This window comes from uncultured Xanthomarina sp., from assembly GCF_963971605.1.
Lineage (GTDB): Bacteria > Bacteroidota > Bacteroidia > Flavobacteriales > Flavobacteriaceae > Xanthomarina > Xanthomarina gelatinilytica.
In genome coordinates, this window is record NZ_CAXATZ010000003.1 from 115,344 (window position 1) to 158,472 (window position 43,129).

Annotated in this window: 40 protein-coding genes (1 of these 40 running past the window's edge); 23 read left to right on the forward strand and 17 right to left on the reverse strand. The window is 34.4% G+C overall.

Annotated features, from left to right (window positions below; genetic code table 11):
- Nucleotides 1-324: the 3' portion of a DUF1801 domain-containing protein gene (locus tag AACY93_RS02345; RefSeq protein ID WP_007649613.1), read on the forward strand. It extends 39 nt beyond the left edge of the window; only the last 324 of its 363 coding nucleotides appear in the window; its start codon lies beyond the left edge, outside the window; it ends in the stop codon at nucleotides 322-324.
- 5 nt (nucleotides 325-329) lie between these two features.
- Here the strand turns inward: AACY93_RS02345 and kdsA are convergent, their stop codons facing one another.
- On the reverse strand, nucleotides 330-1,148 hold the full coding sequence (kdsA, locus tag AACY93_RS02350; protein ID WP_286854506.1) for a 3-deoxy-8-phosphooctulonate synthase: 819 nt from the start codon (nucleotides 1,146-1,148) through the stop codon (nucleotides 330-332).
- Between the two features lie 35 nt (nucleotides 1,149-1,183).
- Nucleotides 1,184-1,546, reverse strand: a complete 363-nt coding sequence (locus AACY93_RS02355) for a hypothetical protein (protein ID WP_007649609.1) — start codon at nucleotides 1,544-1,546, stop codon at nucleotides 1,184-1,186.
- Between the two features lie 230 nt (nucleotides 1,547-1,776).
- Here AACY93_RS02355 and typA point away from each other — a divergent pair, with 230 nt between their 5' ends.
- From typA to AACY93_RS02385, 6 genes are all read left to right on the forward strand, one after another.
- On the forward strand, nucleotides 1,777-3,576 hold the full coding sequence (typA, locus tag AACY93_RS02360) for a translational GTPase TypA (protein ID WP_286854504.1): 1,800 nt from the start codon (nucleotides 1,777-1,779) through the stop codon (nucleotides 3,574-3,576).
- Between the two features lie 176 nt (nucleotides 3,577-3,752).
- Nucleotides 3,753-3,983 carry a uroporphyrinogen decarboxylase gene (locus AACY93_RS02365; RefSeq protein ID WP_286854503.1) on the forward strand — a complete coding sequence of 77 codons (231 nt, stop codon included), beginning with the start codon at nucleotides 3,753-3,755 and terminating at the stop codon, nucleotides 3,981-3,983.
- A 153-nt stretch (nucleotides 3,984-4,136) separates the two neighbouring features.
- Nucleotides 4,137-5,417 carry a hypothetical protein gene (locus tag AACY93_RS02370; protein ID WP_286854502.1) on the forward strand — a complete coding sequence of 427 codons (1,281 nt, stop codon included), beginning with the start codon at nucleotides 4,137-4,139 and terminating at the stop codon, nucleotides 5,415-5,417.
- A 144-nt stretch (nucleotides 5,418-5,561) separates the two neighbouring features.
- A complete protein-coding gene (locus AACY93_RS02375) occupies nucleotides 5,562-6,542 on the forward strand; it encodes a GNAT family N-acetyltransferase (RefSeq protein WP_286854501.1) in 981 nt (326 codons plus the stop codon).
- Nucleotides 6,539-7,669, forward strand: a complete 1,131-nt coding sequence (locus AACY93_RS02380; protein WP_286854500.1) for a DegT/DnrJ/EryC1/StrS family aminotransferase — start codon at nucleotides 6,539-6,541, stop codon at nucleotides 7,667-7,669. The genes AACY93_RS02375 and AACY93_RS02380 overlap by 4 nt, the downstream gene beginning before the upstream one ends.
- Nucleotides 7,670-8,986, forward strand: a complete 1,317-nt coding sequence (locus tag AACY93_RS02385) for an O-antigen translocase (RefSeq protein ID WP_007649591.1) — start codon at nucleotides 7,670-7,672, stop codon at nucleotides 8,984-8,986.
- Here AACY93_RS02385 and AACY93_RS02390 read toward each other — a convergent pair.
- Entirely contained in the window at nucleotides 8,976-10,127 is a 1,152-nt protein-coding gene (locus tag AACY93_RS02390) for a glycosyltransferase (RefSeq protein WP_286854499.1), read from the reverse strand. The two genes, AACY93_RS02385 and AACY93_RS02390, sit on opposite strands and share 11 nt — an antisense overlap.
- A gap of 41 nt (nucleotides 10,128-10,168) precedes the next feature.
- Here AACY93_RS02390 and AACY93_RS02395 point away from each other — a divergent pair, with 41 nt between their 5' ends.
- On the forward strand, nucleotides 10,169-10,999 hold the full coding sequence (locus AACY93_RS02395; protein WP_286854498.1) for a glycosyltransferase family A protein: 831 nt from the start codon (nucleotides 10,169-10,171) through the stop codon (nucleotides 10,997-10,999).
- Entirely contained in the window at nucleotides 10,989-11,411 is a 423-nt protein-coding gene (locus tag AACY93_RS02400; RefSeq protein WP_286854497.1) for an FdtA/QdtA family cupin domain-containing protein, read from the forward strand. Before AACY93_RS02395 ends, AACY93_RS02400 begins: the two co-directional genes overlap by 11 nt.
- Here the strand turns inward: AACY93_RS02400 and AACY93_RS02405 are convergent.
- Nucleotides 11,408-12,331, reverse strand: coding sequence for a glycosyltransferase family 2 protein (locus AACY93_RS02405; RefSeq protein WP_286854496.1), 924 nt, complete (start codon nucleotides 12,329-12,331; stop codon nucleotides 11,408-11,410). The two genes, AACY93_RS02400 and AACY93_RS02405, sit on opposite strands and share 4 nt — an antisense overlap.
- Nucleotide 12,332: 1 nt before the next feature.
- Nucleotides 12,333-13,217, reverse strand: a complete 885-nt coding sequence (locus AACY93_RS02410) for a glycosyltransferase (RefSeq protein ID WP_007649585.1) — start codon at nucleotides 13,215-13,217, stop codon at nucleotides 12,333-12,335.
- Nucleotides 13,218-13,971: 754 nt separating this feature from the next.
- On the opposite strand from AACY93_RS02410, the gene AACY93_RS02415 reads away from it, so the two are divergent.
- Both AACY93_RS02415 and AACY93_RS02420 read left to right on the forward strand, forming a co-directional pair.
- On the forward strand, nucleotides 13,972-15,402 hold the full coding sequence (locus AACY93_RS02415) for an MBOAT family O-acyltransferase (RefSeq protein ID WP_286854495.1): 1,431 nt from the start codon (nucleotides 13,972-13,974) through the stop codon (nucleotides 15,400-15,402).
- Complete coding sequence (locus tag AACY93_RS02420) at nucleotides 15,402-16,322, forward strand: hypothetical protein (protein ID WP_286854494.1); 921 nt, start codon at nucleotides 15,402-15,404, stop codon at nucleotides 16,320-16,322. Before AACY93_RS02415 ends, AACY93_RS02420 begins: the two co-directional genes overlap by 1 nt.
- Here the strand turns inward: AACY93_RS02420 and AACY93_RS02425 are convergent.
- From AACY93_RS02425 to AACY93_RS02440, 4 genes are read right to left on the reverse strand one after another with little or no spacing between them, the layout of a single operon-like run.
- The gene (locus AACY93_RS02425) at nucleotides 16,319-17,008 is read right to left on the reverse strand and encodes an ATP-binding cassette domain-containing protein (protein WP_287006235.1); all 690 of its coding nucleotides are present in this window, start codon (nucleotides 17,006-17,008) and stop codon (nucleotides 16,319-16,321) included. The genes AACY93_RS02420 and AACY93_RS02425 overlap by 4 nt on opposite strands.
- A complete protein-coding gene (locus AACY93_RS02430) occupies nucleotides 16,986-18,332 on the reverse strand; it encodes a hypothetical protein (protein ID WP_287006237.1) in 1,347 nt (448 codons plus the stop codon). The genes AACY93_RS02425 and AACY93_RS02430 overlap by 23 nt, the downstream gene beginning before the upstream one ends.
- 1 nt (nucleotide 18,333) lies before the next feature.
- Nucleotides 18,334-19,062: a glycosyltransferase gene (locus AACY93_RS02435; protein WP_007649578.1), complete on the reverse strand. Its 729-nt coding sequence runs from the start codon at nucleotides 19,060-19,062 to the stop codon at nucleotides 18,334-18,336.
- Entirely contained in the window at nucleotides 19,044-19,832 is a 789-nt protein-coding gene (locus AACY93_RS02440) for a class I SAM-dependent methyltransferase (protein WP_287006240.1), read from the reverse strand. Before AACY93_RS02440 ends, AACY93_RS02435 begins: the two co-directional genes overlap by 19 nt.
- Before the next feature lie 138 nt (nucleotides 19,833-19,970).
- Between AACY93_RS02440 and AACY93_RS02445 the strand changes: the two genes are divergently transcribed.
- Both AACY93_RS02445 and AACY93_RS02450 read left to right on the forward strand, forming a co-directional pair.
- Entirely contained in the window at nucleotides 19,971-22,994 is a 3,024-nt protein-coding gene (locus tag AACY93_RS02445; RefSeq protein ID WP_286854491.1) for a tetratricopeptide repeat protein, read from the forward strand.
- Between the two features lie 143 nt (nucleotides 22,995-23,137).
- Nucleotides 23,138-24,871 carry a TonB-dependent receptor gene (locus AACY93_RS02450; protein ID WP_286854490.1) on the forward strand — a complete coding sequence of 578 codons (1,734 nt, stop codon included), beginning with the start codon at nucleotides 23,138-23,140 and terminating at the stop codon, nucleotides 24,869-24,871.
- A gap of 178 nt (nucleotides 24,872-25,049) precedes the next feature.
- Here the strand turns inward: AACY93_RS02450 and AACY93_RS02455 are convergent, their stop codons facing one another.
- Nucleotides 25,050-25,415, reverse strand: coding sequence for a DUF559 domain-containing protein (locus tag AACY93_RS02455; protein ID WP_286854489.1), 366 nt, complete (start codon nucleotides 25,413-25,415; stop codon nucleotides 25,050-25,052).
- 141 nt (nucleotides 25,416-25,556) lie between these two features.
- Between AACY93_RS02455 and AACY93_RS02460 the strand changes: the two genes are divergently transcribed.
- Nucleotides 25,557-28,565 (forward strand): T9SS type A sorting domain-containing protein, encoded by a 3,009-nt coding sequence (locus AACY93_RS02460; protein WP_286854488.1) that lies wholly within the window; start codon nucleotides 25,557-25,559, stop codon nucleotides 28,563-28,565.
- 134 nt (nucleotides 28,566-28,699) lie between these two features.
- A complete protein-coding gene (locus tag AACY93_RS02465) occupies nucleotides 28,700-30,322 on the forward strand; it encodes an amidohydrolase (protein WP_286854487.1) in 1,623 nt (540 codons plus the stop codon).
- Between the two features lie 36 nt (nucleotides 30,323-30,358).
- Here AACY93_RS02465 and AACY93_RS02470 read toward each other — a convergent pair whose 3' ends face one another.
- Complete coding sequence (locus AACY93_RS02470; RefSeq protein ID WP_007649571.1) at nucleotides 30,359-31,054, reverse strand: class I SAM-dependent methyltransferase; 696 nt, start codon at nucleotides 31,052-31,054, stop codon at nucleotides 30,359-30,361.
- A gap of 80 nt (nucleotides 31,055-31,134) precedes the next feature.
- On the opposite strand from AACY93_RS02470, the gene AACY93_RS02475 reads away from it, so the two are divergent.
- From AACY93_RS02475 to AACY93_RS02495, 5 genes are all read left to right on the forward strand, one after another.
- Nucleotides 31,135-31,635 carry a YkgJ family cysteine cluster protein gene (locus tag AACY93_RS02475; RefSeq protein WP_286854486.1) on the forward strand — a complete coding sequence of 167 codons (501 nt, stop codon included), beginning with the start codon at nucleotides 31,135-31,137 and terminating at the stop codon, nucleotides 31,633-31,635.
- A 66-nt stretch (nucleotides 31,636-31,701) separates the two neighbouring features.
- Nucleotides 31,702-32,541, forward strand: coding sequence for a thioredoxin family protein (locus AACY93_RS02480; protein WP_286854485.1), 840 nt, complete (start codon nucleotides 31,702-31,704; stop codon nucleotides 32,539-32,541).
- 15 nt (nucleotides 32,542-32,556) lie between these two features.
- Nucleotides 32,557-33,402 (forward strand): sterol desaturase family protein, encoded by an 846-nt coding sequence (locus tag AACY93_RS02485; RefSeq protein ID WP_286854484.1) that lies wholly within the window; start codon nucleotides 32,557-32,559, stop codon nucleotides 33,400-33,402.
- Nucleotides 33,403-33,578: 176 nt separating this feature from the next.
- A complete protein-coding gene (locus tag AACY93_RS02490) occupies nucleotides 33,579-33,938 on the forward strand; it encodes a hypothetical protein (RefSeq protein ID WP_286854483.1) in 360 nt (119 codons plus the stop codon).
- 228 nt (nucleotides 33,939-34,166) lie between these two features.
- On the forward strand, nucleotides 34,167-34,946 hold the full coding sequence (locus tag AACY93_RS02495) for a hypothetical protein (RefSeq protein WP_286854482.1): 780 nt from the start codon (nucleotides 34,167-34,169) through the stop codon (nucleotides 34,944-34,946).
- Here AACY93_RS02495 and AACY93_RS02500 read toward each other — a convergent pair.
- Entirely contained in the window at nucleotides 34,943-36,211 is a 1,269-nt protein-coding gene (locus AACY93_RS02500; protein WP_286854481.1) for a DUF1343 domain-containing protein, read from the reverse strand. The two genes, AACY93_RS02495 and AACY93_RS02500, sit on opposite strands and share 4 nt — an antisense overlap.
- Between AACY93_RS02500 and AACY93_RS02505 the strand changes: the two genes are divergently transcribed.
- Together AACY93_RS02505 and AACY93_RS02510 are read left to right on the forward strand one after the other, a co-directional pair.
- On the forward strand, nucleotides 36,212-37,447 hold the full coding sequence (locus tag AACY93_RS02505) for an FtsX-like permease family protein (RefSeq protein WP_286854480.1): 1,236 nt from the start codon (nucleotides 36,212-36,214) through the stop codon (nucleotides 37,445-37,447).
- 78 nt (nucleotides 37,448-37,525) lie between these two features.
- The gene (locus AACY93_RS02510) at nucleotides 37,526-38,506 is read left to right on the forward strand and encodes a cysteine synthase family protein (RefSeq protein WP_286854479.1); all 981 of its coding nucleotides are present in this window, start codon (nucleotides 37,526-37,528) and stop codon (nucleotides 38,504-38,506) included.
- Nucleotides 38,507-38,603: 97 nt separating this feature from the next.
- On the opposite strand, the gene AACY93_RS02515 is transcribed toward AACY93_RS02510, so the two are convergent.
- From AACY93_RS02515 to egtB, 5 genes are all read right to left on the reverse strand, one after another.
- On the reverse strand, nucleotides 38,604-39,020 hold the full coding sequence (locus AACY93_RS02515; protein WP_007649543.1) for a hypothetical protein: 417 nt from the start codon (nucleotides 39,018-39,020) through the stop codon (nucleotides 38,604-38,606).
- Nucleotides 39,021-39,283: 263 nt separating this feature from the next.
- A complete protein-coding gene (locus tag AACY93_RS02520; RefSeq protein WP_286854478.1) occupies nucleotides 39,284-39,994 on the reverse strand; it encodes an NAD(P)H-dependent oxidoreductase in 711 nt (236 codons plus the stop codon).
- A 12-nt stretch (nucleotides 39,995-40,006) separates the two neighbouring features.
- The gene (locus tag AACY93_RS02525) at nucleotides 40,007-40,678 is read right to left on the reverse strand and encodes a hypothetical protein (protein WP_286854477.1); all 672 of its coding nucleotides are present in this window, start codon (nucleotides 40,676-40,678) and stop codon (nucleotides 40,007-40,009) included.
- Between the two features lie 4 nt (nucleotides 40,679-40,682).
- Nucleotides 40,683-41,630 (reverse strand): L-histidine N(alpha)-methyltransferase, encoded by a 948-nt coding sequence (locus AACY93_RS02530; RefSeq protein ID WP_286854476.1) that lies wholly within the window; start codon nucleotides 41,628-41,630, stop codon nucleotides 40,683-40,685.
- A gap of 5 nt (nucleotides 41,631-41,635) precedes the next feature.
- Complete coding sequence (gene egtB / locus AACY93_RS02535; RefSeq protein WP_339611017.1) at nucleotides 41,636-42,784, reverse strand: ergothioneine biosynthesis protein EgtB; 1,149 nt, start codon at nucleotides 42,782-42,784, stop codon at nucleotides 41,636-41,638.
- 197 nt (nucleotides 42,785-42,981) lie between these two features.
- Here egtB and AACY93_RS02540 point away from each other — a divergent pair.
- Nucleotides 42,982-43,129: DUF2851 family protein (locus tag AACY93_RS02540; RefSeq protein WP_339611022.1), on the forward strand; the 148-nt coding region annotated here is incomplete at its 3' end.

The window sequence follows — 43,129 nt, forward strand, 5'->3', positions numbered from 1 at the left end:
CCATATCGGTCTATCATGATGCATCTACAGGCTGTTATTGAACATAGCTTATCTGATGCCGAATTGAAGTATAAATGGCGATTGCCTTGTTTTTATATAGGAAAAAAACCCATTTGTTACATAAATCAAAGTAAAGATTATGTGGATGTGGGTTTTTGGCATTCGGCACATTTTGCGAAAAAATTTGATAGCTATCTGGTAAGTGAAAACCGGAAAATAGTGAAATCGCTTCGCTATAGAACCTTAGAGGAAGTTGCTGATGATGTCCTTATCGCAATTCTTAAAGAAGTTGAATTGCACAAAGAAAAATCTTTCTGGAAATAGAATGTTTACAAGCTGTTTACAGTTTTTCTAATGGCAACCAGGTTGGTTAATAGTTTTTCCAAATTGTCCAGATGCAACATATTGGCACCATCGCTTTTGGCATTGGCAGGATCAAAATGGGTTTCTATAAACAGTCCATCAACATTATTGACAACTCCAGCACGAGCTATGGTTTCTATCATATCCGGTCTGCCTCCAGTTACACCTGCACTTTGGTTTGGTTGTTGTAGGGAATGGGTCACATCCAGAACAGTGGGAGCATATTGTCTCATGGTTGGAATGCCACGAAAATCCACAATCATGTCTTGGTATCCAAACATGGTACCTCTGTCTGTAATCCAAACTTTTTCGTTTCCTGCATCCTTTACTTTTTGAACCGCGTGTTTCATGGATTCCGGACTCATAAATTGTCCTTTTTTTAGGTTTACTACCTTACCGGTTTGAGCAGCAGCCACCACTAAATCTGTTTGACGAACCAAAAAAGCTGGGATTTGCAACACGTCTACGTATGCTGCAGCCATGGCAGCATCAGAGACTTCATGGATGTCTGTTACGGTTGGTACATCAAAAGTGTTGGATACCTTTTGTAGTATTTTAAGGGCTTTCTCGTCACCTATACCTGTAAAACTATCAATTCTACTTCTGTTGGCTTTTTTAAAGCTACCTTTAAAGACATAAGGAATATGAAGTTTGTTGGTTATGGCTATGATTTTTTCGGCAATGCGTAAAGCCATATCTTCACCTTCTATGGCACAAGGTCCAGCAAGCAGGAAAAAATTATCGGAATTGGTAAATTTTATTTTAGGCACATCATTTAGAGTCATAATCACTTAAATTTAGGCCACAAAGATACATATTTTTAAAAAGCTTTTTTCATACTATTTCGTATCATCCAAAGCGACATCAAAAAGTTTGTGAAAACAAACATACCTCCCAAAATAATAAAGTTGCTAAGGGTTTCAGGGAAACTGATAATGTTGAAAAAATCTATTAAATAAGCTAAAATCATGTACGATGATACACATACAAAAATAATCCCTAAAGAGAAGTTTAGTTGCTTGCTAGGCCTAATTAGCTGCCACACAAAAGGGATGGCAATCAATAAAATGGGATAGGCCGTAATGCCTTCATTTTTATTAACGTCTGTAAACCAGTAGGCAACAGCTGCTATAAAGTATAAATAAGGAATAAATTTCGAGTATTTACTAATCTGCTTTTTCATATTAAAATAGGGTTTTAATCCGTAATGTTATTACAGATGTAAAAAAGCCTGTTGTGGTTAACAGATTGGTTAGTATGGCTATTTACTATTAATCAATTTTATAAACGAAAGATACAAACAGATCCTATAATTTTTAAGAACTATAACATTTAATTAACTAATAACAAAAATTTAATGATAAAATTACTAAAATATAGTGTACCTTTGCACGCTCAAAATAAAGCACCTATATGGCTAATATTAAAAACATTGCAATTATTGCCCACGTTGATCATGGTAAAACTACTTTGGTTGATAAAATTATGTACCACTGCCAGTTGTTTCGTGAAAACGAAAACACTGGAGATTTGATTCTGGATAATAACGATTTAGAACGTGAAAGAGGGATAACCATTACCTCCAAGAACGTTTCTGTTATTTACAAAGACACAAAAATCAATATAATAGATACGCCTGGTCACGCCGATTTTGGTGGTGAAGTAGAACGTGTCCTAAACATGGCAGATGGTGTGTTGTTGCTGGTAGATGCTTTTGAAGGTCCTATGCCACAAACCCGTTTTGTATTGCAAAAAGCCATCGATTTAGGTTTAAAACCTTGTGTGGTTATCAATAAAGTGGATAAGGAAAACTGCACACCAGACGAAGTTCATGAATCTGTTTTTGATTTAATGTTCGAACTTGGAGCAGAAGAGTGGCAGTTGGATTTCCCAACGGTTTATGGTTCAGCTAAACAAAACTGGATGAGTACCGATTGGAAACAAAAAACAGAAAACATTGAACCTTTATTGGATATGGTTATTGATCATATACCAGCTCCAAAAATTCCTGAAGGGAACACACAAATGTTAATTACTTCTTTGGACTTTTCATCTTTTACAGGACGTATTGCCATTGGACGTTTAACCCGTGGAGCCCTTAAAGCAGGACAAAATATTTCCTTGGTAAAAAGAAATGGTTCCATAGTAAAATCCAAAATCAAAGAACTACATGTTTTTGAAGGTTTGGGCCGTAAAAAAGTAGAGCAGGTTCAAACAGGAGACATCTGTGCCATTGTTGGACTGGAAGGTTTTGAAATTGGAGATACAGTGGCAGATTGGGAACATCCTGAAGGACTGCAAACCATAGCCATTGATGAGCCTACCATGAGCATGTTGTTTACCATTAACGATTCGCCTTTCTTTGGGAAAGATGGCAAGTTTGTAACTTCAAGACATATAAAAGATAGATTGACCAAAGAGCTAGAGAAAAATTTAGCTTTACGTGTTCAAGAAACAGATAGTGCAGACAAGTTTATGGTTTTTGGACGTGGTGTTTTACACTTATCGGTTTTAATTGAAACCATGCGTCGGGAAGGATACGAATTACAAATTGGTCAACCACAAGTAATCATAAAAGAAATTGATGGTGTAAAATGTGAACCTATAGAAGAAATGACCATCGATTTACCAGAAGAAGTTTCTGGAAAAGCCATTGAAATGGTTTCTACCAGAAAAGGAGAGATGCTAAGCATGGAAGCTAAGGGAGATAGAATGGTGTGTAAATTCATGGTGCCATCAAGAGGGATTATTGGTTTAAGAAATCAGTTGTTAACGGCTACTGCTGGAGAAGCGATCATGGCTCATAGGTTTAAAGAATACCAGCCTTTGAAAGGAGGTATCCCAGAACGTCAAAATGGCTCTTTGGTATCCATGGAAAAAGGTCAGGCCATCCCTTACTCTATAGATAAATTGCAAGATAGAGGTAAGTTTTTTGTAGATCCAGGTGAAGAAATTTATGAAGGTCAAGTTATTGGAGAAAATTCCCGTGGCGATGATATGGCCGTAAATGTTACCAAAACCAAAAAATTAAGTAACGTACGTAGTTCTGGTGCAGACGATAAAGCTAAAATTGTTCCTGCCATTAAGTTTTCGTTAGAAGAGGCTTTAGAGTATATTCAAAAAGATGAATATGTTGAGGTAACACCCAATCATTTGCGTATCCGTAAAATTTTCTTAACTGAAGTGGAACGTAAAAGAAACAAAGCTATTTAATTTAAATAGTTATATAATTATTTAAAAGCCCATAATGGACATTTGACAAATAATGGTCATTTCGCGCCGAAATAATTAAATAACTGAACCACAAGTTTTTGATAAAATTTAAATAGATAAAAAGAGGGGTTCCACTATGGAATTCCTCTTTTTTCGACTTAAAAAGCATTTAGATTATGGAATTTTTAGGAATTGTTTTAACCGAATGGGTTGGTTATGCTGCCATGGCAGCTTTATTGATTTCGTTTATGATGAAAGATGTCAATAAACTTCGAATTGTAAATACCATTGGTTGTGTTCTTTTTGTTACTTATGGGTTTATGTTGCAAACGGCTTGGCCCATTATCATCTCCAATGGAGCCATAGTTTTTATAAACTTGTATTATTTGGTAATTAAGAAAAGTTAAGTTTGTTATATTTACCAAAAAGTGATTCATTTGTTTTTTTCACTTTTACACTAAATAACAACAAACCAGCTTAAATATTCCAATTATCTTTAATACCAAGTGATAAACCTTATCAAGAACATAAAAAGCCTTTTTGTTAAAGATAAAAATCTTTTGTATTTATTGCTTATTGGCCTTGCCTTTAGGTTTGTTTTGCTTCTTGTATTTTATCCTCATGCCAGTTGGTTTCCAGATTCTGGAAGTTATCACAATCTAGCCAAGAAAATGGCCACAGGTTCCTTAGAGGGTTATACAGGAGAGAGAAGCCCTGGATATCCATTATTATTGCTCTTTGCTTTTGGAAAGGCAGGAATAGCTGTAATGTACCAATTTTTATTGGGTGTTTTAGGGTCTTTATTTTGGTACAAAACCCTTATAGGTTTTAAGTTTACAAAAAAAGAAAGCTTTTATGTAGTACTTTTTTTACAATCGTTTTTAAACGTGTTTTTTTATGATACTGCCATCTTGGTGGAAAGTATTTCTTTGTTTTTTGTTTCGGTCCTTGTTTATTTTATCTCCAAACCTGCTTACGCATACAATCAAAATATTAAAAAGGAATTTTTACTTAGTGCCATTTTAGGGATGTTGGTATTGATTAAACCCTTTTTTGCCTATTTGCCTTTTTTGATTTTTGGTTTGTTTGTTTTAAAAAGGTCCTCTTTCAAAACATATTTTAGCAGGAAATTAATTCTTTTTGTTTTTCCATTACTGGCATATTTTGGTTGGTCTTATGTTAACAAGTTAAATACAGGTTATTTTGTGTCTACTACTTTTTTGGGGTTGAATTTGTCTCAAAACTGTGTGTATTTTGCTGAAGATGCTCCAGAAGCATACCAATGGATTGCCAAGCCTTATGTAACACATAGAGAAGAAACCATTCAAGGAAAAAGGGATGTTGCCATGAGTATTTGGATTGCTTATGGTGAAGGCCAGGCTTTTGAAAGTTACGGTTTGAGTTTTATAGACTTATCCCATGAACTAGGAGAGTTTGCCAAAGCTACCATTAAGGCTAATCCCAAAGCCTATGCCAAGCAAGTGCTAACACGATCTTGGATAGATTTTTGGAAACCCAGTATTTTATGGGTGGACAGCAATTTTAGGTTTCCTTGGGCTCATAAAATGGTTGCAAATATTTGGTCTGTTCAAAAAACAATCTTTTTTTTATTGACCATGCTTTTCTTTTTAATAAGCCTAATTATAATATTAAAATCTATTTACAACAGAAAAGTAGGTGTGGATTTATTGCTTGTTTGCTTAGTTTTTGCACCTTCCTTTCTTCAAGCCATGGTTGTTTATGGTACCAATAGCAGGTATAGCTATCCTTTTGATTTTATCATGATTTTTACCATTTTATTTTTTTTGAAAGAAAGAGGGATTTGGGATAAATTTAGGTAGCTTAAAAAATAATCAAGGTCAAAGGTGTTATTTTTTTAATACTATTTTTAATTTGTTTGATGATTAAATCTTTTTAAAAATAATGATGCTTAAATTTTTTTTGAAAGAAAAGAACTTTAATTTTAGATTTTCATAAATACAGGCATGAACAACCTTCAAGTTGTAACATACACTTCTAAATACGCTAACGATTGGAACCGTTTTATTATGGCTTCCAAAAATGGAACGTTTTTGTGTCATCGGGATTTTATGGAATACCATCAGGACCGTTTTCAAGACCACTCGTTTCTTATTTTTAATGACAAAAAACTCGTGGCTCTCTTTCCTGCCAATATAAAAAATCACATATTATACTCGCATCAAGGATTGACTTATGCAGGTTTAATAATTGGCAAACATGCAAGCCTTGAGCTGGTTTTGCAAATATTCCAAAAGCTATTGGAAACTATAGACACTCTTGGGATAGAAGAAATAATAATTAAGCCATCACCAAAAATTTACCATTTGCATCCAAGTGATGAACTGGATTATTTATTGTTTAAGGTTCAAGCAGAGCTTATAAGAAGGGATTTAACACTTAGCATCGATACAGGTCAAACCATTGATATACATTCATCCAATAGAAAAAGAGGGCTTAAAAAAGCTCAAAAAAATGAGTTGCTAATTAAAGAGGAACAAGATTTTGAGTTGTTCTGGAAGCAGATCCTCATACCAAACCTTGACGAGAAGCATGGTGTTGAGCCAGTGCATAGCTTAGATGAAATAAGGTATTTAAAATCCAAGTTCCCTAAAAACATCAGGCAGTTTAATGTATATAAAGATAGGCAAATTGTGGCTGGCACAACCATTTTTGAAACAGATAAAGTGGCTCATGCCCAATATATTTCGGCCAACAATACCAAGCAGAAATTGGGAAGTTTGGACCTGTTATTTCACCATTTAATTCATGAGGTATTTGCAAGCAAACCGTATTTCGATTTTGGTGTGTGTAGTGAAAACCAAGGAAAACAAGTAAATTTGGGTTTGCAAGCTTGGAAAGAGTCTTTTGGAGCAAGTAGTGTTTCGCAAGACTTTTACAGTGTCTTTCCAAAAAACCATCATTTGCTAAACAATACGCTAATATGATAAAGTTTCTGGATCTTCAGCAAATAAACAAAAGGTTTGAAACTGAATTTCAACAGAAATTTCAACAGTTTTTAAATTCCGGACATTATATCTTAGGGGCTGAAGTAGAAACTTTTGAGACAGATTTTGCTAACTATTGTGGTACCAAATTCTGTGTGGGAACCAGTAATGGCTTGGATGCTTTAACTTTAATTTTTAAAGCTTACTTGGAATTGGGCATTTTAAAACCTGGAGATCAAGTCATGCTTCCAGCTAATACGTTTTTTGCCAGTGTATTGTCTGTTATCCATTCTGGATTGCATCCAATATTTATTGAACCAGAAAGAGACACATTCAATATTTCGGTTAAAGACATTGAAAAACAGCTAACACCACATGTTAAAGCCATTATGGTTGTGCATTTGTATGGACAATTGGCAAATATGGAAGTTATAAACCAATTGGCAGAAAAACATAAACTGTTGGTAATAGAGGATGCAGCACAAGCCCATGGAGCTGTTTTTAATTCTGAATTTAAAATTCAAGATTCAGAATTAATAAATCAAAAAGCTGGAAATTTAGGTCATGCAGCAGCTTTTAGTTTTTATCCCAGTAAGAATTTAGGCGCATTGGGAGATGGAGGTGCCATAACAACCAACGATATTGTTTTGTTCGAGACCATTAAAAAATTAGGTAACTATGGTTCAGATAAAAAATATGAATATCAACTTAAGGGTTTTAACAATAGGTTGGATGAAGTTCAGGCCATGTTTTTAAATGTGAAGTTAAAATACTTAGATGCAGATAATGAAAAAAGACAAACTATTGCCAAACGTTATTTAAGCGAAATTTCATCTAAAAAAATAGAGCTTCCATTTTACGATGGTTCTAAAAACCATGTCTTTCACCTATTTGTGGTTACAGTAAAAGATAGGGAAAATTTTGTGTCTTATTTAAAAAAACAGGATATTGAAACCTTAATCCATTATCCATTACCACCTTATAAACAAAAAGCTTTAGTGTCTTTTAATCATTTAAGTTTGCCTGTTACAGAAAACATTCACGAAACCGTTGTAAGTCTTCCAATGAGTCCAGTAATGACAGAACAAGAAGTGAGCAAGGTTATAAATGCAATAAATTCCTATTAATTGAAAAGAGTTATTAAATACATAAACAATAATGTTTTAATTAAAGTAGCTTCCTTGAATTCTGTGTCGTTAATTACCAGGATTGTTGGAGGTTTGCTAACCTCTAATGCCATAGCTCATTTTATAGGGGCAGAAGGTATGGCTCTTATTGGGAACTTAAGGAATTTTGTGTATTCCATTCAGTCTGTGGCAACTTTGGGCTTGTACAATGGCGTGGTAAAATATATAGCAGAGTTTAAAAACAATACGGTAGAGTTAAGTAAAACCTTGTCCTCTACTTTCTATCTTGGTTTTATCTCTACAGTTGTGGTGTCTTTTCTGTGTTATTTTAATGCAGACTACATTAACGATATTATTTTTCCGAAGTACAACGATTATGCTTACGTCATTGAAGTCCTGGCCATTGCTTTGCCGTTTTACACATTGAATATGTTTACATTTTCAATAATGAATGGCTTTTCAAAGTTTAAAATCCTGATTATTATAAATATCATTGGTCAGATTTTAGGTGTGGCCGTTACATTGATTTTAATATATAAAAATAGAATAGATGGCGCTTTGATTTCTGTTGTTATTTCAGAATCTCTAATCTTTTTGATTACTTTGGTAGGGATAGTCAATCAACGCAGTTTAATGTCTTTGATTAAAGTAGGTCAGGTAAGGTTTAGCATTATAAAAAAGCTGAGCTCATATTCTGTAATGGCGTTGTTTTCTGCCATTGTCTTGCCTTTGGTGGCCATTGCCATTAGATCTTACATCATTGATAATATAGGATTTAAGGAAGCTGGGTTTTGGGAGGCCATGAACCGGATTTCCAAATATTATCTCATGTTTGTTAGTTCGTTGTTAACGCTTTATATCTTGCCTAGGCTTTCGGAAATAGACAATGCCAAAGAGTTTAGAAGTGAAGTGTTCAACTTTTATAAAACCATTATTCCCATATTTGCCTTAGGGTTGTTAGTGATCTATTTCCTTAGAAATTATATTATTACCATTGTTTTTTCCAATGAATTTAAACCAGTGGAAGACTTATTTTTATGGCAGCTTTTAGGAGATTTTGTTAAAGTATTGTCCATAGTTATTGCTTATCAGTTTTTGGCAAAGCGTATGTTTTGGCATTATATTATAACCGAAATATTTTCGGTACTCATTCTCTATGTTTCCAGTATTTTATTTATTGACATCTATGGCGTAAAAGGAGCAACCATAGCACATTTTGTAACCTACGTGATGTATTATGGTGTGATTTTGCTCATTTTCAGCTCATCACTTTTTGGTGTGATTCCAGATAAAAACGATTTAAGCGCTAATTCTTAATATGCGTTCCCCATATCTTTAAATAGCTGTTTGCTATCTTTAGGTAGTGATGTTCTTTTTCTATAAATGCTCTAGCGTTTTTTGAGATGTCTTCAATACGTTTAGGGTTTTCTATCAGCCATTCCAGTTTTTCAACAATTTTTGATACTTCAGGTAAGGCATTTATGGCAACTGTGTCTTTTTCTAGATTGTAATGGTCCAGCCAAGCCTGTTCAGCTCCAGTAAACACCACCTTCCCTTTGGCCATGGCTTCTAGTGCATTATAGCCTTGATCGTAGCTGTACACTTGATCTAAAAGGATATGCGCTTGATTGTAAACTTCTATATATTCTTTATAAGGCAGGTTGTAGGTGGTTTGAATCTCTACTCTATCTGGATATGTTTCTTTTATAATGTCTAGGGCTTTCGTAAAAAAATGGGATCCTTTTTTTATTTGTGATAGGGTGTTTACACCATGAAAAATACGGATTTTATCAGTAATCTGGCAAGGGGTAAATTCAATAATATCTGTGTTTATTGGATTGGGTATCAGCCCTAAATATTTGGGGTTGCCCTTTAAAGGAATATGGTAATCCATATCTGATGCTATGGTGCCACAACTGTTTTTATAAATAAACCCGTGAAGTTTTCTGTAAGCAGGCGTGACATATTTTAAACAATACCGAAATTGCTTTTTTAGTTTTATGTTATTTAAATAGGGTGTTAAAATGGAATAAGGTTCTTGTTCTTTCAGGAAATAATTTATGTTCACAAAATCGTCTCCACAGGACAGTAAAAACAAGTTTTTGTTTTGTTTTATTAGTTTTTTTAATAAGGGAATTTGTAGTTTGGGATGTATATAAAGTGCATCTTCATTTATAAGTTGTACCACATCAAATCCATGAAGCTTTTTTAAAGCTTTATTAAATTTATAAGCCACTTCAAGGTCGGCTATATCAAATCCGGTAAGTTTGTGGATGGCTTTTCTAAAGAAGAGCAAAACGGGCTTGTTGCAGGTTTTAACAGATAGGTCAACATCGGTAGGAAAGTTTTTAAATAGGTCGCCATTTCCTACCAAAACAACTTCGTGCCCTAATTTTTGTAAGCCTTCTTTTAGTGAATTATGCAACCGACTAAATTCTCCAATTAAAAGTATTTGCATGCTTATTTTGATACCTTTGTTGTTCAAAGATACTCGTTTCAATGAACATTTCAGAAAAAACTCATATTCCCTTTGAAATTTTGGTGGCTACAACCAACAGGACCACATTGGATTTTATTGATAACATGTTTAAAAACAATGTTCTGGAACACTATCATCTTTTGATAATCAATCAAACCAGTGAACATAAGTTATTGGTTTCCCACAAGCCCAACATTCGTGTAATCAATGCCTTCGAAACAGGTTTAAGCCGAAGTAGAAATCTAGCCATACAACATGCCATTGGAGATATTTGCTTGCTTGCAGATGACGATGTTGTTTTCTTGGAAGGCTTTGAAAACAAAATAATGGAAAGTTATGACCAGTTGAAAGATGCCGACTTGATAACTTTTAAAACAATTACAACAGAAAACAAACCCTATAGTGATTATCCAAAAAAAGTGACAGGTTTAGAAGATTTTTATCGAAAAGTACTTTCCATAGAAATTACATTTAAACGTGATGTGATATTGAAAAACAATATATCTTTCAATGAGAACTTTGGATTGGGAAGTGTTTTTCAAGATTGCGAAAACAGATTGTTTTTTGAAGATGTGTTTACAACCAAGCAGATAAAAGCGTATTTTTCGCCAGAATTTATTGTTGTTCACAAACCATTTAGTACTAGTGATGAGGTAACTTCAGACAGATACATGTTTGCCAGGAGTGCTTTGTTTTACAAAAAGCATGGTGTCTTTGGTTGGTTATATGTTATCAAGCTTCTTTTTTCATTGGTAAGAAATAATTATATAGGTTTTGGTGAAGTTTCACATAAATTACAAGTTGCAAAAAAAAGTATAGACACTTTTAAACACATGATACATGGAAAGTAAAAAAACAACCATAGATAATTTAGAGCTAATAGAGATTCCGAAAATTGAAGATAAAAAAGGTAGAGGGAACCTGTCTGTTATTGAAAAAGACTGTATTCCTTTTTCTGTGAAACGTGTGTATTACTTATATGATGTGCCCAGTAATGCCTATAGAGGAGGTCATGCGCATAAAAATCTATATCAGTTTTTAATTGCTTTAAGCGGTAGTTTTGATGTGGTTTTGGACGATGGAAACCAAAAAACCAAAATAACCTTAAACAAGCCCAATAAAGGCTTGTTGATACCCAATGGGATTTGGCGTGAGCTGGAGAACTTTTCTTCAGGTTCTGTATGCTTGGTCTTAGCTTCTGAAGAATATGATGAATCTGATTATATTAGAAATTACAAGAAGTTTTTAAGCTATAAAAACTAAAAATAGTTCTTCTTTTTACTTAGCGAATTATAGATGTTAATAATATGTTTTGTAACATATAAAGGAGTCATGAGTAGTAACTTTTGCTTAAAATTTAACATTTTATAATCTATTTCATTTTTAAGTTTTTGAAAATTGATTTTATCTCCTACCAACTTATATTTTATAGCAGATGAAAATTTATTTTTATTTATAAATTTTTTAAAATAGGATGAATGGTTCTTTTGGTCCTCATATTTTGAAAAATCAATCGATTTAAATTTTTTTCTATTGGATTTGGTTAAGCCATTGTTCACTACTTGATGAATTGCCAATGGCTTATTTAAAAAAACAATGGAATGTTTAAGTCCTATTCTAATCCAATAGTCGGTATCTTCGCTAGTTGTAAGGGACTCATCAAAAGTTCCAACACTTTTAATTATCCCTTTACTGAAAACCGTACAAGTACAATGTAACAAAGAATGATCTAAACTATACTTAAAATAGTTCAAAACCTTTGATTCACCATCATCTAAAGTAAGGTTTCTGTATGTGGCAAAATAATAATCAGTATTTTTTTTAATTTTAAGGGCTGTCGCAAAAACATGTTCCTTGGGATAAGAATCTATAAGTTTGGTTATATATTCTAAAAATGAAGTTTCCCACAAATCGTCGGCATCCAAAAAAGCTATATACTCTGCTTGGGCTTTTTTTATCCCATAATTCCTGGCTGCAGAAACGCCAGAGTTTTCTATGGAATATACCTTTATTCTTTCATCGATTACAGCGTTTACTTGATTTAAACTATTGTCGGTAGAGCCATCATTAACAATAATAACCTCAAAATTTGAAAAGCTTTGGTCAAGTACACTCTGTAAGGTGTTTTTAATGTGCTTTTCTTTATTGTATAAAGGGATGATTATGGAAAAAAATGGTTTCATTCTAATGGTGTAATCTACAAAAATAACCCAATCTATACAGATCAAATAAAAACATATTTGGGTTTTCTTGGGTTAAGTTCAATTTTATTTTAGAGTCGAAATAAGACAGACATGTTCCAAAAAGCCTATGTAAGTATAAAAACTTAAGAAAACCATATGCTTTTAAAAGGCTAATGTTGTTTTTGTTTACCTTATTGGAGGCATACAAATGGTAAAGGGTTTGCATGGCATGTTCTGTTTTTTTAAGAAAGGTTGTGTTATCATCCAGTCCAAAATGATACACTTCATTGTTAATGTGCCAAACATTGCTTTGGTTGGTTTTTAATAAGGAGCCTATTAAATAATCCATCCCGTAACTGTTGTCTGTATGGTTCTTTATCAGTTCTAAGTACAGCGTTTTTTTTATCAAAAAATTGGCAGAAATTATCACCTTATAAGGGGTTTTGTTTCTTTTGGAAGCATCTACCTCTTCACGTTTTTTTCCAAAAGTATAACGTAACGAGTTGTTTTTGGAATACGAGGTGTCCTTATACGCAAAACCACCAAAAACTGCTTCATGGTTTTTTTTCATCTCGTTAAGGTATTTAACCAGAAAATCCTGGTTTTTGGGCAGGACATCTGCATCAATAAATAACAGCCATTGATATTGCGCTTGTTCTGCCAAAAACAACCTACTGGCTGTTCTACCAACATTTTTTTTGGCTTCTATAAATTTACAGTTGGTTAAACTGTTTATTTTTTGGTTTTCAATGTTTGCATCAGAAAAAGAGCCATCATCCACACAAATTAGCTCAAACACAACATTAGCATCCAAAGCTTGTCTTTCAAGTTCCTGGGCTAAAGGATACGCGTTGTAATGATATGTAGGTATTAAAATGGATAGCATGCCTGTTGGTTCTGTGGTTCAAATCTAATGATTATTGAAGCAATTTTCACTAATTGCATGAAATTCATTCTTTAGACAACCATTAAAAAAATGTTTGTAACCAATATTGTCCTAAATAATTTTCTTTTTTAGTTCATGATTTATTATTTTTAAATTATTGTATTCATGAATCTCCTACGTCGATTTGCATTGACCAAAAAAGAAACAAAAAAGTCTAGGCTTACGAACCTTTATCTAAATTTATCGTTTGCCACCTAAATTTTAGGAACTCGCTGTTATGTTCATTGCTATTTCAAAAGTTTTAGCTAGCTCAAACAGCCTAAAATTTTTACGGTAGCTTCACTTCAAATTTTACGATAAATTTTCGATAGGCCGTTTTATAACATACCCTGACATTTTAACTTCTTATTTTTTAAAAAGCCATTTAGCCAAAGTAATGCTATCACTTCAGCTGTTTTATTAAATCGTTTTGGACGCTATTTGTTTGTAACATGAAATTATTTAATGAATATTGCGTACTATCTCATTATATGGAATGTTTGATATTTTGTTATTCCGTTGAAGGAGGAAGCTCATTGATTTTTAATGGATTCTTCACTTTGTTCAGAATGACAAAACAAAAATTATTGGTAAGAACACGCTTTTTAAGCCATTTAGAATGATTTAAAAAAGTATATATTTACCACCAGTCTTTTTTTAGTTTCAATAGTAAAAATAGATTGTTACATTTACAACTAACTTCTAACCAAAACCCATGCTATTCAATACCATAGATTTTGCCATTTTTATGCCAATAATCTTTTTGTTGTATTGGTTTGTTTTCAACAAAAACATTAAAATCCAAAACTTATTCCTTCTTGTAGCAAGTTATTTCTTTTATGCATGTTGGGATTGGCGATTTTTAGGGCTTATTTTTTTAAGCTCTTTGGTAGACTATTCCGTAGGACGTCTTTTGGCGAAAACCAAGGCTAAGTCCAAAAGAAACCTGCTTTTAATCACAAGTCTCATGGTGAATTTGGGCATCCTTGGTTTTTTTAAGTATTACAACTTCTTTTTGGAATCTTTTCAAGAGGTTTTCTTGCTTTTTGGAAGGTCTTTAGAATCCAGTACTTTAGATATCCTACTGCCTGTTGGAATTAGTTTTTATACGTTTCAAACCTTAAGTTACACTATTGATGTATATAGAGAGCGCATAGAACCTACTAACAATATGTTATCGTTCTTTGCATTTGTGAGCTTTTTTCCTCAATTGGTTGCTGGACCTATAGAAAGGGCTTCTAATTTATTGCCACAATTTGAAAGAAAAAGAACCTTTGATTATACAAAAAGTGTTGATGGTTTAAGGTTGATCCTGCTTGGACTTTTCAAAAAAATGGTGATAGCAGATAATTGTGCTTTGGCCGTAAACGACATTTTCACCCATTACACAGAGTATAGTGGAAGCACTTTGTTTTTTGGGGCTTTCTTTTTTGCGTTCCAAATTTATGGCGACTTTTCAGGCTATTCTGATATTGCCATAGGTTCAGCCAGATTACTGGGGTTTGATTTGATGCAGAATTTCAATGCACCTTATTTGTCCAGAAACCTTGGGGAATTTTGGAGACGTTGGCATATTTCCTTGAGCACGTGGTTTCGCGATTATGTGTATATTCCCCTAGGAGGCAATCAAGTGTCCAGACCTAAGTGGATACGCAATATTTTTGTTGTTTTTCTTTTAAGTGGTTTTTGGCATGGCGCCAATTGGACCTTTATAATTTGGGGCTTGATACATGCCCTTTTTTTTCTGCCTCTTATGTTTCAGAAAACACATGCCAGTTTTAAGGACGTGGCAGATAAAGGGAAATGGTTCCCTAGTTTCAAAACCACTTTACAAATAGGCTTTACGTTCTTTATTGTGCTTTTGGCTTGGGTGTTTTTTAGGGCAGAAAATATAACTCATGCGTTTTTGTATTTACAAGGGATGTTTAATTTTTCTTTGTTTTCATTTCCAACAGTGTCAAGAGGTTTGGTGTTGTTTTTAATGGTTTATATGGTTTTTGAATGGCTTCAAAGAGATAAAAAACATGTATTGGAAATAGATTTTATAGCATCCAAACCCATCCGAATAGCTATTTATTATGGATTGGCCTTTGCTATTTTTTATTTTGCAGGAGACACACAACCGTTTATATATTTTCAGTTTTAATGAAGAAACTACTCACTCATATCAGTCTGTTTTTAATTCCAATAGTAGTTGTATGGATGCTTGCTGAGGTGTTTTACCGTTCGGTTCCAAATAATTACACCTATAAACATGAGCAGATTTCCAATAACATGGATGATATTGAAGTGCTTGTGTTGGGCGATTCGCATACTTTTTTTGGAATAAATCCAGAATGGCTTTCTTTAAAAACCTACAACCTATCAAATGTAAGTCAGACCATTTATTTTGATAAATTGTTGTTTGAAAAACACATTGACCATTTACCACATTTAAAATACCTTATCATATCTGTGGAATATACCACCTTGAGTCAAGCAGATAATACCCAAGAAGATATCTGGCGAAAATACTTTTATGAGGCTCAAATGGATTTGAAAGTCCCATTGATAGCCTGGTACGATCCAAAAAAATACAGTTTGGCATTAACCAGGAAATTTGATAAAACTTTTAAAACCTTTCTAGATTACCAAAGGGAAGGCAGCTTGATTGGTTGCGATGAGAAGGGTTGGGGAAATACATACCTATCAACTGTGGATTCATTGGAAATGGCCTATCTGTCAAAAGTTGTTGCCAGAAAACATGAAGATGGTTCTATGGATTTTAAACAGAATACAGAAAGGATTCAAAATATGATAACTTTTTGTGAACAAAAAAATATACAAGTGCTGTTGGTCAATATGCCAGTTTATCCAGACTATCTGGATCATTTAAATCCCGAAAAACTTCTGAAAATTGATAATACTTGTGATGATTTGGCAAAAACCAACCCAAACGTTACTCGAGTGGATTTATCCAGGGACTCTAGATTCCAGTTGCAGGATTTTCACGACGCAGATCATTTAAATGCACAAGGAGCCAAAACATGCTCCTTACTTATTGATGCTTATTTACACGCTTATTAAGTGGTTGATTTGTTTCTTTGTACCACTTCAAATACCTGATTTTCGTCACATTTAAGGGTTTTGCTTGGGTATTTTAACAACAAGGCATAGTCGTGGGTTGCCATTAAAATGGTGTTTCCGTTTTTATTGATGTCTTGTAGCACTTCCATCACTTCAATACTGGTTTGTGGATCCAGGTTTCCAGTAGGTTCATCGGCAAGTATTAACTCGGGATTGTTCAGCAAAGCCCTTGCAATGGCTACACGTTGTTGTTCGCCACCAGAAAGTTCATGAGGAAATTTAAAGCCTTTGGTTTTCATGCCAACCTTGTTTAAAACCTCTTCCACACGAGTGTTCATGTCATTTTTGTTTTTCCAGCCTGTAGCTTTTAACACAAACAGTAAATTCTCGTTAATGGTTCTATCGGTCAGTAATTTAAAATCCTGGAACACGACACCTAGCTTGCGTCTTAAAAACGGAATATCTTTCTCTTTAAGCGTTCGTAAATTGAAATCCACAATGCTGCCTTCGCCTTTGGTTAAAGGCAAATCGGCGTAAAGTGTTTTCATGAAACTGCTTTTTCCAGTTCCTGTTTTACCTATTAAGTAAACAAATTCGCCTTTGTTTATTTCAATGTTAATGTCTGAAAGCACGAGGTTTTCACCTTGAAATATGGAAGCATCTTTAAGATAAAGTACGTTTTGCATAGTTATTTTTTAGGGTCGTTACATTTACAACCACAAAGTAAACAATTAAAGGGAAATAGGGAAAGGAAAATCTGGAATTTGAACCATAAACTACCAAAGCCTGTGCCAAGGCACCAGAAAGAACAATGGCTATCAGCAAGATGTCCAGGTCAAAGGGTTTACCTTTGGATTTTAAAAACAGAAACAGTTTTTTAATGGCAAATACCAGAAAAAGCGTATGGATTAAAATAAGTAAAAACCTTTGTACATAGTTCCACAAACCGATGAAGGCTTTTCTAACATATATGTTTTGAAACTTGTTGGCATTCCATAAAATAGATGTGGTAAACCAAAAATCCTTAAAGGAAATCAATACTTGCTTTGCATACAGATCTGGATGCGATGCTATCAAACCCTTAGAGATCTCTCCTAGCTTGTAAATAAGTTCCTGCCTGGACAAACCTGTTTTCTCTATCAGTTCATCGTGAGCATACCAAGCTGTCATGGCATACTCTTTCTTTGGCAGGTTTTGCTCTACGTAATCCCTGTGTTTTACAAAAATATCCCTAATTAACCGATGTTCTTCTGGCGCTTTATCAAAGAAAGGGGTTGCAACTTGAGCCAAATTTATTCCCAAGTAGTAAGAGCTTGTAAATTGATTGATGTTTTTTTCATTTACCGAACACCAAGCATAAAAAGTCACTAAGGGAAGCAAGGACATACATAGGGATTTTATAAATGTTTTTCTTATATCAAAATTGAAATTTTTAACTAAATAAAATAATGAAAAGCCTATGGGAACATAAATAAACATAGGTCTTACCAAATACAAGTAACTTAATATAATGGATAGAACTACATAGTGTTTCAAGGCTGTTTTAGGTTCCAGGAGCTTAAATTTTTGGATATACCAGAACGATAACAATAAGAAAAATAAGGTAAGGGTTTCGGTTAGAATGGCAAATTCATAAAACACAAGGTGTAAAAAAGATGTGGATATTACGGCAATCCAAAAAGCCATTTGTTTTTCTCTGGTTTTGTTTTTGCTAAAATCGAAAATTAAATACATACCAAGCAGTCCAATACCTGTTTGGATAGCTACTGTTGCATAGAGGTTTCCACCAGTTAATGCAATTAAAAGAGGGAGTCCTGGTGTGCGTTCCCCTGTGTAGTTTTCCAAGCTGAAATGTAAGAGGTATTGGGCTAAATTTGTGTAATCTTCAGAGTCTGGATAAAGGGTCACATCATGATAGCAAACAAACACCAAAAGTCTTAAGAGGATGCCATAAACCAATAAAATGGCTATGGGATATTTGTTGATATATTGGCTTCCTTTTTTAAGCATCTTATTTTTGGTACTGGAAATATATTCTCAGTAAATCTATAGGAATATTAATAAAATCCATAAACGTAATTCTGGTGTTTCCATTGTCTTGCCATTTGTTCAATGGAACTTCAAGTATGTGCTGTTTGCAAAAAGTGGCGCCTTTTAGTTTGTTGGTCCTTAAAAGAAGTTCTATATCAAATAGCCATTTGCTAACAAAAGGCTGTTTAAAAATATCTTTGGCTAAAGAATTTTCAATAAGTTTGGCACCACATTGCGTGTCGTAAATAGGAAGTTTCAATATAAATGTATTGACTATGGTTGCCAGTGAGCGACCTAATATATGACGAATCGCACTTCTTTCTATCGTGGTATTTAGCGTTTTTATTCTGGAACCAAGAATGAATTTTGAGGTACTGGAGCTAAACCGGGTGATACGCAACATTTCATCCAGGGAAGTTGATAAATCTGCATCTAAATAACCCAAATAGGCATAATTTTTCTCGCTTAAATGTAGCACAGCATGCCTAATGGCTTCTGCCTTGCCAAGGTTTTTTTCAAGGTGGATCACAGAAACCGTATCAAAGTTGGTTGCCAATTGCTCCAATATAAAAAGGCTATTATCGGTACTTCCATCATTTACAAAACACACATCCAGTTCTTGATGGGAATTCAAAAACCCATTATAAGCATCCAAATCCAATCTGGACGACTCGTTATAACAAGGAATGATTATACAGGTTTTTTGCATACCATATAGTTGGATAAGCCTTTGGGCTTTAAATGTATTTTTTCTAACAAGCTACTTGTTTTAAAATCAAATATAAGTATGTTTTTATACAAATTGGTAACTAATTTACCTTGTTGCCATTGTGCAACATGGGTTTTTTTGCTTTTGGGTTTTATAATTTTTTCTTTAAACTTTATTAACATTCTGGCAATCAATAAAGACATAAAAAAATAACCTATGGATATGATTTCCAAGCCTGCCTTTTTAGTTACTTGCTTTAAGGTGTTGTTGTTATAACGTCTGTAATGGCCCAATAGCACATCATGATGACTAAATAGAGATTGAAACGCTGGAACCGTTAAGACAATTTTAGTGTTTTCTGTTACTTTTTCCATATTGGAAATGTCCTTTAAAAAATCCAAATCGTTTGCAACATGTTCCATGACATCTAGAGCCAGTACATAATCTATTTCACAATTAATTGCCCTCAACGCTGCAATTGCCGAATTAAAAACCTGAATGTTTTTATGGCTGTATTTTTTTGTGTAAAACTCCAAATGTTCCTTGGTAAAGGCTGTATCCACACAATAAAACCTACCATGAGGTATTTTTAACAACAGGTTTTCGGACACAAAAGTATCGCCGGAACCAATGTCCAAAAACACGGGATGTGATTTTTTGGAAGCATGTTTGTTTATAAGTTTATACACAAATTCCAATCGTGCTTGTTCCCATGGATGTCTGGTTTGGTGTTGGTGTTTGGAATGTTCAGACAATTCGGTTAAATCCATAGGTTTTTTTTGCTTGGTTTAAAGTGTAAAAGTAGTCTAAAATACAATATTTACAAGACTGTTTATAATTATAACATAATTCTAACGTTATAACATGCAGATTGAATTATCTTTGATTTTAATTGAAAAAACGCTTTTATGAGTACCCAAAAAATAGTTATTTTTTTTATTGCTTTTAGCTTTAGCCTTCATGTATTTAGTCAGCAATCTGCCATTTACACCAATCATCTGGCAACCTATCAAAAAGCTTTGGCCTTGTATGAAAACCAACAGTATGCAGCTGCTCAAACATTATTTTCCGAAATTAAAAAAACAGCAGAAACGGACCTGTTGGAATCCGATTGTGCTTTTTACATAGCCAATTGTGCCGTACGTTTAAATCAGCAAAATGCCGACCAATTAATGGAGGGTTTTGTAAACGATTATCCAACAAGTACCAAACGGAATACGGCCTATGTAGATGTGGCAGACTATTATTTTAACAATGGTAAATTTGCTTATGCCAAAAAGTGGTATGACAAAGTAGATGAAACTTCCTTGGCTAGAAACGAGCGTGAAAAATTCAATTTCAACAATGGTTATGTGGCTTTTACAACTAAAAATTTCAAGGATGCCAAAAAATATCTTTCGCGAGTGGAAGATTCCCAAAAGTATGGCTCCCAAGCTAAGTATTATATAGGGTTTATGGCTTATGAAAGTGATGATTACAACCAAGCCAATCAATATTTCGATCAAGTTAGCGACAACGAAAAATACAAGGAAAAACTATCGTATTATCAAGCCGATTTGAATTTTAAACTGGGAAAATTTGAAGAAGCCATTGCATTGGCCAAAGAACAGTTACCCAATAGCGATAGAAACGAAGTATCCGAGCTTCATAAAATTATAGGAGAAAGCTATTTCAATCTTGAAAAATATGCCGAAGCCATTCCATATTTATCAGAATATAAAGGCAAACAAGGAAAATGGAGCAACATAGATTACTATCAATTGGGCTATGCATATTACAAGCAAGGCAATTACGATAAGGCCATTTCAGAATTCAACAAAATAGTGGATGGTAAAAATGCCGTAGCACAAAATGCTTATTACCATTTGGGTGAAAGCTATGTGCATGTTAACAAAAAACAAGAGGCATTAAATGCCTTTCGAAATGCGTCTCAAATGGATTTCGATTTAAAAATCCAAGAAGATGCCTGGTTAAACTATGCAAAAATAAGCTATGAAATTGGGAACCCATATCAATCTGTTCCACAGGTATTGACCAGCTATCTGGAAACCTATCCCAATTCAGCTTATAAAGAGGACATAGAAACCCTTTTAATAGACTCCTATATTACGTCCAAAAATTATCAGGAAGCTTTAAAACTCTTAAAAGGCAAAAACAGTTTCGAAAACAAGGTAGCTTATCAAAAAGTGGCTTTTTACAGAGGGATGGAACTGTATAACGAAGGTAAATACCAAGAAGCTTTAAGCATGTTTTCCAATTCCTTAAAAGAACCAAGGGATTCAAAATTCACAACCAGAGCGACTTTTTGGAAAGCTGAAACCAATTACAATGTGTCCAATTACGAAGAAGCTTTAATAGGCTTTAAACAATTTTTGCAGCAAAGCCATGCAGCAGAGACCATAGAATACAAAAACATATATTATAATTTGGCCTACACCTATTTTAAGCAAAAAAACTACTCGCAAGCCATTCAAAATTTCAAGCAATTTATAGGTAATAAGCAGGACGACGCCATTAGGTTGAACGATGCTTATTTACGATTAGGAGATGCTTATTTTGTATCAAGTCAGTATGCTCAAGCCATTGATGCTTATGATGAAGCCATAAAAATAAATAAACTAGATGCAGATTATGCGTTTTTTCAACAAGCTATCAGTTATGGTTACGAAGGAAAGGCCTCCAAAAAAATATTGGAACTGGAAACTTTCCTTCAAAAATATCCAAAATCAACCTTACGTGATGATGCCATGTTCGAACTAGGGAATTCTTACGTGAAAGCCAATGAGGATGTTAAAGCTTTAAAGATGTACAACAGGCTTCAAACAGATTATCAAATGAGCACTTTTGTGCCAAGAGCCATGTTGCGACAAGGTTTGATACATTACAATAACAGTGATAACGAACAAGCTTTAAACACTTTTAAAGCCATTGCCAAGGATTATCCAGGAACTGCAGAAGCCAATCAAGCTGTATCCACAGCGCGTTTAATTTATATCGATTTGGGTCGTGTTAACGACTATGCCACTTGGGTAAGAACCTTGGATTATGTGGAAGTAACAGATGCCGATTTGGATCATACGACTTATGAATCTGCCGAGAAAAAATATATAGACAATAAAACAGATGATGCCATTAAGCAATTCAATAGTTATTTAAGTCAGTTTCCCAAAGGCTTACATGCCTTACAGGCACATTTTTACCTAGCCAAACTGTACGATAAAAAAGGGTTGAAGGAGAACGCCATTCCACATTATCAATACGTGGCAGATGCTTCGCCAAGTGAGTTTACCCAAGAATCGCTGTTTAAGGTTTCTCAAATTTATTTGGAAAACAAACAATGGATGGAAGCCATTCCTGTATTGAAACGTTTGGAGCAGGAAGCGAGTTTTCCTCAAAACGTCGTTTTTGCACAATCCAATTTAATGAAAGCCAATTATCAGTTGGAAGCATATTCTGAAGCTGTTGCCTATGCCGAAAAGGTGTTGAGCCAAGGGGTTGTGGATTCAAAAATCAAAAGTGATGCACATGTAATCATTGCACGTTCGGCCATGAAGACCAATAACGAAGAACGAGCTAAGACAGCTTATGCCGAAGTGGAAAAAACAGCTACTGGTGAAGCAGCTGCAGAAGCTTTGTATTATCAGGCATATTTTAAAAATAAGGCAGGAGCGTATGAAGCTTCCAACGAAACGGTTCAACGTTTGGCAAAAGACTATTCCAGTTATAAATATTTTAGTGCGAAAGGTTTGGTGCTTATGGCTAAGAACTTTTATCAGCTGGACGATGCCTTTCAAGCAACCTATATCTTGGAGAGTGTGATGGAAAACTTTAAGGAATTCCCAGAAGTTGTAAGCCAAGCCCAGGACACATTAAGTAACATAAAAACCGAACAAGCAAAAACAAACTCGTCCATTGTACCAGATGAGGATTAACTGTGTTTGCAGTTTTCCCATCTTCGCTAAAGCTTTAGGAGGACAGGCAGTCTCAATTTTCAGTAGATCAAAAAACCTGCCCAAACCTTAAAGGCACGTTTGGACGGATCGTTAATAATCAATCGTTAATCAAAATATTACCTATGCGAAAGCACATTCATAAAATCAGTATCATTTTAATCACCTTGAGTGTTTCCCTTTCTTGGGCTCAGGAAAGAGGCAACGATACCATTAAAACCGATGTCATTCAAGTTGTAAAACCATATACACCTACAATTTCAGATGCGTTTAAAGTAAAAGAAACGCCGCAATTGGATGATGATGAAACCACTACAAAAAAAGAGATTCAATATCATATTTTTTCATTTCCTGTAGCTTCAACCTTTACGCCTGCCAAAGGTAAAGCAGCCGTTTTGGATAAGGAAAAGCCAGCCAAACTGTATGATAATTATGCCTCCTTGGCACTTGGTAGTTATTCGTCCATTTTAGGGGAAGTGTATCTCAACCATGAATTAAGTAAAACCGACCAAATAGGAGGTTATTTTACGCATCATTCAACACAAGGAGGTATCGATGATGTTTTGTTGGATGATTACTTTTACGTTAGCCATTTACAGATTGATTTTTCTAGAAAAGAAAGAGATTTAAGTTGGAATGTAGAAGGAGGTTTTAAACATCAGGTTTTTAATTGGTACGGTTTGCCACAACCTTATTATAACGAGTCGTCCCCTGAAGCCCAATTAGGTGTGAGTCATACATTTTATGGTGGACATCTTGGAGGGGATATTTCTTTTGAGGACACTTACTTTAAAACAGCTCAAGTGATGTTTAGGCATTTTGGGGATTCGTATGGTTCTTCAGAAAACAGGTTTTCGGCAGCTATGTCGGCAGATATTCCCATTGCAGATATAGCGATTTCTACCAAAGTGATGTTTGATTTCCTTGGAGGCTCTTTCGATAGATATTATGAAGTGGATGCTGAAAATACATACGGAAACTTCAATATAGGTTTGGCACCAAGCTATCGCTACACACAAGACGATTTAACGCTGGATTTAGGGGTTTCTTTATACTATTTAAACGATACCGAAGCCAGTGAGAGCAAATTTTATATTTATCCAAATATTGCCGCTTCCTACAGAATAGTGGATGAGGTTTTAATAGCTTATGGAGGGATTAAAGGAGGTTTGATACAGAATACCTATGAGAATTTTGCCGAAGAAAACAAATTTGTGTCCCCAACCTTATTGATTGCGCCTACAGATCAGCAATACCATGGTTATGTGGGATTGAAAGGGAAAGTTTCCAATAGTGTAAGCTATGATATTCAAGGAGCTTATTATGCTGAAAGCAACAAAGCCTTATATAGACATAACGAGATAGATTTTGTAAATCCAGACGAGACGTATCAATTTGGGAATTCGTTTTCTGTGGTTTACGACGATGTGTTTACCTTTAATATTGGAGGGGAATTAAGTGTGGATGTCAATAGAAATTTTAAATTGGGAGTGAAAGCCGATTTTTTTGCATACAGTACAGATAATGAAAGTGAAGCTTGGAACTTGCCTAGTGTCACAGGTTCCTTATTTATGGATTACCAAATAGATACACATTGGTTTGCTGGAGCTAGTTTGTTTTATGTTGGAGAACGCAAAGATCAGGTGTATGTTACAACCACTCCAGTAGTTTCCTTTGGCGCCACGACCTTGGATGCTTATTTTGATGCCAATGCGCATGTAGGATATCATATTAACGACAAACTTTCTGTATTTGCCAAAGCGAACAACATAGCCAATCAAAACTACCAACGTTGGTTGAATTATCCAGTGCAAAGCATACAGATTCTAGCTGGAGCTACTTATAAGTTTGATTTTTAAAAAGGAATGTCATTGCGAGAAGTGAAACGACGTGACAACCTTATTAATTAAACCTAAATTATCAAAAAAAGCGTTCTATTAAAACACTTAAAAACACCCCTAAAGTCCCCTCAAGGGGACAACCTAGGAGGTTGCCATTGTTTTTAGATAGTTAAAATAGAATAACTCTATGAAACAACTAATCCATTAACTCCTTGATTTTATCTTCTATGGCAAGTAAAACATTCAATAAATCTTTCTTTACTTCTTCATTGGTAAATCTAATGAAAGTAACACCATAAGCCTCAATCTCACCTTGTCTTTTAGCGTCTTCCAAGAAAGAATGATCATGTATGGAGCCATCAATTTCTATAGCCAAGCCAAGCTCATGGCAATAAAAATCAACAATATAATTTACCATAGGAACTTGCCTATGAAACTGAACACCTAAAGCTCTTTTTTTAATGCTTTGCCAAAGAATCACTTCGGCGAGGGTGCTGTTTTTTCTAAGCTCTCTAGCTAGGAATTTTAGATCAGATCTATATGGAATTATTTTGTTTGCCATTATTTAAAGCTACTAAAAAAATCTGAATGTTGTCCCCTTGAGGGGACTTTAGGGGTGTCAATTATTTTTTTTCAACAAAAACATCAAATTTTATTACATCTATTATTATTATTATTATTGCGAAAACTAAATCCCAAATTCATGAAACAAATCTACTTAGTATGTGCGTTTTTATGCACAACCTTTATTTCTTTTGCGCAAGTACCATCAAACGACGAGATTCAAAATGCAGTAAATATCACCAGTTTACCTTTTACAGATTATAATGTTCAAACACAAAATGCTACTACTGCTTCTGGTGGAGGTATGAATGGATGTAATCTTGGTACCACATATTCTAGAGTGTATTATAAATATCAATCACCAATTAATCAAACGATTAGAGTTAAATTAACTGAAGAATCTAATAATTCTATAATAATGGTTTATGATTCAAATTTTAATACGAATGTGACTTCAGATAGTCAATTATATCAAGTTTCTAGCTGTGAGTTTAATTCAGATTTAACCATCAGTATTCAATCTGTTCAAACTTATTATATAGTTATAAGTAATCCAGATAATGAAACAAATGTATTAATATCATCAATAGATGACACAAATATTGTAAACATTCCCGACCCTAATTTCAAAAATGCCTTATTAAACCAAACATACCCGGTTATAAACACCAATGGCGATAACGAAATACAGGTAAGCGAAGCTTTTTTTGCAAATGAAATCTATGTGTCTTATCAGGATATTTCCGATTTAACAGGTGTTGAAGCATTTACGAATTTAGAACAATTATATTGTGATGATAATAATTTAACAAGTTTAAATGTTACTCAAAACGCTAATTTGATAGGGTTAATTGCTAGTAATAATGAAAGCTTAGGTAATATAGACCTCTCTCAAAATATAAATTTATTAGCTCTCTGGTTGGATAGTTGTGGCCTTACAAACGGTTTAGATTTATCTCAAAATGTCAATTTAGAGGGTTTGAATATTAGAAATAACAATATTAGCAATATTGATTTATCGCAAAATATAAATTTGAAAAGCTTAGATTTAAGTGGTACTCAATATTCAAATATTGATATTTCCATATTTCCATATTTAGAGCGTTTGAGAATTCAATATGCTGATTTTTCAAGTATAGATTTAACTCAAAATAGCAACCTAATTGAATTTATTGCTTTTGGTAATAACTTTAGCCAAATAAATGTTACTCAAAATTTGAATTTAGAAACGTTATATTTATCAGGAAATCAAATCACATCATTAGATCTTTCAAATAATATAAACCTGGAACAACTATGGGTTAGTGAAAATAGTTTGAATAGTTTAGATCTGTCACAAAATTCACAACTTGAGTATCTTATATGTCATTCAAACCAAATTACAAGTCTAGACTTGACTTCTAATCCATACTTATATAGACTATGGGCATCAAATAATTTATTTACTACTTTAGACTTATCACAAAACACAGAATTAATAGAATTAAAAGTAGAAAATACATTGTTACAAGTTTTAGATTTAACTAATAATGCCATTATATATTTGTTAAATATTGAAAATAATAATTTTTTAGAAACTGTCAATTTCAAAAATGGGAATAATTCTATCTTTGATACTAATCTTACATATACAACAAATTCAGGTCAAGTGTTTAATCTTTCTAATCCAATTTTTAGAACAACAAATAGCCCAAACCTACAAACCATTTGTGTAGATGATGTGGCGTATGCCACCACCAAATTTACCAATATAGACCCAAATACGGTTTTTGTAGATGACTGTAGTATTAATAGCATTAACTACAACAGCATACAAGGAACCTTGGCTTTCGATGATGAAAACAATGGTTGCGACACCTACGATTTTGTGGTTGCCAACCAATTAATTCAAGCCACTGATGGCGTTAATAATATGGCGACCTTTACCAATAGCACAGGAGATTATACGCTGTATTTAAATGAGAACACTTACAGTGCTGAAGTATTGGGCTTGCCATCTAATTTTAGTGCGACACCAAATCCTTATAACACCACCTTTACTGGTTTTGGGAACTCAGAAAATGCAGATTTTTGTATCACATCTTCCCAAACAATGAATGATGTAAATGTTGTTTTACTGCCGATAACTCAAGCACGTCCAGGTTTTGATTCTAGTTATCAATTGGTTTTTGAAAACACAGGAACCACTTTATTAAGTGGCGATGTCACGCTTCAATTTGATGATGCGTCGCAAACTTTTGTAAGTTCAAGTCCAACGGAGAGTACTTCAACTTCTAACAGCCTAACGTTCAATTATACTAATTTACAGCCGTTTGAGATTCGTACTATAGATATTGTTATGAATACCTTTCCACCGACAACTGTTAATGATGGAGATTTTTTAAATTTCACAGCGACTATCAATCCTATTTCTGGGGATAACAATGTAGATGATAATACCTTTGTTTTAGAACAAACAGTTGTTAATTCTTACGATCCAAACGACAAACAAGTTTTACAAGGAACCGAAATTACCTTAGCTCAAGCAAGTGAATATTTACATTACATGATTCGTTTTCAAAATACAGGTTCTGCAAGTGCTATTAACGTAGTTATTACAGATGTTTTAAGCAATAAGTTAGATTGGACTAGCATTAGACCCATATCTTCAAGTCATGAGTTTACAACTAGAATAATAAATGGCGATTTTGTAGAGTTTACTTTCGAGAATATTAATCTACCAGCCCAAGTAAATGACGACGCTGGAAGTAATGGTTTTGTAGCTTTTAAAATTAAACCGAAAGCAGATGTTGTTGTGGGAGATTTTATTTTAGGGAAAGCGAATATATACTTCGATTATAATGCGCCTATAATAACCAATACCGTATCTACTGAAATTGTAACTCAATTGTCTGTTGAAGAAAATAAAACTGAGGCTTCAATTAAAATTTACCCAAACCCAGTAAACGATTATTTAAACGTAAAAAGTAAAAAACCTATAAAACAAATTGCAATTTATGATCTTCAAGGCAGACAAATTAAAACAATGGCCTTAACTGGAAATTTAATTACAACAAAAGTAGATTTGAGCAATTTGTCTAAAGGTGTTTATTTTGTTTCTATTAAAACCGAAACTGGCATACAAATCTCAAAAATCATAAAAGAATAAAATCTGTCATTCCGAGAGAAATCGAGGAATCTCATCAAAGAAATCTAAAACATTAACAAAAGCGTTCAATTTTGAACGCTTTTGTTATTTTTACACATCGTTATAAAAAAGAACAGTGAATTAATATATACAACATGAAAAAACTACTTTCTCTTTTCGCTTTAATCCTCATTTTTTCTTGCCAAAAAGAAAAACAACAGGTAGACACCCTTGTTATCAATGCCAATGTATATACTGTAAATTCAAACTTTGATAAAGCGGAAGCTTTCGCCATTAAAGACGGGAAGTTTTTTCAAGTAGGGACTTCCAAAGACCTACAAAATACGTTTGAAGCAGATACCATTATTGATGCCAAAGGACGAGCTGTATTCCCTGGATTTATTGATGCGCATTGTCATTTTTATGGATTAGGGATGAACTTGCAAAAAGTGGATCTAAGAGGAACAACCAGTTTCGATGAGGTCATGAAACGTGTGTTGGACTATCAAAATGAAAGGCAAACGGATTTTATTATTGGTCGTGGTTGGGATCAAAACGATTGGGAAGACAAAAAGTTTCCGAATAAAAAATTATTGGACGCCTTATTTCCTGATACTCCAGTGGCTTTAACCAGAATTGATGGTCATGCCATGTTGTGTAATCAAGCCGCTTTGGATTTGGCTAACATTACAAAAGAAACTAAAATGGATGGTGGCGAAATAATAATTGAAGATGGTGAATTAACAGGTGTTTTAATAGATAATCCCATGGAGCTTGTGGAAGCTATTTTTCCCAAACCAAATAGGGAATTACAGATAAATGCCTTATTGGATGCCCAAAACATATGTACCAATCTTGGATTGACAACAGTTTCAGATGCTGGATTACACAGAGAGGTTATAGAGTTAATGGATAGTTTGCAGCAAACAGGCGATTTGCATATGCGTGTGTATGCGATGGTGTCCAATACCAAAGACAATTTGGATTACTACTTGACTAAAGGTAAAATTAAAACGGATCAATTAAATGTACAATCCGTAAAAGTCTATGCGGATGGTGCTTTGGGCTCTAGAGGTGCTGCTTTAAAAGCTCCTTATTCCGACAAGGAACATCATTTTGGAGCCATGGTTATAGGTCTTGAAGATTTTAAAGCCCTGGCCAGTAGGATTGAAGCTGCCAACTATCAAATGAATACCCACGCCATTGGCGATTCGGCAAACCGTTTTGTGTTAAAGACGTATGAAAAAACCTTGCAAGGGGAAACCGATAGACGTTGGCGTGTAGAGCATGCCCAAATAATAACAGACAACGATTTTGAGTTGTTTAAAAATGAAAATATCATCCCTTCCATACAGCCAACACATGCTACAAGCGATATGTATTGGGCAGAAGATAGGTTGGGAGCTGAGCGAATAAAAGGAGCTTATGCTTATAAAACCTTATTAAATGCCAGTGGAAAAGTAGCATTGGGGACCGATTTTCCTGTGGAGCAGGTAAGTCCGTTTTTAACCTTTTATGCAGCTGTTTCCAGACAAGATGTTAAAGGGTATCCAGAAGGTGGTTTTAATTTGCAAGATGGTTTAAGCAGGGAAGAAACCTTAAAAGGGATGACCATTTGGGCTGCGTATGCCAATTTTGAAGAAGATGAAAAAGGAAGTATAGAAGTCGAGAAATTTGCCGATTTTATTATTTTGGATCAAGATATTATGACAACTGATGTGAAGAATATCCCAAACATAAAAGTAGAGCAAACTTATATTGGTGGCGTGAAGCAATAGGTTTGTTGTTTGTAAGTAATTAGTAAGTTTTTTTGTTTAGGTAAGCCTAGCCAAATAATCAAAATGTTTACCATCCATCACTTTTTCACAAGACAATCCTACACTTTCACAAGCAAACTTTAAGCTTTCAAAATCAAGATACAACCATTTCATAGGTGCTTCGTCTTCATTTTTATAGCTTAAATAGTAATCCAATTCGCCATAATAATTGGCGTTGGTGTCTATCCACAAACCTCCATCGTCATCTTCGTACATGTATTTGATGTCTGAAGAATCTATCAGGATTTGACCTTTCGGATTCAATAAAGACTTTAAATGTTTTAAGTACTTGGTAACTTGCGATAGTTCTTGGAAAATACCAGTACCATTCATTAATAATAAAATGGTATCGAAAGTTTCAGTTTCATCTAAAACATCTTTTAATTCGGCATTTAAAACACCACGTTTTTTGGCTACTTCAATGGCACCTTTTGAAATATCCAAAGCTTTTACCCTCAAGCCTTTTTCCTGTAAATACAAGCTATGACTTCCAGAACCACAACCAACATCCAACACGTTTCCTTTGGAAAGCTGAAGCGCTTTTTGTTCCAGTTTGGGCATGTCTTTAAAATTTCTAAACAGATAGGGAAGAGGGAGTTCATCCTCATCAGAAATGTTGGTGGATGTTATTAAATCCTCTGTGTAATTACCGTTTTGGTAATCTATTAAGGCTTTTCCGAAGAGGTCTTTCAAATTCAAAGTTTAAGATTTAAAGTTTCAAGTTAAGATGATTTTTATAGTTTTGTAAGGATTTGAACCTCAAACATTGAATTTTGAACTTAGAACCCAACTTAGAAAGTCTTCCAAAACTCGCCAAAGATAAGCATAAGGAAAATAAAACCTTCTTTACCAAGCTTAAAAAGAAGCCACCAAAACAGTTGGATTACTTGATGCAGGAATTACATGACGAAGCATTTAAACGAACAGACTGTTTAGATTGTGCCAATTGCTGTAAAACCACTGGACCTTTGTTTACAGATAAAGATATTGTACGTATAGCGAAGCATTTTAAAATGAAGCAACAGCATTTTATTGATACGTATTTGCGAGTGGACGAGGATAACGATTATGTGCTGCAATCTGTACCTTGTCCTTTTCTGGGAGCTGATAATTACTGTTCAATTTATGATGTAAGACCTAAAGCTTGTAGCGGGTTTCCTCATACAGACCGTAAAAAATTTCACCAAATATCTAATCTAACCTTAAAAAATGTAGCCATTTGTCCTGCTGCCTTTAATATTGTGGAAGAAATGAAACGTCGTATAAAACTATGATTTTTGGTAACTGACAGATTTTAGTATCTTTAAATCTTGAAAGTTATAACCCAAATCTTTTTTTAAATGAAACGCTATTTTTTAATTGTTTTTATTGTCTTTATTTCCGGTTTTCAATTTGTAAAAGCAGAAAATTGGTTAACATCTTTCGATGAAGCCAAAAAACTGGCTGTCGCCACCAATAAGCTTTTGTTGGTAGATTTTTGGGCCTCTTGGTGTGGTCCATGCAAACGTATGGATAGAGAGTCTTGGAGTAAAGAGGACGTAAAATTGTTAATGGCAAACTATGTGCCTGTAAAAATTGATATTGACAGTCAAAAATCTCTAGCACACAAATATGGTGTTAGAGGTATTCCATATATTTTTATTATGGATGGCAATGGCAAGGTAATTTATCAGCAAATGAGTTATAAACGTAAGGATCAAGTTATGGACTTGTTGCACAAGTATGCGCTTAATACCAAGTTTTTAAGTCAGGATTTAATAAACTATTTTAAGAATAAAAATTTTGCAACTACTTTTAGGTTGGCTGTTAAATATCAAGACTATTGCTTATATTTAACTAAAGATCTTAAACGGGATTTTACCCATGTTTCTGAAACATATTTTGATGAAGCTTTGGATATGTTGAAGACCAGTGACTTGAAAAGCAAAGAGGCTTTTGAGCAAAAAATAAGTTTGTATGAAATTCAGGAGCAGTTAATACTTGAAAACCCTGTAAAAGCCTTGAAAATGCTTGCAAAAATAAATGACAAAGAACTTGATAGCATGAACCAAAACATGTATGGATTTTTGCATTACACAGTTTATAAATTGTTGAACGATGATACTAATGCCAGTTTGTGGCAAGATAAATTAACTAAATCAGACATGGAAAAAGCCAGCTTGTTTTTACAGGCTTCCTAATTAATACTGAATATTTTGGAAACTATATTTAATTATTTCGAAACCATTCCTACACTTCACAGAAGTTTGCTGCTTGCTGGAGGTATTGCTTTATTTTGGCTGTTGGAAGGTGCTTTTCCCTTAGTGAGGTTTTCTTATAAAAAGTGGAAACATGCATGGCCAAATTTCTTTTTTACGGCTACAACCATAGTGGTGAATTTTGGCTTGGCCTTTTTGTTGTTGCTCTCTGCCGATTGGGTTAAAACCAATCATTTTGGAATTATTAATTGGTTGCCAAGCATGCCACTTTGGTTATACATGATTTTAGGCGTCTTGCTGCTTGATTTTTTTGGAGCCTATTTGGCCCATTTTGTAGAACATAAAGTAAAACCTCTATGGATGATACATTTGGTACATCATACAGACCACCATGTGGATACTACCACAGGAAATAGGCACCATCCCTTGGAAAGCGTCATTCGTTTTATTTTTACTTTAATGGGTGTTTTTATCGTGGGAACACCTATAGCCATTGTATTTATGTACCAATCCTTATCTGTGGTTTTTACACAGTTAACACATGCCAACATCAAGCTTCCTAAAAAACTGGATAAAGCCATTAGTTATATTTTTGTTTCTCCAGATATGCATAAAGTCCACCATCATTATGTGTTACCTTACACAGATTCCAATTATGGAAATATTTTTTCTATTTGGGATAGGCTTTTTGGAACTTACATGGAGTTGGATCGGGAGAAATTGGTATATGGTGTGGATGTCTTTCCTGATGAAGTGAAAAACGGACAAATAAGCGAGCTTTTAAAACAACCGTTTCAAAATTATCAAAAACCTACCATTATTCCTGGAAAGGATGTGGTTTAATGCTTTCATAATCAAAGGTTTTTAACAGGTTGTCAACAATTTTTTGTAGTTCTTCTGATTTTTTTGCAGTTCATGGATTATTTGTTGTTTGGTTTGGAAATTAATTTAGTTTTAGCCTGAGGATTAATTGGTTGCTGTTGAGTTCAAGGATTGTAGAACTTAATAGTATTTTTTTTTTGAAAACATTTTTACTGACATTAGGTCTAGGTATTTTATCAGGTTCCATACATTCTCAATCGGTTTTTGCCAAAATTGAGAAAAACAGAAACTCTAATGCCAGCAGTTTGTTTCATGAACTCAATGCAACCAAAGATACCTTATTGTTAAAAAGCATTACAGAGATTTCGCATGTATATTCCATAAATTCCAAATACAAAAGGGAATTGGATGTGTATTTAAGCGAAACTGATTTAAAGATTCCCCTTACCAATTTATCACAAGGAAAACATGTGGTTGTGGTTGATCAAACTCCAAAAAAAATCATTTTTGTAATTCATGTTTTTGGTGCATATCCTGTTGCATCCATAGATAATTAGAGATATTTCTGTCCAAATTATTTCTTTTTAAACGGAATAGCCATTCGTTTAAATACCTAAAAGTTAGACGTTTAGTTTTGATGGGTACAGTTTGTCCAATTTAGTTTGGGACTTATCGAATAAGTTATTCTAATCTCAATTCCATGTCCACATTGTCGTATTTTTGATTTGTTCAACAAAGGATTGATTATAGCAAAAAATGAATTTGTTAAACAAAATTTCAGACATATGAAGACCCTAAATTTCAAAATGTTTCTGTTTTTGGTTGTGGCCTATTTTAATTCATCTTACAGTCAAGATATCGTGTATTCCGCAATTTTCAAGAACGTAAATAAAACGGCCGAAAGTTTAACCCATTATTTAAATACTTCTGGAGATACCCTTTATTTAAAAAGCACATTCGATCTTAATAGAATTGAAGTAATTGGTGATGTTGGATTAAGGGAATATGCCATTAACGATGTTACCAAAGACATCAGGATCCCTTTAAACGATTTACCTCTGGGCGATTATACATTTGCTGTGGTGCATACTGAAGGAAGGGACGACACCTACATTTATAGAAAAACCATTGTTTTTAAAATTTCCAGGCTGTTGCCAATAGACTCAGGTTTGCATAGAGGCTTGAATACGCTTGACTCTAACAACAACTTGGCAGTAAGCAACATTCCTATCTTGGATTTAAGTGAAAATAAAATCATCAAACACTTTCCAAAACCTGTTGGTTTGGCTCAGAATGCAGATTCCAAAGCCTTGCAGCTTGACTCTAAAAGTTTAACGGTTTTATCGTTTGATGGTACTGATGCCATGTCTTCCATGGAAACCAAGGAGCTTTTAGATGCCAAACATTTAAGGACCAAAAAAATTGACAATATTTTAGAACGTTCTAAACCCACTTATTCCAAAGCCTACAATTTAACAGATATCCGTTATGGAAACCATAACATTCAATCCAGGGCAGATTACAGAAGAAATAATTTAAGGCCCAATGGCAGACCTTACGATTAATTATAAATCAAATATTTTGCCCTTAGTTTTTTAAAGGCTTCCAGGTCTTTTTGCCAAATGGCTTTAATGTCTGCTTCACTTAGGCCAGCTTCAATTTGTTTTTGTAGTTTATCTGTTCCGGCATGTTTGGTGAAATTTTCAGTATTGAATACCTTGGACTTGTCTGTAGCATGATTATAGGCTTTAATAAGCCATTTCAGTGAAACTTCAGCGTATAAGGAATCGTTTTTTAAGTCTTCGCCATAACAAAGTACATCTTTGTGTTTTGGATTTTTGGCACCAAAACTCTCTTTTGGTGTGTACGTGAATAAGAACACATTTTTATCTAAAAAAGGCGCTCCATACCTTTGAAACTGAAATTCCGTTCCTCGTCCAGCATTGATGTTGGTCCCTTCAAAAAGTCCCAGACTTGGATATAGTTTAATGGCTTGATCGTTAGGAAGGTTTGGTGAAGGTCTAATAGGCACCTGGTAAAATTTATTGTGGGTGTAATTTTTAGCAGGAATAACGGTAATGTTGCATTGTGCTTGGTTTTCCAGCCATTTTTCTCCATTGAGCATTTGGGCAAATTCACCTATGGTCAGTCCGTGAACCAAGGGAATGGGATGCATGCCAAGAAAACTTTTGTTTTCGGGTTCCAAGGTTGGGCCATCTACATAATGTCCGTTCGGGTTTGGTCTGTCCAATATCAGTAAGGGAATATTGGCTTCTGCACAAGATTCCATCATATAATGCAACGTAGAGATATATGTGTAAAAACGAACACCAACATCTTGGATATCGAAAATCATGATATCAATATCCTTTAAAGACTCCTTAGAGGCTTTTTTGTTCTTTCCATACAGCGAAACTATAGGTAAGCCTGTTTTAGTGTCTTTGCCACTTTCCACAAATTCCCCAGCATCTACATTTCCCCTAAAGCCATGTTCAGGAGAAAATACCTTCCTTAGGTCCATTTGTAGTGCCAGCAAGGAATCTACCAAATGTGTATAGGTGGTTTGTGCTTCATTTTTAAAAATAACACTTGTTAAATTGGCAACAACTCCAATGCGTTTTCCCTGTAAAAGTGGCATGTATTTTTCAGTTTGGTTGGCTCCAACAATTATTTGATTGTCATTGCTATTAACTTGCGACGAAGCAAACCCTTGGTCGATTTTAGTAGGTGACTTTTCGTTTTTAGCACTAGAAAAGTTTCCACAAGAAATGAGTATAAAAACAAATAATAAAACTGTATTTTTGAGGAGAATAAATTTTAATTGCATCATTTGAAATTTGAATATTTTATAGCCAAACGCATTATTGACAGTAAAGCGTATAAAAGTAGTGTTTCGGCACCAATAATAAAAATTGGTATTGCTGCCATTGCTATAGGTATTATAGTGATGATGATTGCCATTGCCACTGGAATAGGACTGCAACAAAAGATTCGTGAGAAAGTGGTGGCTTTTAATAGCGACATTATCATTTCCAATTTCGACAGTAATAATTCTCAAGAAAGTGGCAACCCTGTATCCATGGAACAGTATTTTTATCCCGAATTTAAATCGGTTGAAGGAGTGGCACATATTCAGGCTGTGGCAACCAAATTTGGTGTTATAAGAACAGAAACCGACTTTGAGGCTGTTATTTTAAAAGGCGTTGGAGCCGATTTTAATTGGACCTATTTTCAAGATTTTCTAGTGGAAGGACGAGTTCCGGATTATTCGGGAGATAGGAATGAAGAGGTGTTGATTTCCCAATATTTAGCCAACAGATTACAGTTTAAATTGGGAGATTCCTTTACCACTTTATTTAGAAAAGAAGATCCCAACAAACCTCCAAGCATGATAACTTACCATATTGTTGGTATTTATAATTCTGGCTTTAAGGATTTTGATGAAACCTATGTGTTTGGGGATTTGCGCCATTTACAGCGTCTTAATAAATGGGAAGACAACCAAGCAGGACATTTTGAGGTCTTTGTAACAGATTACAGTAAACTAAATGAGATTTACAATGAGGTTTACAACAATACACCTCCATTGTTGAATGTAACAACGGTAGAACAAAAATTTGCTTCCATTTTTGAATGGATACAGATTTTTGTTAAAAATATCTATGGCATTATTGGTGTTATGATTTTGGTTGCTGGTATCAATATGATTACGGCTTTATTGGTTCTGGTTCTGGAACGAACCCAAATGATTGGTATTTTAAAAGCCCTTGGAAGCAGTAATTGGGCCATTAGAAAAATATTTTTGTACAATGCATCTTACTTAATCACTTTAGGGCTTCTTTGGGGAAATGTTATAGGATTGGGTTTATTGTTTGCTCAAAAATACTTCAAACTATTCCCTTTAAATCCTGACGTGTATTATGTAACCGAAGCTCCAGTTTACATTAGTTTAAGCTATATTCTGGCCTTGAATATAGGTACGTTTATCTTGTGTTTGGCCATGTTATTGGTGCCTTCCTATATCATTACCAAAATCTCTCCCGTAAAAGCCATTCGTTTTGAATAAGCAGGATTTTTAGAAACATCCCAAAATAATTCGTGTATTCATGGCAAAAACATAAATTTGCAACTGAAAAAAATTAAAATGGATTACGCAAAGAACATACTGGAAACCATAGGCAACACGCCATTGGTTAAAATGAATGCCTTAACAGAAGAATTACCATGTTTGGTATTGGCAAAATACGAAACCTTTAATCCTGGAAATTCTGTAAAAGACAGAATGGCCTTAACCATGATTGAAGATGCCGAGGCCGATGGACGTTTAAAACCGGGAGGAACCATTATAGAAGGAACTTCTGGGAATACAGGAATGGGTTTGGCTTTAGCGGCTATAGTAAAAGGTTACAAATGCATTTTTGTGATGGCTGATAAACAGAGTAAAGAGAAAATAGATATGTTGAAAGCCGTAGGAGCAGAAGTTATTGTTTGCCCTACAGATGTAGAACCTACAGACCCACGTTCGTATTATTCCGTTTCCAAACGTCTTGGAGAAGAAACACCAAATTCATGGTATGTAAACCAATACGATAATTTAAGCAATACCAAAGCGCATTATCAAAGTACAGGTCCAGAAATATGGAAACAAACAGAAGGGAAAATCACGCATTTTGTAGTTGGTGTTGGTACAGGAGGAACCATTTCTGGAGTTGGTAGATATTTAAAAGAGCAAAATCCAGATGTGAAAGTCTGGGGAGTGGATACCTATGGTTCTGTATTTAAAAAATATCATGAAACAGGTATTTTCGATGAAAATGAAATTTACCCTTACGTTACCGAAGGGATAGGAGAAGACATTTTACCTAAAAATGTGGATTTCGATATTATTGATGGGTTTACTAAAGTAACCGATAAGGATGCAGCTGTTTACACTCAATTATTGGCAAAGAAAGAAGGTATGTTTTTAGGGAATTCTGCTGGAGCAGCCATTAAAGGCGTGTTGCAATTAAAAGAACACTTTACAAAAGACGATGTGGTTGTGGTTTTATTCCACGATCATGGCAGCAGATATGTAGGCAAAATGTTTAACGACGATTGGATGAAGAAAATGGGTTATATTGAATAACCTCCTGTCGTTCAGTGGGAATAAAACAACCGAAGAATCTTAATAAATAAAAAACCTGAGCGATAACTCAGGTTTTTTTTATTTCTTATTTAAAATATTACTTATTCAAAGGCGCTCCCACAGGAATGGTACAATCGTGCCCAGGTTGTCCATGAGCCGGATTCATACCAGGAGCAGTCTGAACAGGAGAGGAGCTTCCTGGGTTGATAACAGGTGATGAACTTCCAGGATTTACCACAGGAGATGAATTGTTTTTACTATTTAAAGGTGCTCCAACAGGAATGGCACAATCATGTCCAGGTTGTCCGTGAGCTGGATTCATGCCTGTAGCTGTTTGCGTAGGAGCACTGGAAGCCTTATTGGAATTGGTCTTTAGGGCATTTGTTGTTTGTTCTGCTGGTGTTTCTTGCGTAACGTTCTGCTCAGTATTACTATTTGTTGTTTTGGATTTAGATTGATCGCATCCGGAAAATAAAAGGGCCCCGAAAAATAAAATCCCTAAATAAGTCTTCATAGATTTAAAGTTTTTACACCATTATTGCCAACTTTTGGTTAAATAATGGATGATTGTTAAAAGATGTAAATATATCACATTATTAAATATTTTCCGTAATAATCCATGATTACTATTTAATAATTTGACCTCATTATCGGATCTGTACTTATAATGTGTTAATAGTGTTGGTTAAGCAGTTTTGTTTTTTAAAGTAGCAGATAATATCTCTTAAACAGCAATGTGTAAGCTTCTTAATAAAAACGGCAAGGGCGAACCAAGTGTTATCTATATTTAGGATTTTCAAAATTCCAACGGGTTCCATCATCCCAAGCTTCCCTGGAGTTTCCATAATTGGAATACCCTTTGTTTTCTTTCAGTAATTTTGCCAAATGCAGTAAATTATACGTCATAAACGTAGTGTTCCTGTTGGTAAAGCTGTTGTCTTTGGCATGGCTTTCTTCGTCCATATAGCTTGGACCAGGTCCAGCTTCACCAATCCAACCACAATCGGCTTGAGGAGGAATGGAATACCCAACATGTTGTAAAGCGTATAAAATACCCATGGCACAATGTTTTATGCCATCTTCATTTCCTGTAATGACACAACCACCAACCTTTCCGTAAAACAGGTATTGACCTTTGTCGTTTGTTTTGCCACTCATGGCATATAAACGCTCAATGAGTTTTTGGCAGACAGACGATTTTTCACCTAACCATATAGGAGTTCCAATAATTAAAATATCGGCTTCAAAAATGTCCTTGAATAATTTTGGCCACTCATCTTTTTCAACACCATGTTCTGTCATATCTGGATATACGCCATAAGCAACTTCGTGATCTACAAATCTTAATTGTCTTACTGAAATGCCTTCAGCTTCCATGATTTTTCTGGAAACGTCCATCAAGCCATCGGTATGGCTTTGTCTAGGCGATTTTTTCAAGGTACAATTAACATACATGGCTTTTAAATCTGTAAAATCTGGTTTTTTCATAATTGTAAGTGTTTAATGTTGCTTTATTTGTTTTAAGGCTTCCGTTATTTGAAGTTGAGCCATATCCACAACATGAGTAGGATGGTTTAAAATGGACAGTTCGGTGCAAGCTATCAATATATGAGCCTTGTTACTATATTTAACAATAAGGGCGTTGTAGGCATCCCTATCTGCTAAGGTCTCAGTATTGGAATAGATTTTTTGCCTTAAGGCATCAATAAATTCCTCGTCTTTGTTTGATGGAGATCTGGTCTGGATACCTTTTGAAGAAAAATAGTTGGAAAGATATGTGGAAGTCATGGTGTATTTTGAACCAAAAACAATTGTTTCTTTGATGTCCTTTTTTTTAAGGAAATTGACACCTAAGAGCAATGGGTGGATGATTTTAAGGTTTGTATCCAGCTTATCCATGGCCTCGTGTAATGTGAGGTTAGGAATCAAAAGATGTGATATGGGGAGTTTTTCTAAGTTACTAAGATAGCTTGTGAGCATAGGAAGAAGTTTTTTAAACTGATTGGGCAAATACGGATTAATGGAATTAAAATCAGTGTTGTACAGTATAAAAGGGCAGGTGCTGTAACCCTGTTCTTCTTCATGGTACGCTTTGTTTAGGGCATCGAGATAAAACAAAGTACTTCTATGGCCCAAACCTAAAATCCCTAACATATTGGCATTTTTGGTCATGGTTCTAGGTTTTAATTAAAATATAATCGGCAAAGTAGGATTTGGAATCCAATAGTTTGGTCACGATTCTTAAAGAGCTGTTTTCTAGAATGGAATTTAAGATCTCATCGTTATATTTTCTGGATATTTCGGTGTGAATTTTTTCCCCTTTTTTAAACTGAAAGGTTTTATTTAAAGCACCAATATGTACCTCTTGATCTGTATTGCTTACAATATAACTTCTGGCAATGCCTTCGGTTTCGGTGTATTCAGGTTGGTGGGAAAATTGATCTATGTTAAAATTAGCATCCAGTTCCTTATTGATTCTGTTCAATAAATTAAAGTTGAAAGCTTTGGTAACACCTGCTTTGTCGTTGTAAGCAGGTAAAACAATGTCTTTGGATTTTATTAAATCCACACCTAAAACCACTTTATCGTTGGGGTTTAAAGAGCTGCTTAGCTTGGAAATAAAGCGTTTGGCCTTTTCGTCTTCCATGTTGCCAATGTTAGAGCCTAAAAACAACACTACTTTTGGGTGGTTGGAAGTTTTTAAACCATCCAAAACGTTAAAGTAATCGCCTTGTTTCTTGGTCACTTTCAAATTTGGGATTTCGGTGTTTAGGTTGGTTTCCAATTGCTTTAAAGCATTGTTAGAAATGTCTATTGGTATATAATCGAAGTTGAAGTTTTCGGAAATCAATACCTTTAGCAATTCTTTGGTTTTTGTGCCATCGCCAGCTCCTAACTCTATCAATTCAAAATATACATTGGGATTGATGTCCAATGCTGCTATGATGTTTTTGGTTTGATTTTTAAAAATGTCAAATTCGGCTTTGGTTAAATAATATTCTGGGAGATTCATTATTTTAACAAATAAATCGTCACCTGTTTTATCGTAAAAGTATTTAGATGGCAAAGATTTTAAAGCTTTGCTTAAACCTTCGTTTATGTCGTTTTGAAATTTTGTGTTCATATAAGTTATTTAGCTAATCTGATTCCAGAAAATTGCCATTGTGTGTTGGGTGAAAAAAAGTTTCTGTAGGTAAAGCGACTGTGATTTTTTGCAGTAGCTGATGAAGCGCCTCTTAAAACCATGAGGTTTACCATAAATTTGCCATTGTATTCGCCAACGGCTCCTTTGGCTATTTTAAAATTGGGATAAGGTAAATAGGACGAATTGGTCCATTCCCAAACAGTTCCCCAATCCAGCTCTTTGGAAGCGACTTCCCATTCAAATTCTGTTGGTAACCTGTAGCCTGCCCAAAAGGCATAAGCAGCAGCCTCATAATAAGAAACATGGGTTAATATAGCATCTGGATTTACAGGTTGCAAACCAGATAACGTGTATTGGTGCCAAACACCGTTTACGAGTTTCCAATACAATGGACTTTTAACTTGGTTTTGTTGCAGCCAATACCATGCATCGTCCAACCAATACTTGGCTTGTTGGTATCCTTTGTCGTTTATAAACTCAATAAAATCGCCGTTGGTCACTAATGTTTTAGATATTTTGTATGGTTCTAAAAACACGCGATGTCTTCCCAGCTCATTGTCAAAACAAAACCCATTTCCTACGTGACCAATGTTGTAAATGCCTTCAGGAACTTCTAACCAATCTGATGTCTGTTTTTTCGTGCTTATATAATTTTTTTCTGAATACTTAGGATAAATAGGATTGCAGGAAAAGGTATATTTTAAATCGGTTATCAGTAATTCTTGATGTTGTTGTTCGTGATTGATGCCTAAAATGGTCAGTTTTTTAAGGTCTGCAGAAACTGTACCTTTTAAAAGTTCCATCATGTGTTTGTCAATATATTCACGATAGGCGTAAACCTTTTCTATAGAAGGTCTGGTAATTAGCCCACGGTTTTTACGCTCAATACGTTCTCCAATACTGTTGTAATAACTGTTGAACAAAAAACTATAAGAATCGTCGAACACTTGGTAGTTTTCAACATTGGATTTTAATATCATTTCCTCAAAAAACCAAGTGGTATGTGCCAAATGCCATTTTGGAGGACTGGCAAATTCAGCAGATTGAGGGGTGTAATCCTCTGTCTTTAAGGGTTTGCAAAGTGCTTCGGTTTGATTTCTTGTGACTAGGTAAAATTGTAATAAATCTTGCATATCCCTTAAATATAATAAGCTTTTGCGACATTTAAACTTGGAATAAGATAATTTTAACAATCGCTTAAGGAGTATGTCCTATTTGTTTTAAAGACCTTACTAAAGAGATGGGATTAATTACAGATAAAGGTTATTAAACGTAGAATAATCCCTTCAAAATTAATTAAAAATCTAAGTTTTTTCCCTATTTTTAGAGTATGCAAGAAGATTTTCTACATTATATCTGGCAACATAAGAAAATGTCTGTGGCTCACTTAAAAACCACACAGCATGAGACTTTGGAAATTGTTTCGGTAGGACAGCACAATACAAATTCTGGTCCAGACTTTTTTAATGCACAATTAA

Coding starts and splice junctions, on each gene's coding strand:
- kdsA (WP_286854506.1), bottom strand. CDS start 1,148: ATGACTCTAAATGATGTGCCTAAAATAAAATTTACCAATTCCGATAAT.
- AACY93_RS02355 (WP_007649609.1), bottom strand. CDS start 1,546: ATGAAAAAGCAGATTAGTAAATACTCGAAATTTATTCCTTATTTATAC.
- typA (WP_286854504.1), top strand. CDS start 1,777: ATGGCTAATATTAAAAACATTGCAATTATTGCCCACGTTGATCATGGT.
- AACY93_RS02365 (WP_286854503.1), top strand. CDS start 3,753: ATGGAATTTTTAGGAATTGTTTTAACCGAATGGGTTGGTTATGCTGCC.
- AACY93_RS02375 (WP_286854501.1), top strand. CDS start 5,562: ATGAACAACCTTCAAGTTGTAACATACACTTCTAAATACGCTAACGAT.
- AACY93_RS02380 (WP_286854500.1), top strand. CDS start 6,539: ATGATAAAGTTTCTGGATCTTCAGCAAATAAACAAAAGGTTTGAAACT.
- AACY93_RS02390 (WP_286854499.1), bottom strand. CDS start 10,127: ATGCAAATACTTTTAATTGGAGAATTTAGTCGGTTGCATAATTCACTA.
- AACY93_RS02395 (WP_286854498.1), top strand. CDS start 10,169: ATGAACATTTCAGAAAAAACTCATATTCCCTTTGAAATTTTGGTGGCT.
- AACY93_RS02400 (WP_286854497.1), top strand. CDS start 10,989: ATGGAAAGTAAAAAAACAACCATAGATAATTTAGAGCTAATAGAGATT.
- AACY93_RS02405 (WP_286854496.1), bottom strand. CDS start 12,331: ATGAAACCATTTTTTTCCATAATCATCCCTTTATACAATAAAGAAAAG.
- AACY93_RS02410 (WP_007649585.1), bottom strand. CDS start 13,217: ATGCTATCCATTTTAATACCTACATATCATTACAACGCGTATCCTTTA.
- AACY93_RS02415 (WP_286854495.1), top strand. CDS start 13,972: ATGCTATTCAATACCATAGATTTTGCCATTTTTATGCCAATAATCTTT.
- AACY93_RS02420 (WP_286854494.1), top strand. CDS start 15,402: ATGAAGAAACTACTCACTCATATCAGTCTGTTTTTAATTCCAATAGTA.
- AACY93_RS02425 (WP_287006235.1), bottom strand. CDS start 17,008: ATGCAAAACGTACTTTATCTTAAAGATGCTTCCATATTTCAAGGTGAA.
- AACY93_RS02430 (WP_287006237.1), bottom strand. CDS start 18,332: ATGCTTAAAAAAGGAAGCCAATATATCAACAAATATCCCATAGCCATT.
- AACY93_RS02435 (WP_007649578.1), bottom strand. CDS start 19,062: ATGCAAAAAACCTGTATAATCATTCCTTGTTATAACGAGTCGTCCAGA.
- AACY93_RS02440 (WP_287006240.1), bottom strand. CDS start 19,832: ATGGATTTAACCGAATTGTCTGAACATTCCAAACACCAACACCAAACC.
- AACY93_RS02445 (WP_286854491.1), top strand. CDS start 19,971: ATGAGTACCCAAAAAATAGTTATTTTTTTTATTGCTTTTAGCTTTAGC.
- AACY93_RS02450 (WP_286854490.1), top strand. CDS start 23,138: ATGCGAAAGCACATTCATAAAATCAGTATCATTTTAATCACCTTGAGT.
- AACY93_RS02455 (WP_286854489.1), bottom strand. CDS start 25,415: ATGGCAAACAAAATAATTCCATATAGATCTGATCTAAAATTCCTAGCT.
- AACY93_RS02460 (WP_286854488.1), top strand. CDS start 25,557: ATGAAACAAATCTACTTAGTATGTGCGTTTTTATGCACAACCTTTATT.
- AACY93_RS02465 (WP_286854487.1), top strand. CDS start 28,700: ATGAAAAAACTACTTTCTCTTTTCGCTTTAATCCTCATTTTTTCTTGC.
- AACY93_RS02480 (WP_286854485.1), top strand. CDS start 31,702: ATGAAACGCTATTTTTTAATTGTTTTTATTGTCTTTATTTCCGGTTTT.
- AACY93_RS02495 (WP_286854482.1), top strand. CDS start 34,167: ATGAAGACCCTAAATTTCAAAATGTTTCTGTTTTTGGTTGTGGCCTAT.
- AACY93_RS02500 (WP_286854481.1), bottom strand. CDS start 36,211: ATGATGCAATTAAAATTTATTCTCCTCAAAAATACAGTTTTATTATTT.
- AACY93_RS02510 (WP_286854479.1), top strand. CDS start 37,526: ATGGATTACGCAAAGAACATACTGGAAACCATAGGCAACACGCCATTG.
- AACY93_RS02515 (WP_007649543.1), bottom strand. CDS start 39,020: ATGAAGACTTATTTAGGGATTTTATTTTTCGGGGCCCTTTTATTTTCC.
- AACY93_RS02520 (WP_286854478.1), bottom strand. CDS start 39,994: ATGAAAAAACCAGATTTTACAGATTTAAAAGCCATGTATGTTAATTGT.
- AACY93_RS02525 (WP_286854477.1), bottom strand. CDS start 40,678: ATGACCAAAAATGCCAATATGTTAGGGATTTTAGGTTTGGGCCATAGA.
- AACY93_RS02530 (WP_286854476.1), bottom strand. CDS start 41,630: ATGAACACAAAATTTCAAAACGACATAAACGAAGGTTTAAGCAAAGCT.
- egtB (WP_339611017.1), bottom strand. CDS start 42,784: ATGCAAGATTTATTACAATTTTACCTAGTCACAAGAAATCAAACCGAA.